Here is a 43,276-nt window from a genome sequence, read left to right on the forward strand (position 1 = left end):
CGCGCCCGCCGCGCCCGCCCCGAGGAGGAGGCCGGGCCCGTGGACGCTCCGGAGGAGCCGCCGCGTCGCGCCCGCCGTGCCCGCCCCGAGGAGGAGCCCGACCAGCGGGCCGAGGAGCCCCCGGGCCGCCGCGGTGGGCGCCGCAAGCGCGCCAGGCGCAGCCCAGACGAGGAGGGCGGTTTCCTCTCCGACGTCCCCGAGGACAGCGGGATCTTCGACTCGGCCTCCTTTCCCGGGGTCAACCGGTCGGCCGACACCGGCGCGTTCTCCGTGGTCGACCCGGACCGCGCCCCCCGCGGCGGCGGCCGCAGGCGGGACCGCTCGCCGAAGGACGAGCGGGAGGCCCCGCCCGAACCCGAGGCACCCTCGGGCCGCGGCGGTCGGCGCAGGCGCGGACCCGTCGCTGAGGAGCCCCCGGAGCGGGGCGGTCTCAGCTCCGACACCGGTTCGCTGCCCCTGCCCGGGTACTCCGCCGCTCCCGCCCCGGAACCGGAACCGGATCCCGAGGAGGGCTACGACGACTACGAGGACGCCTACGCGTCCGCCCCCGCCGAGGAGGAGCCCCCGCGCCGTCGCGGCGGCGGTCGGAGGCGGCGCTCCGTCCCCGACGAGGCTCCCTCCGGCCGCCGGGGCGGTCGGCGTCGGCGCGGTCGGCGCGAGCCCGAGCCGGAGGAGTTCGAGGAGGGCTACGACGACTACGAGGAGCCCGCCCTCGACGACATCGCCGACGCCTACTACGGCAGCCGCAGCAAGCGCAAGCAGTTGAAGCAGGCACAGCGGGCCAAGCGCTCCGGTGGCGGCCGGGGCGGACAGCGCAAGGGGGGCGGCATGCGGATCCTGCTGGTCCTCGCCCTGATCGTCGTGATCGGTGGCGGCGGCTACCTCGCGGTGGGCTACCTCTTCCCGGAGGACTTCGAGGGCGGGGGCACCGGAGAGGTCGTCTTCACGGTGGAGGAGGGCCAGAGCGGCTCCTCGGTCGCCGAGGCCCTGGTGGACGCCGGGGTGGTGGCCAGTGAGCGGGCGTTCCTCAACGCGCTCGACGCTGCGGACGGTGGGGTCGTCCCCGGCACCTACTCCCTGGCTCAGAGCATGAGCGGGGAGAGCGCCGTGGCGATCCTGCTCGATCCCACCAGCCAGTTGGGCGGCCGGATCACGATCCCGGAGGGCCTGCGTGCCGAGGACATGTTCGTGCGGCTCGCTGAGCAGACCGCTCTGAGCGAGGAGGACTTCGAGGCCGCCTACGCCGACACCGACGCGCTGGGGCTGCCCGAGTACGCCACCGCCGGACCCGAGGGCTACCTGTTCCCCGAGACCTACCAGTTCGCCGCCGGTACGAGTGCCCACCAGATCCTGCGCACCATGGTCAACCAGTTCAACCAGGTGGCGGCGGACGTGGACATCGAGGGGCGGGCCGGAGGGCTCGGCTACACCGCCAACGAGATCGTGACGATCGCCTCCATCGTCCAGGCCGAGAGCGGCCGCGAGGAGGACATGCCCAACATCTCCGCGGTCGTGCACAACCGTCTGGAGGCGGACTGGCCGCTCCAGATGGACAGCACGTGCTTCTACCAGCTCGGCACCCACGGCCTCGCGCTGACCCCCGAGCAGAAGACCGAGTGTGAGAACAACCCGGGCGACTACGGCACCTACGGCCAGACCGGGCTCCCCGCCGGGCCGTTCGTGGCGCCGGGGAAGTCCGCCATCGAGGCTGCACTGGCCCCGGCCGACGTGACCTACATGTTCTTCGCGCTCATCAACCCCGAGACCGGGGAGACCGGGTTCTCCACCACGATCGACGAGCACGACGCGATGGTCGCCGAGAACAGGGACAACTGGTAGGGAAAGGGGGCGCCGGTGCGCGCCGCGGTCCTGGGCTCTCCGGTGGCCCACTCCCTCTCACCGGTCCTGCACAACACCGCCTACGCGGCGATGGGGCTGGACGACTGGTCCTACGGGATGCACGAGTGCGGCGAGCACCGTCTCGCCGCCTTCGTGGCCGGGCTGGGGCCCGAGTGGGCGGGGCTCTCCCTGACCATGCCGCTGAAGAGGAGGACACTGGAGCTGGCCGACACCTCCACCGAACTGGCCCGGGCCGTGGGCGGGGCCAACACCCTGGTCCGCCGGGGCGGCGGTTGGCACGCCGACAACACCGACGTGGAAGGGATCACCGAGGCCCTCACCGAGGCCGGGATCGGCACGCCGCGCGAGGCGGTTCTCCTCGGCGCCGGTGCCACGGCGGCCTCCGCGCTGGCCGCGCTGGTCCGGATGGGCACCACAGCGCCGGTCACCGTGCTGGCCCGCGACACCGCGCGCGCCGGTGCGGTCACCGAGGCGGCGGACCGGCTCGGCCACCGGCTGCGGATCGGGCCGCTCTCGGCCCTCGGCGAGCACCTGGACACGGACCTCATCGTGTCCTCGCTGCCCTCCGGGGCGGCCGACGCGCACACCGGGCCGCTGGCCGCCTCCCGTGCGGACCTCTTCGACGTCGTCTACGCGCCCTGGCCCACCGTGGCGGCCGGCGCGGTGGCCGACCGGGGCGGGCGTGTGGTCGGCGGCTTCCCGATGCTGCTGCACCAGGCGATCGCCCAGGTCCGGATGATGACCGGGTCCGAGGACGTTCCCGCCGGGGTGGTACGTGCGGTACGCGCCGCAGGGGAGGCCGAACTGGCCCGCCGGGCGCCGACCCCCGCGCGGTGACCGATCGGCCCGCGTGTGCTGGTAGAGTGAGAGGCGTATCGACTTGATCCGGTCTTCACACCGGGTCCGCAAGCGGAGATGATCCTCCCACCCGCCGGGCGCGGCTCGCGCGGGTCCAGGTCCACGGCGAACGAGCGCCGCGTCCTGTCCGTCGAGTGCCCTCGCGCACTCCGGCGCGCAGCGCCCCTCGTCCGCACGGCCCGGTCGGATCGCCCCGCTTGCACACGCTGGCGGGGTTTTCGCTTTTCGGCGGACCCCGACGCGGTCCGGGGTCCGACGGACTCGGCTCCCGGACCGAGAGGCCGTCCTCCGCCTGGCGGGCGGCCGGTCCCAGGTAATCCGAGAAAGCTAGGGAGGGGTCTCATCAGCGCCGAGCCCCGCATCAATGACCGCATCCGGGTGCCCGAGGTCCGTCTTGTCGGACCCAACGGTGAGCAGGTCGGAATCGTCTCCGTGCAGGACGCGCTGCGTCTGGCGCAGGAGTCCGACCTCGACCTCGTCGAGGTCGCGCCGACCGCTCGCCCTCCGGTCGCCAAGCTGATGGACTACGGCAAGTTCAAGTACGAGTCCGCGGTGAAGGCGCGCGAGTCGCGCAAGAACCAGTCGAACACGATCATCAAGGAGATCAAGCTCCGCCCGAAGATCGACCCGCACGACTACGAGACCAAGAAGGGTCACGTCGTCCGGTTCCTCAAGGGCGGGGACAAGGTCAAGGTGACGATCATGTTCCGCGGGCGCGAGCAGTCCAGGCCCGAACTCGGCCGCAGGCTGCTGGCGCGTCTGGCCGAGGACGTCCAGGATCTTGGCATGGTCGAGTCCCAGCCCAAGCAGGACGGCCGCAACATGGTCATGGTGATCGGCCCGCACAAGCGACGGTCTGAGCACAAGGCCGAGGCCCGTGCTGCGGCAGGGGACAGGCCCCGCCGCCGACAGCGCGAACAGGCGTAGCGGCGTCAGGGGAGGTCCCCCACCGCCCGGTCGCCGTGGGAACGGGAACCGGGTGGTGGGAAGGGCTGTGCGCGAAGGCCCGGCGAGCACCGCGCGAGCGGTGTGCTGGGGCCGCCAGAGCAACGATCGCACCACCCGAGGGTGGTGCGCAGACGGAGTAGGAGACGACGGCGACATGCCGAAGAACAAGTCCCACAGTGGAGCCAAGGACCGCTTCAAGGTCACCGGTTCCGGCAAGATCATGCGCCGCCGTGCCAACAAGAACCACATCCTTGAGCACAAGACCTCCAAGCGCAAGCGCAAGCTGAGCAACGAGGCGGTGCTCTCCCCCGCGGACACCAAGAGCATCAAGAAACTCCTCGGCAAGTAGCCGCCCCCTTTCTCCCGCCGCCCGTGTCGCACGCCGTGCGTGCCGCGGTGACGGCTGCCGGAGAACCACCCAAGCCATCGCGGCCGCCGGGCTCGCCTGAGCCGGGCCGGTCGGCGCGCCGGAACACACGAACGAGGGAGTCACAGTGGCACGCGTGAAGCGGGCTCTCAACGCCAAGAAGAAGCGCAAGGTCGTTCTCGACCGCGCCAGCGGTTACCGCGGTCAGCGTTCGCGCCTGTACCGCAAGGCCAAGGAGCAGATGCTCCACTCGATGACCTACTCCTACCGGGACCGCAAGGACCGCAAGGGGCAGTTCCGTCGTCTGTGGATCCAGCGCATCAACGCCGCCTCCCGCGCCAACGGCCTGACCTACAACCGTCTCATGCAGGGCCTGAAGCTGGCCGGTATCGAGGTCGACCGCCGTATGCTCGCAGAGTTGGCGGTCAACGACGAGGCCGCGTTCGCCGCGCTGGTGGAGAAGGCCAAGCAGGCTCTCCCCGCCGCCAACGCGGCCTGACGCCGGGACTGCGCGATGGCGGGCCACGAGTTCACGAGTATCCGCTCACCCAGGATCAAGGGGGTTCGGCGGCTCGCCAAACGCACCTTCCGCCAGCGGGAGCGGCGCTTCCTCGCGGAGGGGCCGCAGGCGGTGAGGGAGGCCCTCGCCGCCACCGACGGTGCCGGGCGGCCCCGTGAGGGGGCCGCCACGGGCGTGGTCGAGGTCTACGCCACGGCGGAGGCCATGCGGCGCCACATCGACCTGGGGGACGCCGCACGCGCGCTGGGCGTCCCCACCCACACGGTCAGCCTCGACGTCATGTCGGAGCTGGCGCAGACCGTGACCCCCCAGGGGATCATCGCGGTCTGCGCCTTCGTTGACGTCCCCCTCGAACAGGTCGGCGACGTTCGTCTGGTGGCTGTGCTCTCGCACGTGCGTGACCCGGGCAACGCCGGCACGGTCCTGCGTACCGCAGACGCGGCCGGTGCCGACGCCGTCGTCTTCACCGACGCCTCCGTCGACCCCTACAACGGCAAGTGTGTGCGCGCCTCCGCCGGAAGCCTCTTCCATCTGCCGGTGGTGGTCGGCGTCCCGGTGGGCCGGGCCGTGGACTTCCTGCGCGAACGCGGGGCCGCCGTGTGGGCCGCCGACGGCGGAGGCCCCCGCGACCTGCACACCGCCGCCGACGGCGGAGACCTCGACGGGCCGGTCGGCTGGGTCTTCGGCAACGAGGCCTGGGGCCTGCCGGAGGAGACGGTCCGCCTCACCGACGGAGCGGTCAGCGTCCCCATCTACGGCGGGGCCGAAAGCCTGAATCTGGCCACGGCGGCCGCGGTGTGCCTGTACACGACCGCCCGCCAGCAGCGCCGTTCACGGGTCTGAGACCCTCCACCGCGTCCCGGTCCGGATCGGTGGCCGCTGGAGAACGCGCGATTGCACGTGCACGAGCGGCAGGACCGATAGGGTCGTGCCCGACTGCGGATTCCTCATGTGGATTCCGCGTATCCTGCCGTGCGCCCACCCGTATCACGGGTCGGGCCCTGTGCCGATCCGTCGCCTCCGGGCATGCTTGACGGTGGGGGCGAGCCGCGCCTGCCGTCCGACGGGCCCCGTGCCAGGGCTGTGGGACCTTCGGTAGGCGCCCGCACACCCGTGCGCGCCTCGGGCGGTCCTGCGGGTTCACCAGGCGTACCAGCAGGGTAGACCACCTGCGGTGGTGCGCCGATGAGGGGCGGACACGACTGGTCAGCGGTCCTCGGCCCGCAGGTCGGCGGTCGTGGATCTTCAAGGGGAGCGGGGAAGAGGCGTGGGCAGCGGCCGGCAGGCGGAGCAACCGGCGGAGGGCACGGGCGGGCACGCCTCGGGGGGACCGGGGCAGGGCACCGATCCTGGTACCGGCATTCCCTCTGAAACGGAGAATACGCACGATTCGGGCGCTCATTTCGTGAGGGTGGAGGGCCATGGCTCCACTGCGCTCTGGGACGCCGAGGGCGTCTACGGCGGGTCCGGCAGGGGGCCCCTGCACGCAGACGACCTCCCGGACGGGGTGGTCGTCGCCGACGCGCGAGGCCGCATCGTCCTGTTCAACGCCCAAGCGGCCTACCTGACGGGTGTCCCCGCCCAGGCGGCCCTGGGGTGCGACTACCGCTCCACCCTGCCCCTCACCGGCCCCGACGGCCACGACTGGTGGCAGGCGAGCGCGCCCTACGGCGGCGACCGCAACCGCGTTCGCCAGCCCGAGCGGGCGCTCCTGCTGCCCGGCGAACGTGAGATCCTCGTGGCCGCGCGCTACGTGCGGGCCAGGCCGGGCGGCGACCTGGTCCGGCTCGTCATCACCCTCAGGGACGCCGCGACCCGCGTCGACCGCAGGAGCACCGACCTCATCTCCGAGGTGGCCCACGAACTGCGCTCGCCCCTGACCAGCGTCAAGGGCTTCACCTCGACACTGCTCGCCAAGTGGGACCGGCTCAGCGACACCCAGAAGCTGTTCATGCTGGAGACGGTCAACAACGACGCCGACCGCGTCACCCGCCTCATCAACGAACTGCTCGACGTCTCCCGCATAGAATCCGGACGGCTGGAGATCCGCCGCCAGGTCGTCGACCTCCCCGAGGCCGCGCGCAGGGTCGTCGCGGGTCGGGTGGCGGCCGGTGACGCCGAGGACCGCTTCCGCCTGGAGGTCCACGGCGAACTACCCCAGATGTGGCTCGACTCCGACAAACTCGAACAGATCCTGGCCAACCTCGTGGAAAACGGGGTACAGCACGGCGCTGGTACTGTCAGTATCGTGATCGAGCCGTGTGAGGGAGGAACAGCGGTGTCGGTGCGCGACGAGGGCCAGGGCATAGCGCCCGAGACCATTCCGCGCGTCTTCCGCCAGTTCTGGCGCAGCAAGCGCCGGAGCGGGACCGGCCTCGGGCTGTTCATCGTCAAGGGCCTCGTCGAGGCCCACGGCGGCACGATCACCGTCGGGCGCGCCCCCACCGGCGGCGCCGAGTTCCGATTTACCATGCCCGCCGGGGCTCCCGAGTTCGTCTGAACCCTCAGACCTTCGGCCCCGGCGGGCTCGCAGCGTGTCCGGGGCCCCGCACGCGGGCCTCGCCGCCCCGGCCCGCCCGAAACCCGCCTGTGTTCCTGTCGGCTTCGTCCGCCCCCGGGGCGGACCGTGACTTCCGCCGCGCCCCGTCGCGGCGGCGAGGCAACCAACCATGTCTGCACCGAACAATTCCTTCGACCCGGTCGAGGTGGCCCCCCTGCACCCCGACGAGGTCGCCCGTATGCGCGAGGAGGCGCTGGCCGCCATCGCCGCCGCCGGCGACCTCGACGAACTCAAGGAGGTCCGCCTCGCGCACGCCTCGGACCGGTCCCCGCTGGCACTGGCCAACCGGGAGATCGGCGCCCTGCCCCCGGCCGCCAAGGCCGACGCCGGCAAGCGCGTGGGTGGTGCCCGCCGCGACGTCGGCCAGGCGCTCAAGGCCCGCCAAGCGGTCCTGGAGGCCGAACGCGACGAGCGCGTCCTCGTCGAGGAGCGGGTCGACGTCACCCTGCCCTGGGACCGCGCGCCGCTCGGGGCCCGCCACCCCCTGACCGCCATCGCCGAACGCATGGCCGACATCTTCGTCGGCATGGGCTTCGACATCGCCGAGGGCCCCGAGATCGAGGCGGAGTGGTTCAACTTCGACGCCCTCAACTTCCTGCCCGACCACCCGGCCCGCACCATGCAGGACACCTTCTTCGTCGAGAACCCCGACGGTGGTGAGTCCGGCCTGGTCATGCGTACCCACACCTCACCCGTGCAGGTGCGCGCCCTGCTCGAACGCGAACTGCCGGTCTACGTGGTCGCGCCCGGCACGACGTTCCGCACCGACGAACTCGACGCCACCCACAGCCCCGTCTTCCACCAGTTGGAGGGCCTGGCCGTGGACAAGGGCATCACCCTGGCCCACCTGCGCGGCGCCATCGACGCCTTCGTGGGCGCCATGTTCGGCGAGGGCCTGCGCACCCGGTTCCGCGCCTCCTACTTCCCCTTCACCGAGCCCTCCGCCGAGGTGGACATGGAGTGCTTCGCGTGCCGGGGCGCGTCCGTGGGCGACCCGGACGCGCCGTGCCGTACCTGCTCCAGCGAGGGCTGGATCGAGATCGGCGGCTGCGGTGTGGTCAACCCGCGCGTGCTCACCGCCGCCGGGGTGGACCCCGAGGTCTACAGCGGTTGGGCCTTCGGCCTGGGAATCGAACGGACACTGATGTTCGCGCACGGGGTGCGCGACATGCACGACATGGTCGAGGGCGACATCCGCTTCACCTCGGCGTTCGGGAGTGAGAGCTGATGCGCGTCCCCATGACCTGGCTGCGGGAGTATGTCGACCTGCCGTCCGACGTCACCGCCCGCGACCTCGCCGCCCGGCTCACCCTGGCCGGACTGGAGGTCGAGACCGTCGACGAACTCGGCTCCGACATCACCGGCCCCATCGTCTACGGCCGCATCCTGGCGATCGAGGAGCTCACCGGCTTCAAGAAGCCCATCCGCTTCTGCCGGGTGGACGTCGGAGCGGCCAACGGCACCGGCGAGCCCCAGGAGATCGTCTGCGGCGCCCGCAACTTCTCCGAGGGCGACCTCGTCGTGGTGTGCCTGCCCGGCGCGCAGCTGCCCGGCGGGTTCCGGATCGGCGCCCGCAAGACCTACGGCAAGACGTCGGCGGGCATGATCTGCTCCGCCACGGAACTGGGATTGTGGGAGGACCACGAGGGCATCGTCGTCCTGCCCGAGGGCTTCGGCGGGGTCGGCGCGGACGCGATCGGTCCGCTCGGCCTGCGCGAGGACGTCCTCGACATCGCCGTCACCCCCGACCGCGGCTACGCCCTCTCCCTGCGCGGGGTAGCGCGCGACGCCGCCGCGCTGTACGGAGCGGACCTGCGCGACCCCGCCGCCGTCGACGTCCCCGAGCCCGCGGGGGAGGGCTGCCCCGCCACCGTCGACGCACGGCTGTGCGGACGCTACGTCCTGCGCGGCGTCAGCGGGTTCGATCCCGAGGCCCCCACCCCGCTGTGGATGAAGCGCCGCCTGCACCAGAGCGGCGTGCGCCCCATCTCCCTGGCTGTCGACGTCACCAACTACGTGATGCTCGAACTCGGGCAGCCGCTGCACGCCTGGGACCGGTCCACCATCACCGGGACCCTCCAGGTCCGCGCCGCCGCCCGGGGGGAGAAGCTGGAGACCCTGGACCACGTCAAGCGCACCCTGGACCCCGACGACATCGTCATCGCCGACGACTCGGGCCCGGTCAACATCGCCGGCGTCATGGGCGGCCTGACCACGGAGATCTCGCTGGCCAGCACCGAGGTCCTGGTGGAGGCCGCCCACTTCGGGGCCATGCACATCGCCCGGACCTCACGCCGCCACCAGCTCTCCTCGGAGTCCTCCCGCCGCTTCGAGCGCGGTGTCGACTCCGCGGTGCAGCTCGCCGCGGCCACCCGTGCGGTCGGCCTGCTCGCCGAACTGGGCGGCGCCTCGGTCGAGGCCGCCTATACCCACGTCGACCGCTCGGCGGCGCGCGAGCCGATCCGGATCCCGGCCGACCACGCGAGCGCCGTCGCCGGAACGGACTATCCCGCGGGGACCGCCGAACGGTGGCTGCGTACCATGGGCTGCGAGGTGGCGGCCGACGGCGACGCCTTGGCCGTCGTCCCGCCCACCTGGCGCCCCGACCTGACCGACCCCAACGACCTGGCGGAGGAAGTCATCCGCCTGGAGGGGTACGAGAACATACCCTCGATCCCGCCGGTGGTCCCCTCCGGCCGCGGCCTCACCGCCGACCAGCGCCTGCGCCGCGCCGTGGGACGGACCCTGGCGGCCACCGGCTACAACGAGGTGCTGTGCTACCCCTTCGTCGGCGAGCGCGACCTCGACGGCCTCCAGTTGGCGGCCGACGACGCCCGCCGCGTCAGCATGCGGTTGGCCAACCCCCTCAGCGAGGAGGAGCCGCTGCTGCGCACCACGCTCCTGCCGGGACTGTTCAAGACCCTGGCGCGCAACGTGGGCCGCGGCTTCCCCGACGTCGCGCTCTTCGAGACGGGCCTGGTCTACCGGCCCAAGCCCGGAGCGACCCGTGCGCCCCTGCTGCCCGTGGACCGCGGACCCAGCGCCGAGGAGCTCGCCCTGATCGACGCGGCGCTGCCCGACCAGCCGCGCCGGGTGGGCGCGGTCCTGGCCGGGGCCGTCGAGCGCCGGGGCTGGTGGGGTCCGGGACGGGAGGCCCTGTGGGCCGACGCGATCCAGGCCGCCCGCGACATCGCCCGGGTAGCCGGGGTCGAGCTGGAGGTGGCGGCCGACGAGCACGCGCCGTGGCACCCCGGACGCTGCGCCGCGCTGTACGTGCGCTCCGGCGGCGAGCGCCTGCTCGTCGGGCACGCCGGTGAACTGCACCCGCGCACGGTGAAGGCGTTCGCGCTGCCCGAGCGCACCGCCGCCGTCGAGGTCGAACTCGACCTGATCGAGCGCGCTCGCGGTGCGGTCACCGCACCGCGCGTGTCCACCTATCCGGTGGCCACCCAGGACGTAGCCCTGATCGTCGGCGAGTCCGTACCGGTCGGCGCGGTGAGCGCGGCCCTGGCCCAGGGCGCGGGAGAGCTCCTGGAGAGCATCCGGCTGTTCGACGTCTACACGGGGGAACAGGCGGGCCCGGGGCGCAAGTCCGTCGCCTTCACCCTGCGTTTCCGTGCCCACGACCGGACACTGACCGCTGAGGAAACCGGTGCCGCGCGTGAAGCGGCCGTGGCGAGCGCGGTCGAGCACACGGGCGCCGTCCAGCGCGCCTGACGGTCCGCGGTCGCGGGCGGCCCCCTCCCCGAGCACGGGGAGGGGGCCGCCCGCGTGTCGGTGGGATGGCGTGCGCTGTCTCCAGGGGCCGGTGTGTTGCGAAACCGCTGATCGGAAGAACTTATTTTCCACTGATTTTCGACCCGTTCTGCCTGTACGGAAGGGGTTTCGGCCGCCACGGCCCGAGTCGGTCCGCATGAAGTTTAGGTTTCCGGGCATGAAGGCTCGTTCTGTCTCTTGCCCCGCGACGGGTGGAGAACTTAGCCTGCAAGCACCTGACACAACCTGGGCGCCCGGGTGGGGGTCGGATTCAACCTGAGTTTTCCGCTGCGCTCATGCGCATGACACGGCTCGGAGGTCGCCATATGACCCAAACGGTTGTCTCGTCCGTACCGGTCCAGAAGGAACACGGGCAGCCCAGCCGCCTCTGGCACACCTTCTGCGATATGAACACCGTTGCCAGTGGCCCGGAGTTCGTCGTCGAACGTGCCGAGGGCGTATGGCTCTGGGACGCCGCCGGTGACCGGTATCTGGACGGTACGTCCAGCCTCTGGTACAGCAACGTCGGGCACGGCCGGCCCGAGATCGCCGACGCGGTCCACCGGCAGCTCATGACCCTGGACGCCTACACGGTCTACGGTGACTTCACCAACCGCCCGGCCCAGGAGCTCAGCGAGCGCCTGGCGGCGCACGCGCCCGTCCACGACCCGAGGGTGATCCTCACCTGTGGGGGCGGTGAGTCGATCGACACGGCGGCCAAGCTGGCCCGGCGCTACTGGGGGGTGCTCGGCCAGCCCGAGCGCACCCACCTGATCAGCCGCACCGGCGGTTACCACGGACTGCACGGCTTCGGTACGAGCATCATCGGCATGGACCGGTTCCGCGCCGGGTTCGGTCCGCTCATCGAGCAGACCTCGGTCGTGCCCTACGACTCGGCGGCCGCTCTGGAGGCCGAGATCCTTCGGGTGGGCCCGGAGCGTGTGGCGGCCTTCTTCGCCGAGCCGGTCATCGGCGCGGGCGGCGTGTTCCTTCCGCCCGAGGGCTACTTCACCGAGGTCGCGCAGGTCTGTCGCAAGTACGGTGTGCTGTTCATCGTGGACAGCGTCATCTGCGGTTTCGCCCGTATGGGCAACTGGTTCGGCATCGAGCGCTTCGGTGTCAACCCGGACATGATCGTCTTCGCCAAGGGCGTCTCCAGCGGGTACATGCCGCTGGGCGGCGTGGTGGTCAGCGGGACGGTGGCCGCCCCCTTCTGGAACGAGGCGGGCAACCCGTTCATCCACGGCACCACCTACGCCGGTCACCCCGCGTGTGCCGCCGGAGCCATGGCCAACCTGGACATCCTGGAGCGCGAGGACCTGTTCACGGTGTCCCTGGAGGTGGAACGGCACCTGGACAGCGCCCTGCGCCCCCTGGCCGGCCATCCGCTGGTCGCCGAGGTGCGTTCGGGCGTGGGGGTCATGGGCGCCGTCGAACTCACCGAGGAGGCGCTGACAGAGCGGGGGATCACCACCGCAGAGGTGTTCGCCGAGGCCAGGGCCCGCGGGGTCATCCTGCGTCCGGTGCCCCGCGCGCTGCTCGTCTCACCGCCGATCACCATCACGTGGGAGCAGATCGACCACTTGGTCTCCACGCTGTCCGCGGCGCTGGACGCGGTAGCCGCACGCCACTAGTCGGCCGTGTCCCTGTGCTCTGCGCAGAGGGCAGGGACACGGTCGAAGCTACATCCGCGCGGGGAGCCTGCCGACCGTCGAGTAATCTTTTCTGGGAAGATACTTCTCGTGTGTGAGGCGCCTGGGCGTCACACCCATCCAGGACGGGGACGGGACATGGCCGCGCAGGCGACGGACGCACTCTCACAGGCCGAACCGACCGACGACGACCTCATCACCGCGTGGGGGCTGGTCCACGAGGCGGTCAACCTCCTGGAACCCAGGCTGCTGCGCGGTATCACCCCTGACGGCCGGGACATGGCCGGACCCTGGTTCGAGGTCCTCATCCGCTTGCAGCGCACCCCCGGCCACCGCCTCCCCATGAGCCGCCTCGCCCGCGAGGTCAGCCTCAGCACGGGCGGCTTCACCAAGCTCGCCGACCGCCTCGAACGCGAGGGCTACCTGGAACGGGCCGCCTGCGACACCGACCGCCGCGTGGTGTACGCGACCCTCACCGGGCAGGGGCTGGCCTTCATCGACGCCGTGCGGGACAAGCACGTGCGGCGGCTACGCGAACACCTCCTCGCCGCCCTCGGCGCGGACGGCGTCCGGAATCTGGCCGCCCTCATGCGCACGCTCCGCGACAGCGCCGCCCAGTGACGCCCCTCCCGCGCGGCACCGACCCCGAACACGGTGAAGACGACCCACCGGTCCCCGTTCCCGTGTAGGTTGGCGTGAGTTCCCATGGTCCCACGCGGGGTGGACCATGGGCGAAGAGGTTCCGGGGGGAATGAATGAGACCGCTTTCCACAGCCGCGCGCATGAGGACGATCCCTCGTTCGCAGCGGTTCGCCAACGGCGCCGTCTCCTTCTGGTTCCGCGAGACCGGGCTGCCCAAGTACCGGGACCCCCTCCCCGGCGATGCCGACTACGACGTCTGCGTGGTCGGCGCCGGCTTCACCGGGCTGTGGACCGCCTACTACCTCAAGAAGGAGCAGCCCGATCTCAGGATCGCCGTCCTCGAACGCGAGTTTGCGGGCTACGGCGCCTCGGGACGCAACGGGGGACGGCTCTCCGCCGAGTTCACCGGCTCACGCGAACACTACGCGCGCGCACACGGCAAGGCGGCCACCGTCGCCCTGCAGCGCGCGATGATGGACACCGTCGACGAGGTCCTCGCCGTCGCCGAGGCGGAGGGGATCGACGCCGACACCGTCAAGGGCGGCATGCGCCTGGTGGCCACCAACGCTGCCCAGCGCGAGCGCCTGACGGAGGAGATCGCCTACCTCCAGGAGTGGGGGTACTGGCCGGACGACATCCACATGCTGGAGCCCGACGACGGGCCCCGGCTCCTCGTCGACGGCGCCGTCGCCTCCGCCTACTGCCCGCACGCTGCCCGTGTCCAGCCCGCCAAACTGGTCACCGGCCTGGCCCGCGCGGTGGAGGAACTGGGTGTCGACCTCTTCGAAGGCACCGCGGTGACCGGGATCCGCGCCCGCGAAGGCGTGTCCCGGCCCGCCGCCGTCACCGACCACGGCACCGTCTACGCCGACCACGTCGTCCGCGCCACCGAGGGCTTCACCCCGGGCCTGCGAGGGCCGGGACGGCAGTGGCCGACAGCGCCCGTGTCGATGGTCGCCACCGAACCCGTCCCCGCCCGCGTGTGGGAGCGGATCGGCTGGGAGGGGCGCGAGGTCCTGGGCGACACTGCGCACGCCTCCGTCTACGCCCAGCGCACCTCCGACGATCGGATCGTCATCGGGGGACGGGACGCCCCCCACCGGGTCGGTCCGGGCCGCGACGGCGACGGTACGACCCGCCCCCAGGCCATCGCCGAACTCTGGCACGCGCTCACCCGCATGTTCCCCGATGCGGCGGACGTGCCCGTCGAGCACGCCTGGTCCGGGATGATCGGCCTGCCGGATGACCAGTGCCCGACCGTGTGCCTGGACCGCGAGAGCGGACTGGCCTGGGCCGGCGGGTACTCCGACAGCGGGATGGGCGCCGGCAACCTGGCCGGGCGCACCCTGCGCGACTTGCTCCTGGGCCGGGAGACCGACCTGACCCGGCTGCCCTGGGTGGGGCACCGGGGCGACGGTGAGGGTACGGGTCGGCGCCGCGTGCGCACCCGGGTCGTCCACGGCCTGTACCGCACCGCCGACCGGCGCGAGTCCGCCGAGGAGCGCACCCGCACCTCCCGCCTGGCGGGGCTCGCCGAGCGCCTCTCCGGCCGCTAGTCCGAGGCGGAGAAGAGCGATCCCCCGCTGCGCCGCCGCCTCCCGTGAGACAATCCGGCCGTGGGAGCGGGCCAGTGCCGCGTACAGAACATCCCGGGAGTTGTGTGTGGACGGGTTGGCGCAGGAACTCAGACGGTTGCGGGCCCGGCGGGGCCTGGACACGGACCGCCTCGCAGACCAGTTGGGCCCGGTCCTGCGTCGGCTCGTCGGCTTGACCGGCGGTGAGACCGACACCGAGGCCCGCGGCCTGGTCACCGCGGCGCTCAGGCGGTTGCCCCGGGAGCTGCCCGACGACTTGCGCCTGGCCTTCCTCGCCGGGATGGGCGTGCACCCAGACGCCCGCGGCCCCGTCCTGGAACAGAGGCTGGAGTGGGTCGCCCACGAGCTCCATGTCTCCCCTCGCACCGCCCGCAGACGCTTGGACCAGGCGATCGACCGGGTCGCCGACCTCCCGGAGCCCGGGGTGGGCTCCGAGCGGCTCGCTCCTCCCGACTGGAAGCTGGCCGCCCTGCGCACCCGCCTCTCGCTCGGCGCCGGAACCGCCAGTGCCGTCGAGGAACGTGAGATCGTCGCCGCCGTAGACGGCCTCGATGAGATCACCGTCTCGGCGCGGGTTCCCAGGCACGGCACCGGCCCCGGGAGCCCGCACGGCGTGGACCTCGTCCCGCTGCACGGAGCGGAGTCCGTGTCCGTCCAGCGCGTGACCGACACCTACTTCCGCCACCGTGTCCGCTTCGGCTCTCCACTGGACGCGGGACAGCGCCATGTCTTCGCCCTCCGGGTCGGTGTTCCCGCCGGACAGCCGCTGCGTCCGCGCTACGTGTTCCGTCCCCTGCGCCACTGCGGCCGCTTCAGACTGGACCTCTCCTTCGCACGCGACCGGCCCGACCGGGTCTGGACGGTTCCGGGGGTGCCCAACGGCGCCGTGGAGGACCTGACCGGCGACCCCCTCGCCCCCGCGGGGCCCGGAGCCTACCGGATCGAGTTCACCGCCCTGCGCCCCGGGTTCGCCTACGGGCTCGGGTGGGACTGACCGCTCAGGCGTCCCACCACAGTTCCGCCTGGGCGTCGAGCCAGTCCTCGTCCTCCAACAGGTCCAGGTGGGCGGGTGTCAGGGCCTGGAGCGTCACCAGGTGGTGTGCCAGCGACTCCCTGGTCACCCGTGTGCCCGTCGGCAGGACCGCCCGCACCTTGGACTTGAGGTGCCGCAGGTGCTCCTCGACCCGCCGGGTCACCCGGACCAGCACGTCGGTGCGCCCCCGTTCGATGAGAGCCAGTTGGTCCCAGGTGTGGGTGGCGGCCAGGGCCATCCGGGCGACCGCCTCCGACGTGGGCAGGGCCTCGGTCCGCGACGGGTTGAGCAGCCAGTTCCTGCACAGCATGAGGGCGGTGACGAACTCCTTGGTGCGGGGGTCCACCTCCAGTTCGGAGCCGGTCTCAGTGTCCTGCCCGACCTCGGGCAGACCGGCCGGACCGGTGCGTCCGGCCTCCGCGGCGACCAGTACGCGGACCATGTGCCCGCGCCCGTGCATGAAGGGTGAGCCCACCAGCGCCTCTCCACTGGTCACCACCAGGACCCCGCCGCCGCCCTCGTCCAGTGGAGGCAGCGTGGTCACCTGCCCGCGTACCACAGCGACCAGACTGTGGCTGCGGCTGAGATTACTGATGTGCGCGCCGTCCCCGGCGGCCTCGATCTGGCCGCACAGACGGGACAGACCGGGCCCGCCGTCCACCACGAGGTCGGCGTGGCGGCTGCGGCCGAAGACCAGGCAGGCCCCCGGACGCAGCGCACGCTCGCCCCCGTCCGGTGCGGTGACGCACACGGAGCCCGGTGGTGTGTCGTTCAAGGCTCTTTCCCTCCGGTAGGGGCGCCGCGGCCTCGGAGCGGGGCCGCGGTGGCGGGTTACTTCCAGTGGCCCTCGTGAACCGGGCAGATCCAGCCGGTGCTACGGCAGGTGTTGCAGGTCAGCCTGCCGAAGAGGCCGGACCTGGTCTGGCCGTCGCAGTCCCGGCACTCCGACATCCTCTTGTGGCACTTACGGCATTCCATCGAATCTCCTTCTTCTCTGGTGGATCCCCGCACCCGTGCGGGCCGGGGAAGGCTTCCTGACGAGCGGACCGGGCGTGGCGGCCCGGACGAGTACGGTCACCAGCGCGGCGCAGGCGCCGCCCATGAGCAGCCCGCCCCACTGCACCCACAGGCCCCAGCTCTGTCCGAGGGAGGCGAGCGCGCCGCGGAACGCCTCCGGTGCCCACAGTGCGGGCACGGGCACGAACGGCAGCGCCGCCACGGCGACCAGGCAGGACAGCGCTACCATCCACAGGCGCAGGCGCCCGGGGCGGACCAGGGCCAGCACCACCGACAGCGCCAGCACCGGCAGGTACAGATCGCCCGCGCGTTCGGCGGCCTCCCCGGCCAGGCGCCCCCCGGTCTCGGCCGCCTCCTCCTGCCGGTAGGGCACCGAGAAGGGGCGCACCGCCATCCCCACCGACAGCGCCAGCAGGGGCAGCACCGGCATCAGCGCCGAGGCGATCAGGGTCTGGCGCCAGGTGCGGCCGGGCAGGTGCGGCCGACGCCGTCCCGAGCCATCGGTTCCGCCGCCCGTGTTTGCGTCCCGGCGGCCGTGCCGTCGCGATGCCGGCGGAGGACGCAGCCCCGGAGCACACACCTCCAGGGCGATACGGGCGGCGGGGTCCGTGGCGGCCCGGAGCCACAGGCGCGTGATCCCGGGCCGCCACCGCGAGTGTGGACCGTCCTCCGGCGGCGGGTCCTCACCGAGGACCACCAGCACCGCCAGTTCCCACACCCGCAGCTCATGGTCGCGGCCGGTGCCCCCGTGGACCGACCGGACCAGCTCCAACGCCTTCTCGGCCAGCCCCGGCACCCGGTCGGCCAGCAGCTGTGTCCGCGCGTCGCCGGTCGGGGCGGCCAGGGAGACCACGCCGCGCTCGAAGGCCTCGGCCAGCACCGGGCGGTCGGCTCCGCGCCGTCCGGCCCGCGCCAGCTCGGCCAGGCCGTCGGCGTCCACCGCCACGCCCTGGTACAGCGGACTCTGTTGCGGACACAGGTGCACGGACAGCGCGGTGAGCGCCCACTGCGGATCGGCTTCCCCCCGGCAGACCTCCCCCAGCACCGCCCTGACCGGGACGTTTTCCCGCAGCGGCCGCCAGCGCCGGAGCGCCCGGCCCCCGCCACCCCGCAGCCAGGGCCCGGCCCGGTGGTGGTGCGCGGCCAGTGTGTGGACGAGCCGCACCGGATCGGTGTACGCCCGCCCGGCGAAGACCACCCCGTCTTCACGGTCCCGGGGCCCTACCGGACGCCTGGCCGGTCCCGCCCCGGGGACGGGCGCGTCGGGGCCGGGCCGGACCTGTGCGGGGGAGGACGGCGCCCCCTCTTCGGGCCAGGTCCGCTCCAGGATCCGGTGGGTGCGCTCCCGCTCGCTCTCACCGGTGGTCGCGGTGTCCTCGTCCAGCACCCCGGCCAGAGCCTCGAACAGCTCCCCAGCGGTGGGTCGCGTCTCGAACGCGGGGGCGAGTGCGGCACGCACCAGCGGTAGCAGGGGAGGCACCAGGTCGCCCAGGTACGCCTGCCCCCGCTCCGCCCGGTAGAGGCGCTCCTCCCTCTCTCCGGTTCCGAACGCGGGGAGGCCGGTCGCGGCGAAGGCGGTCACCGCGCCCCAGGCGAACACGTCGACCGGGGGCCCCTGGTGGCCCCGAAGCCGCTCGGGGGCCACATACCCCGCGGTGCCGTACGCGCCCCTGGTCCGGGGGGCCACGTCCAGCGCGCGGGCGATCCCGAAGTCCAGCACGCTCGGCCCCCGGTGGCTCAGGACCACGTTGCCCGGCTTGAGGTCGCGGTGGACCACCCCGGCCCGGTGGATCGCCGTCAGTGCCTCGGCCATGCCCAGGGCGAAGGACAGCAGCCGAGCCCCCGACAGCGCCCCCGAAGCGCGCACGTGCGCCGACAGCGTGGGACCCGGTACGTACTCCATCGCCATCCACGGCCGCGCGTCGCCTAGGCCGACGGCCCGCACGGCCGGGGTGCAGGCGGCCCTGACCCGCTGTGCCAGGGCCACCTCCCGGGCGAACCGGGCCCGGAAGTCCGGATCCTGAGCGTAGGAGGTACTGACCACCTTGACCGCCAGCAGCGCGCCCCGGTCCGTGCGGGACAGGAACACCACCCCCATGCCGCCGCTGCCGATTCGCCCCAGCAGGACGTGGCCGCCCACCGACTCCGGGTCACCGTCCAACAGGGGAAACAGCGGCGGCAGCCGTGCCACCGTGCCCGCACTCACGGGTGACCGCCCTCCGGGGGCCGCTCCGCCTCCGGAGCGGTCTCCTCGGCGACGACCTGCGCGGGGCGCACCAGCCGCGAGGGGTGGCGGAAACCGCGCCGGGCCAGGCCCAGGATCCGAATCCCGCCGCCTCGAGCGCTTTCGCCGCGCATCTCCACGACCTCGTGCACGGCGGGGTCGAAGGGGCCGCGAACGTCGACCTGCGTCACCTCGTGCAGTGCCAGAAGGTCGAGAAGCTCGGAACGCACCGACCGCATGAACTCCAGGTACGGGGGCTCTCCGGCGTCCTGCCGGTACCAGTGGGCCCGTTCGGCCGTGTGGGCGTCGATCCGGTCCACGACGCGGACGGTACCCGTCACGAACGGGGCGATCCGGTCCAGGGCCGCTCCGTCCTCGGCCGCGCGCAGCCGATCCTTCAGGTCCCCGATGAGCTCCTTCTTCTGCCGGTCCTCCTTCAAGCGGCGTTCGAAGAGGTCGCGAAGATAGTCCAACCGGTCGGTGATCTCGGCCTCCGGTGGCCGGAGGCCCTGCTTCGGTGCCTCGGTGTGGTCGCTCATCGGACGATCCGCCCTTCCATGTCGGCCTTGAGGGCGTCCACCTGATCCGAGGAGAGGTTGTTGGCCCGTTCGATCTCGATGTCGCCCAGAGAGCGGCCGTTGCGCTCGTCGGTGACCTCCACGTGCACGATCGCGTCGATGTCGTAGGAGAGGGTGACTCGCAGCGGTGACTCCTTGGGGAAGGGAGCGGGCGGCATCCTCAGCTTCACGCCACGCTCGTCCTTGGTGATGACCTCCACCAGGTCGGGGTCGGTGTCGTCGCCGACCGTCACCTTGAGCATCACGATCTCCTGGTCCTCGACCACGGAGTAGAAGGTCTGCTCGTGCTGCGCGGGCACCGTGCTGTGGGCCGGGATGATCACGTTGTTGACCTCCAGCTCGTTCACCCCGTCGAGGGAGATCACACCCAGGCCGTGCGCCGTGACGTCGCTGACGGTGCGGTGGCCGACCGCCGAGTCCCGGTCGGAGCGCTCGGCGTCGATCAGCTCGGCCTGGACCGCCGCGCCCAGCGCCACCGCCTCGTCGGGGTGCAGGCGCTGGTTGGGGGCCAGGCCGGTGATCTCGGTGACCAGGTCCTTGACCGCCGGTATGCGGGTGGAGCCGCCCACGAGCAGGACCTCGTCCAGGTTCGCGGCGGTGATCCCGGCCTTGTCCCCGGCGGTGCGCAGCGCGTCCTGGGTCAGGGTGCGGGTGCGTTCGAGCAGGTCCTCGATGAGGCCGTTGAACTCGGCGCGGGTGATCTTCATTTCCCCGGCCTCGGTGAAGACCGAGGCGCTCTCGGTGGTGCTCAACCGGTGCTTGGCGTTCTCGCACTGCTCGCGCAGCCGCCCCCGTGCGCCCGGGTCGGTGCTGTCGTCGATGTCGGTGCCGCCCTGCGCCACGATCCGGCCGTTGGCCCAGGTCTCCAGGCGGTCGTCGAAGTCGGCACCGCCGAGCTGGGCGTCGCCGGTGGTGGCGATGACGTCGAAGTCGCCGCCCTGGATGCGCAGGACTGTGACGTCGAACGTGCCGCCGCCCAGGTCGTAGACGAGGACGTTGCCGGCGTCGCCGTCGCGCAGGCCGTAGGCGAGAGCTGCCGCGGTGGGCTCGCTGATGATGCGCTCCACGGTCACCCCGGCGATCCGGCCCGCGTCCCGGGTGGCCTGTCGGCGGGCCTCGTCGAAGTAGGCGGGCACGGTGATCACTGCGGACTCCACCGGTGTGCCCAGGGCCAGGGCCGCGTCCTCGCAGATCTTGCGCACGATGAACGCGGAGAGCTGTTCGGCGGTGTAGCTCTGGCCGTCGCTGGTCTGGTGCTTCCAGCCGGCCTCGCCCATGTGGGGCTTGATCCGCTCGACGACGTCGGTGTCGGAGACCAGACGCTGGTGCCGGGCGGGGGTGCCGACGACGGCCTCACCGCCGGAGAGGTAGACGGCGGAGGGGGTGGTGTTGGCCCCGTCGCTGTTGCGCAGGACTTCGGGTCGTCCGGTCTCGTCCATGACGGCCACCACCGTGTTGGTGGTGCCCAGGTCGATGCCGACGGTGCGTCCGTTTTTGCTCACGGTGCGGTTCGTCCTTCCTGCTCTGGGTGGCTGGGTGCGGTGCGTAGAGGGCGGGGCGTGTCAGAAGCCGCGGTCGAGGATCCGTTCGGCCGCCTTGAAGTAGGAGAGCTGTTCGTCCTTGATCCGGGCGTTGGCCTCCCAGCCCTTGGGACGGCACTGGGCCACGACCATGACGAAGAAGAAGATGGACAGGATGCAGAGCAGGACACCGAAGCCCACGCCGTTGACCAGAAGTACGAGGCCGAGGAGCAGGTTGCCTGGTGCGGCGCACCACACGAATGCGGAGAGCCCTCCGCTCTCGAACAGGCGGAAGGTGAACCGCTCCCGCTCGGCCTCATCGATGGCCGACTCCAGCTCGGCCAGGATCTTGCGGATCTCCATGCCCTTCGGGCGGAGCCGACGGGCCTCCCCGGCGAGCTCACCCATGCGGGTGACCTCGTCCTCCGCGGTGATGAGGTAGCGGTTCCGGGACCGCACTTGGGGCACGTTCTTCGCCTGGGCCGCCAGGGTCAGTGCGAGCTGGTCCCTGACCTCGGTGTCGTCGGGGAAGCGCCGGTGCAGCGCCCTGAGGGTGTCGGCGGCCTCGTCCAGCAGGTGGAGGCGGCTTTGCAGTTCGGCCAGGGCCAGACCGCAGCCGGTGCCGTCGTCGAGGTCGGCGCCGCGCTCCATCATCGCCAGACCCCGTCCGGGCTGGCCCTGCCCGACGAGGAAGCCGCCGACGGTCCTCAGCACGGTCGGGTTCTCCGGGTCCAGGCGCGCGGCGGTGGTCCCGGCGATCTCCGCCCCGTCCGCGTCGCCCAGGATGCGGGAGGCGGAGAAGATGATGAACCACGCGTGGGCCAGGTCGGGGTCCTGCTCCACCGCGCGGTTGGCGAAGAACCGGGCCGCCTTGTAGTCGTCGTTGAGGTAGGCGTCCGCAGCCCGCTCCAGGCTCTGTCGGCCGGGGGCGCCGTCCGCGCTCCCGGCCGTGTCGGGTGCGTCCGGTCCAGCGGCGGGCCTGTGCCTGCGGCGCTTGTCGTAGGCGGCGCGCAGTGCGGGGTCGAGGAGGATCCTCCTCCCCTCGGTGGCCAGCTCCAGGTTGTCCTCGGCCCGGCGCTTGAGCTCCTTCTTCCGCGAACCGACGTGCTTCTGCCACTTGAGGATGAAGGCGTCGATGGCCGTGCGCAGGGCGGGGGTGTCGGCGTCGGGGGCGACCTCGAACAGGGCGTAGAAGTCGACGGAGGCGGTGCCGTCCTCGGGGGGTGCCGTCATGGTGATCTTCCTGGTTCTCCGTGTTCGCGGGTCAGACGGACTGCGCGCTGCGGCGGGCGTGGCGCTTGAGTACGCGCTGTACTTTCCGTCGGCGGCGGACGATGTAGGAGGCGGGTACCTTGAACCACTGGGCGCCCCTGGCCGAGGAGAGGGTGTACGTGCCGAGGACGACCGTGGCCACCACCGGGGCGTCGGTGCAGTCCCCGGCGGGGAAGGCGGGGACATCGACGAGGATCGTGTCGCCCTCATCGCTGCGGAGTTCGCAGTGCAGGTTCACGAGTTCGCCCGCGTCGTCCCGCTCGGCCTCGATCTGCGGGCTCCAGCCGATGAGGCCGCCGCGCGCGGCCTTGTCCATGGCCTCGGGCAGCCACTCGGCCGGGTTCGCCGTGGGGCTGGCCAGCCTCGTGGTGTGGACGCTCTTCTCGTAGTGGGTCATGAGGGCGGCCGCGGCCACCAGAAGGACGATGAGTCCGATGAGGATGCCGAAGAATGACATCTTGTGTCCTTTTTTGTGTTCGGGTGTCTGTCGCCATTGCGTTGGAGTGTGGTGTTGCGCCGCTACCCGTGTGTTCGTGTTCTTTGCGATGCCTATGACTCTGATGGAGTCCTTATCGTCAGATCAATCCCGTTTTCTCGGGATAGTCCGTTCCGCGTGGGCAAGGCGGGTGGCGCGTGCGCTGCGCCGGGGCGGCTGTCCTCCGGGGGTATCGGAGCCGGCGCGGCACAGTGGCCCGTGCGAGGTCGGGCATTCGATCCGGAAGCGTAGCAAGAAGGTCGGCGCGAATAGTGACAGATTCTGGCCAACCATGAGAAGTTGCTTGGGCGATCTTCTCTGCGGTGTTGACTGGCCCCTCGGTGGTCTTTTGTGTGCGCTCAGGGAATGAGTCTCGAATAGAGGTTCATATCAACCCAAAAAGGTGCACTGGCGATGCGGCCGTGCCCCGAGGGGCACGGCCCCGGCGGTGTTACTCGTCCGGTTCCATGTCCTGTGCTCCGTTTCCGTGTCAGGCGATCGGGAAGCGAAGCGCGCTTCTGGAACAGAGTCTGGCCAGGTGGGAGGGGGTGGGTCACTCCCGAGAACTCGGGACGGCCCCGGCCCGGTACCGCGTGCTGCCGGTACGGCACCCCGCGTATCGGCTTGCATAAATTTGCACAAGACTGCATGATGGTTCAGTCAGGTTCGATTGGGGGAGCACCATGGGATTCAGCGCGGCCATCGCCGGGGCGAGCGGTTACGCGGGAGGCGAACTGCTGCGCCTGCTGCTCGGCCACCCGGAGGCCGAGATCGGCGCCGTCACCGCCGGGAGCAACGCCGGAACCCCGCTCATCCAGCACCAGCCGCATCTGCGCCCGCTCGCCGACCGCGTCCTGGCCCCCACCACGGTGGAGGAGCTGAGCGGCCACGACGTCGTCTACCTCGCCCTGCCGCACGGCCAGTCCGCCGACCTCGCCCAGCAGCTCGGCGACGACGTCCTCGTCGTCGACTGCGGCGCCGACTTCCGTCTCAACGACCCCGCCGCCTGGGAGCGGTTCTACGGCACCCCGCACGCCGGAACCTGGCCCTACGGGCTCCCCGAACTGCCCGGACAACGCGCCAAGCTCGCTGGTGCCCGCCGCGTCGCCGTGCCCGGCTGCCACGTCACCATCGCCACCCTCGCCCTCTTCCCGAGCCTGGCCGAGCAGCTCGTCGAGCCCGAAGCCACCGTCGTCTCCGTCACCGGCACCTCGGGCGCGGGCAAGGCACCCAAGCCCCACCTCGTCGGCAGCGAGATCATGGGCGCGCTCAGCCCCTACGGCGTCGGCGGAACCCACCGCCACAACCCCGAGATCGTCCAGAACCTCACCGCCGTCACCGGCGAACGGGTCCGGCTCTCCTTCACCCCCGTTCTGGCACCCCTGCCCCGGGGCATCCTCGCCACCTGCACCGCGCCCCTGCGCTCCGGTGTCACCCCGGCCCAGATCCGCGCCGCCTACGAGACGGCCTACGCCGGCGAGCCCTTCACCGACCTCCTTCCCGAGGGCACCTGGCCCAGCACCGCCATGACGCTCGGCGCCAACACCACGCTGGTCCAGGTCACCGTCGACCCCGACGCAGGACGCATGGTCGCCGTCGCGGCCCTGGACAACCTCACCAAGGGGACCGCCGGCGGCGCCCTCCAGAGCACCAACATCGCCCTCGGCCTGCCCGAGGCCACCGGCCTGCCGCTCGCCGCGGTCGCCCCGTAGCCAGAAAGGGCACAACGTGAGTGTCACCGCACCCCGCGGGTTCCGCGCGGCGGGCGTCGCCGCCGGGCTCGGCGAGGACGGAGCCCGCGACGTGGCCGTGGTCGTCAACGACGGACCCTCCCGGGCCGCCGGGGGCGTGTTCGCCAGCGAGGCCGACCGGTCCGCCCCGGTCCTGTGGACCGCGCAGGCCGTCTCCGGCGGGCGCCTGCGCGCCGCCGTCCTCACCACCGGCGGCTCCTACTCCGGTACCGGGCCCCACGGCTTCCAGGACGTCCACGCCGTCGCCGAACACACCGCGCGAATCCTGGAGGACTCCGCGGCCGAGATCGCGGTCTGCTCCAGCGGCCCCGCCGGCCTCCGGCCTCCCGTCGACCCACTCAACGACGGTGTGGCCTCGGCGCTCGCCGAGGCGGGCCGCAGCGGCGGACTGGCCGCCGCCGACGCCATCCGCACCGACGACACCGTCGCCAAGATCGTCTTCAGGCGCGGCGACGGTTACACCGTCGGAGCCATGGCCAAGGGCCCCGACGCCTCCGTGGGGTCCGTCCAGTGCGTCCTCACCACCGACGCAGACCTGACCGCCGAGCAGTGCCAGGCCCTGGTGGCCCCGGCCGCCGCCGCCTTCGGCCCCCTGGACTCCACCAACGACACGGTGCTGCTGATGGCCAGCGGCGCCACCGGTGTCCGCCCCGCCCCCGAGGCCCTTACCGCGCTGCTCGCCGAGGTGTGCGCGGCCCTGGCCGCCCAGATCCGCACCGACGCCCCGACCACCGACCACGGAGGACGGCCTTGATCTCCAGAGCACCCGCACCCGACCCCTCGTCCGGAGCGCCCGCGGGTGAGCGGGCACGCGCCATCGACAAGGCCGCCCACCTCATCGAGGCCCTGCCCTGGCTCTCGCGCTTCCACGGCCGCACCGTCGTGATCAAGTACGGCGGCAACGCCATGGTCAGCGAGGAGCTACGCGAGCGCTTCGTCGAGTCCGTGGTCTTCCTCCGCTACGCGGGCCTGTGCCCCGTCGTCGTGCACGGCGGCGGACCCCAGATCAGCGCCCAGCTCGACAAGGCCGGAGTGGAGTCCACCTTCACCGCCGGCCTGCGCGTGACCACCGACGAGGCCATGGACATCGTCCGCATGGTCCTCACCGGCCAGGTCAACCGCGAGATCGTCGGTCTGGTCAACCGGCACGGCCCCTTCGCTGTCGGGCTCTCCGGCGAGGACGCCGACCTCATCACCGCCGACCGCAAGACCGTCACCACTGTCGAGGGCGAGACCGTCGACATCGGCCGGGTCGGCGACGTGAGCGGCGTGAACCCCGGCGCCCTCAGCGCGCTCATCGACGACGGCCGGATCCCCGTGGTCTCCAGCGTGGCGCGCGCCGACGACGGCGGCGTCTACAACGTCAACGCCGACACCGCGGCCTCCGCACTGGCCGTCGCCCTGGGCGCCAGCAAGCTCATCATGCTCACCGACGTCGAGGGCCTGTTCGCCGACTACCCCCGCAACACCGAGCTCATCAGCCGCCTCACCACCGACGAACTGCGCTCCCTGCTCCCGAGCCTGTCCTCGGGCATGCTGCCCAAGATGGAGGCGTGCCTGCACGCCGTCGAGGGCGGGGTCCCCCAGGCGCACATCATCGACGGACGGATCCCGCATTCGCTGCTCCTAGAGGTCTTCACCGACCAGGGCGTGGGCACCATGGTCGCCGACGAGGAGCTCGAAGCCGCCCACCTCGCTGGGAACCGCGGACCCCGCCCCCGGCGCACCACACCCACCGACACCACCCACCACCGGGGAGAGACCACATGACCAGCGGTGCCGACCTGCGCGAGCGCTTCGCCGCCGCGATCATGCCCAACTACGGCGTCCCGCCTGTCGCTCTCACCCTCGGCCGCGGCTGCGAGGTCTACGACGCCGACGGCCGCCAGTACCTCGACCTCATCGCGGGGATCGCCGTCTCCACCCTCGGCCACGGCCACCCCGCCCTGGTCAAGGCGGTCGCCCACCAGGCCGCCACCCTCGCACACACCAGCAACCTGTTCGTCAACGAACGCGCCGTCCAGCTCGCCGAACGCCTCATCGTCCTGCTCGGCGGCGACGCCAAGGTCTTCTTCGCCAACTCCGGGACCGAGGCCAACGAGGCCGCCCTCAAACTGGTCAAACGCGCCGCCGGTCCGGGTCGACGGACCTTCGTCGCCGCCACTTCCGGGTTCCACGGCCGCACCCTTGGCGCCCTCGCCCTCACGGGCAAGGACGCCATTCGCGAACCCTTCGGCCCCTTCGGTCTGGACGTACGCTTCGTCCCCCACGGCGACGTCGACGCCCTCACCGAGGCCGTCGACGAGACCTGCGCCGCCGTGTTCACCGAACCCACCCAGGGTGAGGCCGGCGTCATCCCCGCACCCGAGGGCTACCTCGCGGCCGTGCGCTCCCTGTGCGACGAGACCGGGGCCGCCTTCGTCCTCGACGAGATCCAGAGCGGCATCGGCCGCACCGGCCGTTGGTTCGCCCACCAGGCCGAGGACGTGCGCCCCGACGTCCTCACCCTCGCTAAGGGACTGGGCGGCGGGCTGCCCATCGGCGCCTGCGTCGGCTTCGGCCGCTACGCCGACGCCTTCGGCAAGGGCGACCACGGCTCCACCTTCGGCGGCAACCCCGTGGCGTGTGCTGCGGCCCTGGCCGTCCTCGACACCATCGAGAGCGAGGGCCTGCTCGCCCACACCGCCGTCATGGGCGACCTGCTCGCCGAACAGCTCGACGGCGTCGACCATCCCCTCCTGGCCGGTCAGCGCGGCAGCGGCCTGTGGCGGGCCCTGGTCCTCACCGGCCCCCACGCCGCCCACGTGCAGGAGCAGGCCGCCGCCCGCGGCTTCCTCGTCAACGCCGTGGCCCCCGGCACCATCCGCCTCGCCCCGCCCCTGGTCATCACCCCCGAACAGATCGGTGTGTTCATCGAGGCCCTGCCGACCGTCCTGGACGCCGCCGAGGCCACCGCCACGAAGGAGAATCAGTCATGACCCGGCACTTCCTCCGCGACGACGATCTCGCCCCGGGCGAGCAGGCGCGGGTGCTCGACCTCGCCGACCGGATGAAGAAGGACCCCTACGGCCACCGGCCGCTCGAAGGGCCGCGCACCGTGGCGCTCCTCTTCGACAAGCCCTCCACCCGGACCCGGCTGTCCTTCGCGGTCGGCGTCGCCGACCTGGGAGGCATGCCGCTGGTCCTGGAGTCCGGCGGCACCCAGATGGGCCGCGGTGAACCCTTGGCGGACACCGCCCGCGTCCTGGAGCGCCAGGTCGCCGCCGTCGTCTGGCGGACCTTCGCCCAGACCGACCTGGAGAACCTGGCCCGCGGCATCTCGGTACCGGTGGTCAACTCCCTGACCGACGAGTTCCACCCCTGCCAGATCCTCGCCGACCTCCAGACCGTCCGTGAGCACAAGGGCCCCCTGGCCGGTCTCACCCTCGCCTACCTTGGCGACGGGGCCAACAACATGGCCCACTCCTACCTCCTGGGCGGTGCCACGGCCGGACTCCACGTGCGGATCGGGGCACCCGAGGGCTTCCACCCCGACCCCGCCGTGCTCTCCCGTGCGGCCGACATCGCCGGGCGCACGGGCGGCTCGGTGTCGGTCACCACCGACCCCCGCGAGGCTGCCGACGGGGCCGACGTCCTGGCCACCGACACGTGGGTGTCCATGGGGCGGGAGAGCGGCGCCGCCGACCGCGAGGCCCCCCTCCGCCCCTACATCGTCGACACCGGCCTCCTCGCCGCGGCGCATCCCGAGTCGATCGTCCTCCACTGCCTGCCCGCCTACCGGGGCAAGGAGATCTCCGCTGAGGTGATCGACGGCCCCCGCAGCGTCGTGTGGGACGAGGCGGAGAACCGCCGCCACGCACAGAAGGCGCTCCTGGCGTTCCTCCTGGAGGCCGATCGCCGATGACCAAGGACGTCGGCGCCACCGCGCCGATGACCAAGGCGGCCAGACACGCCCGCATCGCCGAGGTCCTCACCCGCGAGGACGTGCGCTCCCAGGGAGAACTGGCCAAGCGCCTGGCCGAGGCGGGGGTCCAGGTCACCCAGGCCACCCTGTCGCGCGACCTCGACGAACTCGGTGCCGTCAAGCTCCGCACGGCCGACGGCCACCTGGCCTACGTGCTGCCGGGGGAGGGCGGGGAGCGCCTCCAGCGCACCCGCCCCGACACCCTGGACCTCGCCGAGGCCTCGGGGGCTCGGCTCACTCGGCTGGCCGAGGACCTGCTGGTCTCGGCCGAGGCCTCCGCCAACATGGTCATCATCCGCACCCCGCCCGGTGCGGCACAGTACCTGGCCTCGGCCATCGACCACACCGACTTCCACGCGATCCTGGGCACCATCGCCGGGGACGACACCATCCTGGTGATCTCCCGCGACCCCCAGGGCGGTGAGGAACTGGCGTCGGCGCTCCTGCGTATGTCCGACCGCCGCCCCTGACGCCACGGAGCCGCCGCACGGCCCCGTGCGGTGACCGTCCCCGTGCGTTCCCTGTCCACGTTCCACCGAAGGAGACCACCATGGCCGACCGGCCCGGCAGCGAGCAGCCAGGCGACGGAGGTGCCGGGGCCCTGCGCCTGTGGGGCGGCCGTTTCGAGGGCGGCCCCGACCAGGCGCTGGCCAGGCTCTCGCTGAGCACCCACTTCGACTGGCGGCTGGCCCGACACGACATCGCGGGGTCGCGGGCCCACGCCCGTGCCCTGCAGCGGGCCGGACTGCTCACCGCAGGCGAACTCGACCGCATGGTCGAGGGCCTGGACCGGCTGGAGGCCGATGTCGCCTCCGGCGCGTTCACCCCCGTCTTCGAGGACGAGGACGTGCACACCGCGCTGGAGCGCGGCCTGCTGGAACGGGTCGGCCCCGACCTGGGCGGGCGGCTGCGGGCCGGGCGCTCGCGCAACGACCAGATCGCCACCCTGGTGCGCATGTACCTGCGCGAGGAGGCCCGCTCCATCGCCGAGGAGGTTCTGGCACTGGTGGGGGCCCTGGCCGACCAGGCCGCCGCCCACCCGGACGCCGCGATGCCCGGCCGTACCCACCTCCAGCATGCCCAGCCGGTCCTGCTCGGCCACCAGTTGATGGCGCACGCCTGGCCGCTGCTGCGCGACGTCGAGCGCCTGCGCGACTGGGACCGCCGTGCCGCCGTGTCCGCCTACGGCTCGGGTGCGCTCGCGGGCTCCTCCCTCGGCCTGGACCCGGAGGCCGTCGGCACCGAGCTGGGCTTCCCCGATTCGGTGGAGAACTCCATCGACGGCACCGCCGCGCGCGACGTCGTGGCCGAGTTCGCTTTCGTCACCGCCATGATCGGTGTGAACCTGTCGCGCCTGTCGGAGGAGGTCATCCTCTGGGCGACCAAGGAGTTCTCCTTCGTCACCCTCGACGACGCCTTCTCCACCGGTTCGTCGATCATGCCGCAGAAGAAGAACCCGGACGTGGCGGAGCTGGCACGCGGCAAGGCGGGACGGCTGGTGGGGGACCTCACCGGCCTGCTCACCACCCTCAAGGGGCTTCCGCTGGCCTACAACCGGGACCTCCAGGAGGACAAGGAGCCGGTCTTCGACGCCGTCGACAGCCTCCACCTGTTGCTGCCCGCCATGACCGGCATGGTCGCCACGCTGGTCTTCCACACCGACCGGATGGCCGGGCTCGCCCCGCAGGGCTTCTCCCTGGCCACAGACATCGCCGAGTGGCTCGTCCGCGAGCGGGTGCCCTTCCGGGAGGCGCACGAGATCGCGGGGGCGTGCGTGCGGGTGTGCGAGGAGCGCGGGATCGATCTGCCCGACCTGTCCGACGACGACTTCGCGGCCGTTTCCGAGCACCTGACGCCGAAGGTCCGCGAGGTGCTCACCGTTCCGGGATCGCTCGCCTCACGCTCGGGCAAGGGCGGCACAGCTCCGGTCCGGGTCGCCGAGCAACTGGAGCGGCTGCGCGCGGGCGCCGCCGAGCACCGCGGCGGCTGGCTCGCCTGACGGTTCCTCCCCCGGTGGGCGGGGCCGGGTCCCGGACCCGGCCCCGCCCACCGTCTTCGCGTCCCGAGCCCCACTCGCCCGGCCTCGATACGGCGGGCAGGAGCACCCTCCGAGTTTCCCCGTTCCACGGGTACCGGCTTCCCGAGTGCGGTAGCGTCCTGAACCTACGGACACCAAACGTGGCCTTCTCTTTACTCCCCGCACACCAGGGTCGCGTGTGCCTGAGGTGCCCGTGACCAGTCCATGGAGGGAGTGCGATGGGACAGCCGGGGAGGACCGGTCGCGGGATCAGGGCTCAGCTCAACAGAATGGTGCTGGTACCCGGCCTGACGTTCCTGGCCCTGTTCGCCGTGATGGGTGCGGCCGTGCTCGGCCAGGTGGTCTCCCTGCGGACCGCGGTCGGTGACGGGCGCGACGGCCTCGAACTCGTCGAGGCCCTGGCGCGGCTCCAGACGGAGCGCCGCCTCGTCGCCGGGTACCTCGCCGCTCCGAGTGGGGGAAATCGCGGGCTCCTCGCCGATGCCGTGGAGGAGACGGACCTGGCCCTGGACCGGGTTCGCTCTCTGGACGGTGACCCGGAGGGGCTGGCCGGGGACTTCCTCGACACCTTGGAAGGGGTCGAGCGGGCGCGGGAGGACGGCCTCGGCGGTGGCGCGGCGCCCGCCATCGTCGAGGCCTACACCGAGGCGCTCCACAGCGGTATCCGCCTCTATGGGAGTGTCACGCGCCGTCTCGACTCCGGGCCCGCGGCCACCGACGCTGCCGCGGCCACCGGTCTGCTGTGGGCCCTGGAGAGTTTCAGTCACGCGGACGCCCTGGTCAGCGGATCGATGGGAACAACGCTCCCTCCGAGCGAGCGAGCCCGGATCGCCGCCCTGCTGGCGGACACCCGCCACAGGGTGGAGACCGACGTGCCGCCGTCGTCCGAGGCGGCGTCGGGCCCCGCGGGCGCGGCTCCGGTCGCCGAGAGCCCCGCCTGGCAGGAGGCGATGGACCTGGCCGACCGCCTCGCCAGCCAGGAGGCCGGCCCCGCCGTCACCGGCGGATGGCGGTCGGCGGCCGACCGGGTCTCCGCCGACCTGGAGGAGGCCGTCGCCGAGCGCACCGCCTCCGCGGTCTCCGCCGGGGAGTCCTTCGGCGCGTGGCGCCTCCCCCTGGTGGTCGGCTCCGGCCTGGTCGCGCTGCTCGCCGGTGCCCTCGCCTACGGGGTGGCCACGCGAGCGGCGACCCGTCTCACCGACAGGCTCGCCAAACTGCGTTCGGACATCCTGGGCGCGGCCCGCAACGACCTGCCCCGTATCGTGCGGCGTCTGGAGGCGGGTGACGGCGTCGACCTCGACACCGACGTCAGGCGGCTCGACCACGGCGACGACGAGATCGGCCGGGTCGCTGACGCCTTCGACCTCGCCCAGCGCGCCGCGGTGGGTGCCGCCGTCAGGCAGGCGGACCTCCGGGCGGGTGCCAACCGGGTCTTCCTCGGTATCGCCCACCGCAGCCAGGCGCTCGTCCAGCGCCAGATCCAGTTGCTGGACCGGGTGGAGCGGGAGGAGGAGGACCCCGACCTGCTGGAGAGCCTCTTCCAGCTCGACCACCTGGCCACGCGGGGACGCCGCCACGCGGAGAACCTCATCATCCTCGGCGGGGCCCAGCCCGGCCGCCGCTGGCGCCACCCGGTCTCCCTCATGGACCTCCTGCGCGGCGCGGTCTCCGAGACCGAGGAGTACGCCAGGGTCCGCCTGACGTCGGTACCGGAGCTGTCGCTGTCCGGCGCGGTGGTGGCCGACGTCATCCATATGCTCGCCGAGCTGGTGGAGAACGCCACAGCGCACTCTCCCCCGCACACCGAGGTCACCGTCGCCACCGAGACCGTCCCCAAGGGGGTCGTCGTCGAGGTCGAGGACCAGGGGCCCGGGATGACCGACGAAGTCCTGGCCAGGGCGAATGCGACGCTGAGCGCGGCACCGGAGTTCGACGTGATGGGACCGGCTACCGACGCGCGGCTGGGTCTGTTCGTCGTCGCCCGCCTGGCACACAAGCACGGCATCGGCGTCGAACTGCGCCCCGCGCCCCACGGCGGCATCCGTGCGGTGGTGCTCATCCCCTCCGGCCTGCTCGCCGCCCCGCCGGCGGCGGCCCCCGACCGGATCGGGGGCCCGGCCCGTGCGAGCGCGTACGCCGGGTACGGCCCGGACATCCCCGGGGCCTCCGGTGGCCGCCGCCCCGTGCTCAGGCCGGTTCCCCGGCACCAGGGCGCGGAGGAGGCCGCCCCACCCGGCTCCGCCGGGCCGCCGGTGTTGCGCCAGGTACCCGACCTGGCCGAGGAGGCCGCCCCGCCGGTCCGCGGCGCCGGGCACCGGCGGCCCCCGCTGCCCAAACGCAGGCGCCAGGCCAGTCTCGTTCCCCGGCTCAAGGAGGAGCGGGAGGGCCCCGAGCAGTCGACGGACCGCAGCCCGGAGGAGGCGCGCCGGATGATGGACGCCTTCAGCGCGGGCACGCGGCGAGGTCGGTCCGAGGACACCGGCACGCGTGGGTACGCCGACCGGACCGACGCCAACGCAGACGATCACATGGGAGAGAACGACTGAGATGGTGGGCAAAGGCAACGCCGTGGACAACCTGGACTGGCTGCTGGACGACCTGGTGGACCGTGTCGTCGGGACCGACCATGCGATCGTGCTCTCGGCCGACGGCCTGCTGATCGGGCGGTCGCGGCTGCTGACCGGTGAGGACGCGGAGCACCTGTCGGCGCTGGCATCGGCCCTCCAGAGCCTGGCACGGGGCACGGGACGGTACTTCGGAGGGGGCGCCGTCCGCCAGACCGTGGTCGAGATGGAGCACTCCTACCTCTTCGTGACCGCGGCGGGGGAGGGGGCGTGCCTGGCGGTGCTGGCCGACGAGACCGCGGACGTCGGGCTGGTCGCCTACGAGATGAACCTGAGAGTCAAGAGAGTGGGCGGGTTCCTCACGGCCGCTCCGCGCGGCTCGGGGCGGCTCACCACCACGGGGGGTGCGGGTTCGTGAACATGCCGGGCCGACGCCGTACGGTCGCCCCTCCGGGACATCCCACGTCCGAGGGGCCGACACCGGGGGTACGCGAGACCGAGACAGCGGGGGGCTTCCTGGTTCGCCCCTACACACTGACCGGGGGACGCACGCGGCCCCGCGACAGCGGCCCGGGACTGGACATGATCACCATCGTGGTGGCCGAGCACGGCAGAGCGGTGCGGTCACTGGAGCCGGAGCGGGGGGAGATCCTCAGGCTGTGCCACCGCCCGATCTCGGTGGCGGAGATCTCGGCGCGGCTCGACATCCCGCTGACCGTGGTCAGGGTCCTCTTGGGTGACATGCTCGCCGAGGGTGACGTGCGCACCCGGGCCTCCGGTGCCGTGGCCCGGCTCCCCGAGAAACAGGTGCTCCAGGCGGTACTCGATGGCATCCGCAGACTCTGAGGCCGTGGCGGCCGAGCGGGAGGCGATCCCGCGGTCGGTCAAGATCCTCGTTGCCGGCGGGTTCGGCGCGGGCAAGACGACGCTGGTCGGATCGGTCAGTGAGATCGAGCCCCTGTGCACCGAGGAGACCATGACCGAGACCGGCCATGGCGTGGACGACACCTGCGGGGTAGAGGGCAAGGACACCACCACGGTCGCTCTGGACTTCGGCCGGATCAGCGTGGCCTCCGACGTGGTCCTGTACCTGTTCGGGACCCCGGGGCAGGAGAGGTTCTGGTTCATGTGGGACGAGTGGGCCGATGGCGCCCTGGGCGCGGTCGTGCTCGCTGACACCCGACGCCTGGACACCTGTTTCCACGCTGTGGACTTCTTCGAGAGGCGCGGGGTTCCGTTCGTGGTGGCGGTGAACCGCTTCGACGGTGCGGACGACTACCGTGAGGAGGAGGTCCGTGAGGCGCTGGACGTCCCCGCTCGGGTGCCGGTCCTCACGGCCGACGCGCGGGTGCGCGAGTCATGCAAGAAGGTCTTGATCGACCTGGTCTCGTACGTGATCCGGCTGCGCGATCCCTCCCCGCACGGGTGAGGGGCGGACCGCGGCGACCCGCGGCCGGGCCCGGACCGCGGTGTACCTTCGGGAGACGCGCCCGCGTTGCGGTGTTGAACGCTACAATGTCGCGGCAGTGAACTTCCTTGTCACCTGCCCCGATCGCCCCATCCGCCTCCGATCTGAATCCTGGTATGCGAAACTCAGACCGACTTCCTCCACGCGAACTCCCCAAGCGTCGTTCCGGTCGCCACCGCAACCCGTTGTCCTTCGATAACTGGTTCGGCACGCCCGCCCTGGTCATGGCGGTCCCCGGGACGGCCGAACAGGCCAGGGACGCCAGGGGCGAGTCGATCGGCGGCCGGATGGCCGACCTGGTGCGCGCCTACCGGCCCGAGGTCACGATCCGCTACGGGCACACCGAGGGCGATGAGCAGACGCTCGCCGAGGCCCTCAGCGGCCTGGACGAACACAACGGCGTTCCTCTCAGCGGTGTCGTGGTCCCCTTGGTCACGGCGCCGCACACGGTCGTCTCCACGGCGGTCTCCTCGGCTGTCGAGGCCAGCGGCGCCAACGTGCGCATCGCGGAAGGGCTCGGGCCGCACCCGATGCTGGCGGAGGTCCTGCACCTGCGCCTGGCGGAGGCCGGGCTCGTCCGGGCCGACCGCATGCGCCTGATCAGCGTCGTGGCGCCCAGCGAGACCATGGCGGACGGTGTTGTCGTGGGTGCCGTCGGCGGTGAGGGCGCGGCCAGTGCCGCCGGTGTGAGTGCGGTCCTGCTCGCGGCCCGGCTCGGCCTGACCGCGCTTCCGGCCAACCTGGAAAACGAGGCGTCGGTGGAGCAGGTCATCGCGCAGTTGCACGACGGCGGCAGCCGCCGCCCGGTCATCGCCCCCAGCGCCCTGGGCCCGGAACTACCCCGGGAGCGCATGGAGCGGATGGCCGAGCGGTTCGGCGCCCGCCTGGGCGAGCCACTGGGCGCCGATGGCCTCCTGGGCAAGATCGCTGCCCTGCGCTACGCGGAGATCCTCAACTCGCTCGGGGTCGAACAGCCGCCCACGGTCGAGGAGCTGCCCGCCCCCGTGGGCTCCCGGCACCGCCCGGAGTCCTGAGGCGGGCCACCGGCGGTCCGTGAGAGGCCATCCGTGACGGGTGGTCTCCCGGTCGTGCCCCCAGAGCGCGCTCGCGGTGCTGCCGCCCCTCTTCCAGTACGGGTGCGACGATCCTGCCCTGCACCAAAGGATAACTAATCGTGATTGTTTGACAGCACAGGGCAAGGAAACTCCGGTAGCCTCGCATGCGACCGCACGTGATCGGGCGGTTACACAGGCTGGAGGGGGTCCATGCGTAGAACCAGAGACCGCGTGTCCACGATTCGCGCGCAGCTCACCCGCATCGTGCTGATCCCGAGCCTGTGCTTCCTCGCACTCTGGCTCGTGGTGGCCGCCGTCGGAACGACCCAGGCGGTGCGGCTGATGGGACAGGTCACCCAGGCGCGTGAGGGGGCACAGGCCTATTCGAGCGCGTTCGACGCACTGCACAACGAGCGCCGGCTGTCACTCGTGCACCTCGGCCTCCAGGAGAGCGGATCCGGGACCTCCGCAGCCCGCTCGGCCCTGGACCAGCAGCGGGAGCGTACGGACACCGCGCTGGCCGCGGCCGTCGACGCCGCGCGTTCGGCCGACGGCGACGACGAGGTCGAACGCAGGTCCCAGGCCCTCATGGACGGTCCGGACACGGTGTCCGGGCTGCGCGCGGGCGTGGACCAGGGGACCACGGGCCGGGAGGAGGCGCTGCTGGGCTACGGGGCCGTCCTCGACGCCGTCCGTTCGGCCACCGTGGCGCTCGTCCACACCACCGACGGCGGCGAGAACCTGACCGACGCGGTCCTGACCCGGGAACTGCTGGACGCCGCGTCGGACTACGCCACCGCCGACGCACTCCTGGCCGGAGTCATCGCTGCGGGCGAGATGACCTACGCGGAGACCGCCCACTTCACCTACGTCACCGCCTCCTACCGGCACACACTGGACGCGGCTGCGCCCGACATGCACCCCGGGATCAGAGAGCGCTACCGGGACCTGCGTGCCGCGGACGCCTGGCTCAGCGCCGAGGAGACCAGCCGCCGGGTGGTCACCCGCTCCCCGAACGCGGATACCGCGCCCGAGGGCGCAGTGACGGTTCCCGGGGCAGCCGGGGAGGACCCGGCCGTGGTGTGGAGCACCGGTGTCGGTGCCACCGGTGCGGACTGGGACTCCTCCTCCGCGGTCTCCCTCGCAGCGCTGGGCGGACTCGCGCGGGCCCAGACCGACCGGACCGTCGACCTCGCCTGGAGCGCGGCACTGCTGCGCGTCTCCCTCGGGGTGGCCGCAGCCGTGGTCACCCTCGGTGCGGGGGCCGCCGCCATCGCCGTCGTCGGCCGCTCCTCCCGCCGCCTCACCGACCGCCTCACGCGCCTGCGCGAACAGATCCTCGACCGCGACGCCGACCTCCCCGGGATCCTCGACCGGGCACAGCGCGGCCGGAGAGTCGAGGTCCACGAGGAGCTGCCCCCCATGGACGAGCGCGGAGACGACGAGATCGGCCAGGTCGCGGAGGCGCTGGACAGCGCACAGCTCGCCGCGGTGGGCGCGGCCGTCCGCCAGGCCGAGATCCGCCGCGGCGCCAACCGCGCCTTCCTCGGGATCGCGTTTCGCAACCAGGCGCTGGTCCAGCGCCAGCTGCGGCTGCTGGACGAGATCGAGTACAGGGAGCAGGACCCGGACGCGCTGCGCCGCCTGTTCCATCTCGACCACCTCGTCACCCGGGCCCGGCGCTACGCCGACAACCTCATCATCCTCGGCGGCGGCCAGTCGGCCCGCCTGTGGCGCCAGCCGAGCCCGCTCGTGGACGTCCTGCGCGCCGCCATCGCGGAGACGGAGGACTACGAACGGGTCCGACTGACCTCCGCGCCCCGCGTCCTCATGCGCGGCCAGGTGGTCTCCGACATCGTCCACCTGGTGGCGGAGCTGGTGGAGAACGCCACACAGTTCTCGCCGGCGGGCACACCGGTGGACGTCGGCTGCACACCGGTGCCGGAGGGGCTGGTCGTGGAGGTCGAGGACCGCGGCCTGGGCATGTCCGAACACGGGTACGCCTCCGCGGAGCGGACCCTCAACCAGCCGCCCGAGTTCGACGTCATGGCACTTCCGGACGATCCGCGCCTGGGCCTGTTCGTGGTGGCCCGCCTGGCCGAGCGCCACGGGGTCCGTGTCTGGCTGCGGCCCTCCCCCTACGGCGGCACCCGGGCCACCACCCTGTTGCCGAACACCCTGCTGGAACCGGCGGAGAACCCGGCTCCCGTGCCCGGCCGGCCCGAACCCCGGCACCCGGGTGTCCCGGTCACGGTTCCCGGGACACCCGGCACCGGTGCCGACGAAACGGGCCGGGAGACCGGACCGGAGGGGGACCGGACCCCCCCGCACGTGGCGCCGGTGAGCGGGGCACACCGGGTTTCGCGGCCCCAGGCCCCACCGGACCCGCTCGGCGGGTCGCCGAGCCTCAACTGAGGCGGTCCGGCGCTATGCTCGGGCCCCGGCATGCCGGGGCCGCGTTGTCCACAGCCTGGGGCGCGCTCTGGCGCGGGGCGGCGGGTCGGCCCACCATGGAGGGTGACGGGGGTCGGGGGACGGTCCCGCGCCCCTGCCGGAGGTGACCATGCCCGTTGCCCGACGAATCGCTGCGGCGCTCGGTGCCGTGGCCGCGCTCATACTCATGGCCTCGGCGGCCCCGGCCGCCGGTGACCCGGGAGGGGGAGAGGTGGACGGTTTCGCCGTGACATACCTGCCCGCACAGGTCGACGAACGGACCTCGGCGGAGGACTTCGACTACACGTGGGGGGACGTAGCCTTCTCCACCCGTGTCTGGGAGCGGCCACTGGAGGGGGGCGGGGCCCGGGTCGTGCTCCAGGTCCTGGTGATGCGGGGGGACCGGCTCACAGGCCTGGACTCCCTCCGCGACTTCCTCGCCGAGTACCACGAGCGACCGACCGAGTCCTGGGGCCTCACGGAGTTCGACAACCGGGGGACCCGCGCCCTGCGGGGGGAGGCCGAGGCGTTCTGGAGCTCTGGCCCCGGTGTGGCCGTGGAGGTGCGGGACGCCTTCGGGCTCCTTGGACAGGAGGAACTCCTGAAGACCGCGCGCGGGGTCACCTCGACCGACTCCGCCTGACGCCCGAGGCCCGGGCCGCCGCGCACCGGCGGCCCGGACCGGGCCCCGGTCAGCAGCCGGAGAGCACCTCGCGCAGAGCTGTCTCCTCGGCGGAGTTCACGGCCAGGTCCCAGGTGTGTTTGACCTCGATCCACGCCGCCGCGTACTCGCAGTGGAAGGACTCCAGCGGGGGAAGCCACTCGCCGGGGTCCTCGTCGCTCTTCGAACGGTTGCTGGAGGCGCTGACCGCCCACAGTTGGGGAGACGTGTCGAGGTCGTTGGCGAAGCGCTCGCGCTCCTCCGTGGTCCAGGTGTCGGCACCGGAACGCCAGGCCTCGGCCAGCGGGACCATGTGGTCGATGTCCAGGTCCCCCGCCTCGGTGAAGGTCTCTCCGTCGTACTCGCTGTACCAGGTGCCCGACACCGGCTGGCAGTCCTCGTCCACCTCCACGTTCTCGCCGTCGCGCAGCAGGACGACCTGGCGGGCGGTGCAGTCGTCCTGCGCCTCCTCCGACCACAGACCCGATTCCCAGTGCGGGAACAGTGACCGGTCGTAGCCGGGGGGGTCGGCCTCCTCCACGCGCAGTCCGTCCAGAAGGGCCAGGGCGCTGTCGGGGTCCGAAGCGCCCGTGCCGCCTCCCTGGGAGTCGGTGGGGGCCTGTGACACGTCGAGGTCGATCACGTCGGACAGGTCGGAGGGGGACAGGTCGCTGCACCCGCTGGTCAGGAGGAGGACTCCGGCCAGTCCGGCCAGGACCCGGCCTGCGGTGGGTCGATCGGGCATGAGGGATTCCAATCCGGTCCGCCCCGTGGACGGGGCACCCCCGTGCAGGGGCTCGGTCGCTGTTGCCGTGTCCATGGTCCGGCATCGTCGTCCCTGGTCGCACACCGAGTCCTCGAAGCGGGGGTGTTCCCCGCCCGGCCTCCCCTCCGTGTTCCTCCAAGAACGGTCCGAAGCGGTCCGGCCCCGCCGCGAAGGGGCGGGCACGGGTGCTCCACGGGCCGTCCGTGCCTACCGGAGCCCGCCCCCGGCCGGGTCCTGGAAGGCCCGGACGAGTCCGTCGAGGAGGATGCGGTAGGTCTCCTCCGTGTCGTCCGGGAGGCCGAAGCCTCCGCGTTCCTCCAGGTCGACGAATCCGTGCAGGGTGCTGCGCAGCACCCGGACGGCGTGGACCGTCCGGTCGTCCCCGATGCCGAAACCGCGCAGGACCGCGGTGAGCACCTCGACGGGGGCGTAGAAGATCTTCTGTGCCTCGGGGTCGTCGGGGCCGGGCGCCCTCTGCAGGGCCGCGTACCTTCCGGGGTGGTCGTGCGCGTAGCTGCGGTAGGCGTCGGCGACGGCGCGAAGAGCGTCGGGCCCGGCCAGGCCGGTGGCGGCGGCGCGGATCCGGTCCCCGAATTCGGCGGCGGCGAGCAGAGCCACCTCCCGGTGCAGCCCGGCCAGGCCGTCTACGTGCTTGTACAGGCTGGGGACGGTGACACCGAAGCGCTGGGCGACCGCTGAGAGCGACAGGGAGTCGAGCCCCCGCTCGTCGGCGATCCGCGCGGCCTCCTCCGCCACTATGCGCGGGGTGAGTCCGACCCTAGGCACCGGCCTTCGCCCTCTCGGCCAGCCGCAGGACGGCGGAGACGACGGCGTCCGGCTGTTGGGACTGCGGGTAGTGGCCGCAGTCGGGAACCGTCTCGACGGTGCCGCCGACCACCGAGGCGACCCACTCGGCCTCGGCGGCCGGGTCCGGCCAGTCGGGGTCCTGCTCGCCCACGACCACCGTGGCCTCGGCGCGGAGCCCGGGGGCCGCCAGGACCTGTTCGCTGGGGGCCAGGACCGTGGCGGCGATCGAGCGGAAGCGGTCGGCGGGCCGCAGCATGTCCCGGACGCGCCGCTTCTGCTCCGCGTGCCCCTCGGGGGTGCGGCCTACGTGCAGCTTGTCGTAGTAGGAGGCTAGGACGCCGGGGCCCCAGGGGCGCAGCAGCAAAAGCCGAAAGCCTAGACGGAGCAGCGGGCTGATGCTGTTGCGCAGGAAGGGGCAGAGGAGGGCGATCCCCGAGACGAGGTCGGGGCGCTCCATGGCGGCGATGGTCACCGCGGCTCCGCCGAGGGAGTTGCCGACCATCAGGACGTTCTCGCCGCCCAGTTCCTCGGCCAGGGCGATGGCGTCGGTGGCGGCGGCGCGGTTGGTGTGTTCGGTGAAGGCCGTGTCGCTGTCGCCGTGGCCGCGCAGATCCATGACGGCCACCCGGTGGCCGGCCTCGGCCAGAGCCTCGCCGACGAAGCGGAACGAGGCGCGGTGGTCGAACATGCCGGGGACGCAGACGATGAGCGGGCGGCTCCGGTCGGCGGGGCCGTAGAGGTCGTAGGCGATGCGTCCCTCGGGGCGTTGCAGGTGGTGCATGGGTACTCCTCCGCGTGAGCTTATCTCTTTAACCATAAAGCTAATGTCATTAACTTTTGTGGTCAAGGCCCGGGATGCCGGGACTGTTCGGAGCGCTCCGGGGCGTTATGCGTGGCGGTGGCCGCAGGATCCCCGGCAGAACCGGCGGCGCTCCGGAGCCGATAGCGTGGTGCCGGGACACCGGGAGGCCGCCGGAAGGCCCCTGGCCCCCATCCGAGGCGGATCGGGCCCAGAGCCCGCCTGAGCGACAGAGAGCTGTACACGTGACCGACATCATCGACGAACTCCAGTGGCGCGGTCTGCTCGCGCAGACGACCGACCTTGACGCACTCCGCAAGGCGCTCGCCGATGGTCCGGTCACCCTGTATTGCGGCTTCGACCCGACCGCGGGGAGCCTGCACGTCGGCCACCTCACCCAGATCCTGACCCTGGCCCGCTTCCAGCGGGCCGGGCACCGGCCCGTCGCCCTCGTCGGTGGCGGAACCGGCCTCATCGGCGACCCCAAGCCCACGGCTGAGCGGCAGATGAACTCGGTGGAGACGGTCCGGGGCTGGGTGGGCGTCCTGGCCGGGCAGTTGTCGTCCTTCCTGCGCTTCACACCCGAGGGGGGGCGGCCGGAGCCGACCGACGCGATCCTCGCCGACAACGGAGACTGGCTCGGCGGGATCAACGCGATCGAACTGCTGCGCGACGTCGGCAAGCACTTCAGCGTCAACCAGATGCTCGCCAGGGAGACGGTTCGGAGCCGACTCGACGGTGAGGGGATGAGCTACACCGAGTTCAGCTACGTCCTCCTCCAGTCCTACGACTTCGTCCAGCTCTACCGGCGCTACGGCTGCACGCTGCAGACCGGGGGCTCGGACCAGTGGGGGAACATCACGGCCGGACTGGACCTGATCCGGCGGATGGACGGCAACCGGCCGCACGGCCAGGCCCACGCACTGACCACGAACCTGCTGACGAAGGCGGACGGCACCAAGTTCGGCAAGACCGAGTCGGGCACCGTGTGGCTGGACCCGGAACTGACCACGCCCTACGCCTTCTACCAGTTCTGGTTCAACGCCGACGACCGCGACGTCGTCCGCTACCTCAAAACGTTCAGCTTCATGGGCCGGGCCGAGATCGAAGAACTGGAGCGCCAGACCGAGGAGCGCCCGCAGGCGCGCGCCGCGCAGCGCGCCCTGGCGCAGGAGCTCACCACGCTCGTCCACGGAGCGGAGGAGTGCCGCAAGGCGGTCGACGCGAGTCTGGCGCTCTTCGGACGCGCCGACCTGACTGAACTGGACGCAGTGACCCTGGACGCCGCCCTGGCGGAGGTGCCCAAGGTGGAGGTCAGCGGTGCGTTGGAGGACCTTCCGGGTGTCGCCGACCTGTTCGCGCTCAGCGGTCTGGCCAACAGCAAGTCCGCCGCGCGCCGTGCGATCAAGGAGGGCGGGGCCTATGTCAACAACACCAAGGTCACCGACCAGGAGGCCCGGATCGGGGCCGGTGACGTGCTCCGGGGCCGCTTCGTGGTCCTGCGCAAGGGCAAGCGCAACGTTGGCGGTGTGGTGCTGACCGGCTGACGGCCGGTGCCCGTTCTCGGGCGGCGGTGCACCGCCGCCCGGACCCGCGTTTGACGTCCTCCCCTCCCCTCCCTATACTCGAGAGAGTCGCTGCGGGACGGCGAGCTTCCCTCTGGGTCGACTTGGAACCGGACCGCGATCACAGCCTTCGTTCCCCCTGAGTGGTACAGGCACTGTTCTGCATCCAGTAGGGTTGGAATCGTTTCCCCGAGATGGAATGTGACTTTCCATTGGCGGGTGATATCTGAAGCAGTGAATGACCACACGGGATTCACCCCGTTCGGGTGTTTCGCACGAACCGCCGGATTTGGCGGGGACACGGAACGGCTGATAAAGTGGAAACACAACAAAGCGTAAAGCCGCTGACGCGGTGGAAACGCGGGCGCCTTCCACGGAAGAGCGACCGGGAGCGGGATACCGGGACCGGGGCTTGTACGGGAAGAGCGGCTGTTTCTTGAGAACTCAACAGCGCGTGTTTGATTTTCTTTAAGCCATGTTTGTTTTGGCCCCGACACTTCGTATCAGCGGAGTGTGAGGGTTCCTTTG

37 protein-coding genes are annotated in these 43,276 nt (G+C 72.0%); 28 read left to right on the plus strand and 9 right to left on the minus strand.

Annotated features, from left to right (window positions below; translation table 11 throughout):
- The 13 genes from mltG to B042_RS0115585 form a co-directional block, all read left to right on the plus strand.
- Window positions 1-1,839: endolytic transglycosylase MltG (gene mltG / locus B042_RS26615; protein WP_028649086.1), on the plus strand; the 1,839-nt coding region annotated here is incomplete at its 5' end.
- Window positions 1,840-1,854: 15 nt separating this feature from the next.
- A complete protein-coding gene (locus tag B042_RS0115530) occupies window positions 1,855-2,697 on the plus strand; it encodes a shikimate dehydrogenase (RefSeq protein ID WP_028649087.1) in 843 nt (280 codons plus the stop codon).
- 381 nt (window positions 2,698-3,078) lie between these two features.
- The gene (gene infC, locus B042_RS0115535; protein WP_255342351.1) at window positions 3,079-3,645 is read left to right on the plus strand and encodes a translation initiation factor IF-3; all 567 of its coding nucleotides are present in this window, start codon (window positions 3,079-3,081) and stop codon (window positions 3,643-3,645) included.
- A gap of 175 nt (window positions 3,646-3,820) precedes the next feature.
- Window positions 3,821-4,015, plus strand: coding sequence for a 50S ribosomal protein L35 (gene rpmI, locus B042_RS0115540; protein ID WP_028649089.1), 195 nt, complete (start codon window positions 3,821-3,823; stop codon window positions 4,013-4,015).
- 145 nt (window positions 4,016-4,160) lie between these two features.
- Complete coding sequence (gene rplT, locus B042_RS0115545; RefSeq protein WP_028649090.1) at window positions 4,161-4,532, plus strand: 50S ribosomal protein L20; 372 nt, start codon at window positions 4,161-4,163, stop codon at window positions 4,530-4,532.
- A 15-nt stretch (window positions 4,533-4,547) separates the two neighbouring features.
- Window positions 4,548-5,396, plus strand: a complete 849-nt coding sequence (locus B042_RS0115550) for an RNA methyltransferase (RefSeq protein WP_028649091.1) — start codon at window positions 4,548-4,550, stop codon at window positions 5,394-5,396.
- A gap of 424 nt (window positions 5,397-5,820) precedes the next feature.
- The gene (locus tag B042_RS0115555) at window positions 5,821-7,053 is read left to right on the plus strand and encodes a PAS domain-containing sensor histidine kinase (RefSeq protein ID WP_028649092.1); all 1,233 of its coding nucleotides are present in this window, start codon (window positions 5,821-5,823) and stop codon (window positions 7,051-7,053) included.
- 169 nt (window positions 7,054-7,222) lie between these two features.
- Complete coding sequence (gene pheS / locus B042_RS0115560; RefSeq protein WP_028649093.1) at window positions 7,223-8,341, plus strand: phenylalanine--tRNA ligase subunit alpha; 1,119 nt, start codon at window positions 7,223-7,225, stop codon at window positions 8,339-8,341.
- Complete coding sequence (pheT, locus tag B042_RS0115565) at window positions 8,341-10,830, plus strand: phenylalanine--tRNA ligase subunit beta (protein WP_028649094.1); 2,490 nt, start codon at window positions 8,341-8,343, stop codon at window positions 10,828-10,830. Before pheS ends, pheT begins: the two co-directional genes overlap by 1 nt.
- 446 nt (window positions 10,831-11,276) lie before the next feature.
- On the plus strand, window positions 11,277-12,503 hold the full coding sequence (locus B042_RS0115570; RefSeq protein ID WP_028649095.1) for an aspartate aminotransferase family protein: 1,227 nt from the start codon (window positions 11,277-11,279) through the stop codon (window positions 12,501-12,503).
- Between the two features lie 156 nt (window positions 12,504-12,659).
- Complete coding sequence (locus B042_RS0115575; protein WP_028649096.1) at window positions 12,660-13,142, plus strand: MarR family winged helix-turn-helix transcriptional regulator; 483 nt, start codon at window positions 12,660-12,662, stop codon at window positions 13,140-13,142.
- Window positions 13,143-13,303: 161 nt separating this feature from the next.
- Window positions 13,304-14,719: an FAD-binding oxidoreductase gene (locus B042_RS0115580; protein WP_028649097.1), complete on the plus strand. Its 1,416-nt coding sequence runs from the start codon at window positions 13,304-13,306 to the stop codon at window positions 14,717-14,719.
- A gap of 106 nt (window positions 14,720-14,825) precedes the next feature.
- A complete protein-coding gene (locus B042_RS0115585; RefSeq protein WP_155989124.1) occupies window positions 14,826-15,752 on the plus strand; it encodes a hypothetical protein in 927 nt (308 codons plus the stop codon).
- Window positions 15,753-15,756: 4 nt separating this feature from the next.
- Here the strand turns inward: B042_RS0115585 and B042_RS0115590 are convergent, their stop codons facing one another.
- The 6 genes from B042_RS0115590 to B042_RS0115620 form a co-directional block, all read right to left on the minus strand.
- On the minus strand, window positions 15,757-16,566 hold the full coding sequence (locus B042_RS0115590) for a hypothetical protein (RefSeq protein ID WP_028649099.1): 810 nt from the start codon (window positions 16,564-16,566) through the stop codon (window positions 15,757-15,759).
- Window positions 16,567-16,755: 189 nt separating this feature from the next.
- Window positions 16,756-19,014: a serine/threonine-protein kinase gene (locus B042_RS24435; RefSeq protein ID WP_051415735.1), complete on the minus strand. Its 2,259-nt coding sequence runs from the start codon at window positions 19,012-19,014 to the stop codon at window positions 16,756-16,758.
- The gene (gene grpE / locus B042_RS0115605) at window positions 19,011-19,571 is read right to left on the minus strand and encodes a nucleotide exchange factor GrpE (protein ID WP_028649100.1); all 561 of its coding nucleotides are present in this window, start codon (window positions 19,569-19,571) and stop codon (window positions 19,011-19,013) included. The genes B042_RS24435 and grpE overlap by 4 nt, the downstream gene beginning before the upstream one ends.
- Window positions 19,568-21,112, minus strand: coding sequence for an Hsp70 family protein (locus B042_RS0115610; protein WP_028649101.1), 1,545 nt, complete (start codon window positions 21,110-21,112; stop codon window positions 19,568-19,570). Before B042_RS0115610 ends, grpE begins: the two co-directional genes overlap by 4 nt.
- Window positions 21,113-21,172: 60 nt before the next feature.
- Window positions 21,173-22,363, minus strand: coding sequence for a hypothetical protein (locus B042_RS0115615; RefSeq protein ID WP_028649102.1), 1,191 nt, complete (start codon window positions 22,361-22,363; stop codon window positions 21,173-21,175).
- 31 nt (window positions 22,364-22,394) lie between these two features.
- Window positions 22,395-22,859 (minus strand): hypothetical protein, encoded by a 465-nt coding sequence (locus B042_RS0115620; RefSeq protein ID WP_028649103.1) that lies wholly within the window; start codon window positions 22,857-22,859, stop codon window positions 22,395-22,397.
- A 701-nt stretch (window positions 22,860-23,560) separates the two neighbouring features.
- On the opposite strand from B042_RS0115620, the gene argC reads away from it, so the two are divergent.
- The 14 genes from argC (at window position 23,561) to B042_RS23425 (ending at window position 38,793) form a co-directional block, all read left to right on the plus strand.
- Entirely contained in the window at window positions 23,561-24,589 is a 1,029-nt protein-coding gene (argC, locus tag B042_RS0115625; protein WP_028649104.1) for an N-acetyl-gamma-glutamyl-phosphate reductase, read from the plus strand.
- A 16-nt stretch (window positions 24,590-24,605) separates the two neighbouring features.
- Complete coding sequence (locus tag B042_RS0115630; RefSeq protein WP_028649105.1) at window positions 24,606-25,382, plus strand: bifunctional ornithine acetyltransferase/N-acetylglutamate synthase; 777 nt, start codon at window positions 24,606-24,608, stop codon at window positions 25,380-25,382.
- On the plus strand, window positions 25,379-26,398 hold the full coding sequence (gene argB, locus B042_RS0115635) for an acetylglutamate kinase (RefSeq protein WP_028649106.1): 1,020 nt from the start codon (window positions 25,379-25,381) through the stop codon (window positions 26,396-26,398). Before B042_RS0115630 ends, argB begins: the two co-directional genes overlap by 4 nt.
- Window positions 26,395-27,606, plus strand: a complete 1,212-nt coding sequence (locus tag B042_RS0115640; RefSeq protein ID WP_028649107.1) for an acetylornithine transaminase — start codon at window positions 26,395-26,397, stop codon at window positions 27,604-27,606. The genes argB and B042_RS0115640 overlap by 4 nt, the downstream gene beginning before the upstream one ends.
- Window positions 27,603-28,532 (plus strand): ornithine carbamoyltransferase, encoded by a 930-nt coding sequence (gene argF, locus B042_RS0115645; protein ID WP_028649108.1) that lies wholly within the window; start codon window positions 27,603-27,605, stop codon window positions 28,530-28,532. Before B042_RS0115640 ends, argF begins: the two co-directional genes overlap by 4 nt.
- Window positions 28,529-29,062: an arginine repressor gene (locus tag B042_RS0115650; protein WP_028649109.1), complete on the plus strand. Its 534-nt coding sequence runs from the start codon at window positions 28,529-28,531 to the stop codon at window positions 29,060-29,062. Before argF ends, B042_RS0115650 begins: the two co-directional genes overlap by 4 nt.
- Before the next feature lie 80 nt (window positions 29,063-29,142).
- Window positions 29,143-30,591, plus strand: a complete 1,449-nt coding sequence (gene argH / locus B042_RS0115655) for an argininosuccinate lyase (protein ID WP_028649110.1) — start codon at window positions 29,143-29,145, stop codon at window positions 30,589-30,591.
- Window positions 30,592-30,848: 257 nt separating this feature from the next.
- Window positions 30,849-33,176: a nitrate- and nitrite sensing domain-containing protein gene (locus tag B042_RS0115660; RefSeq protein WP_028649111.1), complete on the plus strand. Its 2,328-nt coding sequence runs from the start codon at window positions 30,849-30,851 to the stop codon at window positions 33,174-33,176.
- 1 nt (window position 33,177) lies between these two features.
- Window positions 33,178-33,612: a roadblock/LC7 domain-containing protein gene (locus tag B042_RS0115665; RefSeq protein WP_028649112.1), complete on the plus strand. Its 435-nt coding sequence runs from the start codon at window positions 33,178-33,180 to the stop codon at window positions 33,610-33,612.
- A 2-nt stretch (window positions 33,613-33,614) separates the two neighbouring features.
- A complete protein-coding gene (locus tag B042_RS0115670) occupies window positions 33,615-34,040 on the plus strand; it encodes a DUF742 domain-containing protein (protein ID WP_081748817.1) in 426 nt (141 codons plus the stop codon).
- Entirely contained in the window at window positions 34,021-34,623 is a 603-nt protein-coding gene (locus B042_RS0115675) for an ATP/GTP-binding protein (RefSeq protein ID WP_028649114.1), read from the plus strand. The genes B042_RS0115670 and B042_RS0115675 overlap by 20 nt, the downstream gene beginning before the upstream one ends.
- A 155-nt stretch (window positions 34,624-34,778) precedes the next feature.
- Window positions 34,779-35,696, plus strand: coding sequence for a sirohydrochlorin chelatase (locus tag B042_RS0115680; protein WP_028649115.1), 918 nt, complete (start codon window positions 34,779-34,781; stop codon window positions 35,694-35,696).
- A gap of 231 nt (window positions 35,697-35,927) precedes the next feature.
- Window positions 35,928-38,132 (plus strand): nitrate- and nitrite sensing domain-containing protein, encoded by a 2,205-nt coding sequence (locus B042_RS23420; RefSeq protein ID WP_081748818.1) that lies wholly within the window; start codon window positions 35,928-35,930, stop codon window positions 38,130-38,132.
- Window positions 38,133-38,280: 148 nt separating this feature from the next.
- Window positions 38,281-38,793 carry a hypothetical protein gene (locus tag B042_RS23425; RefSeq protein ID WP_028649116.1) on the plus strand — a complete coding sequence of 171 codons (513 nt, stop codon included), beginning with the start codon at window positions 38,281-38,283 and terminating at the stop codon, window positions 38,791-38,793.
- A gap of 49 nt (window positions 38,794-38,842) precedes the next feature.
- Here B042_RS23425 and B042_RS0115695 read toward each other — a convergent pair whose 3' ends face one another.
- The 3 genes from B042_RS0115695 to B042_RS0115705 form a co-directional block, all read right to left on the minus strand.
- Window positions 38,843-39,556: an HNH endonuclease family protein gene (locus tag B042_RS0115695; RefSeq protein WP_028649117.1), complete on the minus strand. Its 714-nt coding sequence runs from the start codon at window positions 39,554-39,556 to the stop codon at window positions 38,843-38,845.
- Window positions 39,557-39,784: 228 nt separating this feature from the next.
- Entirely contained in the window at window positions 39,785-40,363 is a 579-nt protein-coding gene (locus B042_RS0115700; RefSeq protein ID WP_028649118.1) for a TetR/AcrR family transcriptional regulator, read from the minus strand.
- Entirely contained in the window at window positions 40,356-41,165 is an 810-nt protein-coding gene (locus tag B042_RS0115705) for an alpha/beta fold hydrolase (protein ID WP_028649119.1), read from the minus strand. The genes B042_RS0115700 and B042_RS0115705 overlap by 8 nt, the downstream gene beginning before the upstream one ends.
- Before the next feature lie 263 nt (window positions 41,166-41,428).
- On the opposite strand from B042_RS0115705, the gene tyrS reads away from it, so the two are divergent.
- Window positions 41,429-42,730, plus strand: a complete 1,302-nt coding sequence (gene tyrS / locus B042_RS0115710) for a tyrosine--tRNA ligase (RefSeq protein ID WP_028649120.1) — start codon at window positions 41,429-41,431, stop codon at window positions 42,728-42,730.
- The last annotated feature ends 546 nt before the right edge of the window (window positions 42,731-43,276 follow it).

The sequence above is a fragment of the Nocardiopsis sp. CNT312 genome, from assembly GCF_000515115.1.
Lineage (GTDB): Bacteria > Actinomycetota > Actinomycetes > Streptosporangiales > Streptosporangiaceae > Nocardiopsis.

What these genes read in the sequence shown, in the direction of transcription:
- rpmI (WP_028649089.1), top strand. Translation starts at nt 3,821, where the DNA reads ATGCCGAAGAACAAGTCCCACAGTGGAGCCAAGGACCGCTTCAAGGTC.
- B042_RS0115705 (WP_028649119.1), bottom strand. Translation starts at nt 41,165, where the DNA reads ATGCACCACCTGCAACGCCCCGAGGGACGCATCGCCTACGACCTCTAC.
- B042_RS23425 (WP_028649116.1), top strand. Translation starts at nt 38,281, where the DNA reads ATGCCCGTTGCCCGACGAATCGCTGCGGCGCTCGGTGCCGTGGCCGCG.
- B042_RS0115660 (WP_028649111.1), top strand. Translation starts at nt 30,849, where the DNA reads ATGGGACAGCCGGGGAGGACCGGTCGCGGGATCAGGGCTCAGCTCAAC.
- B042_RS0115615 (WP_028649102.1), bottom strand. Translation starts at nt 22,363, where the DNA reads ATGACGGCACCCCCCGAGGACGGCACCGCCTCCGTCGACTTCTACGCC.
- B042_RS0115570 (WP_028649095.1), top strand. Translation starts at nt 11,277, where the DNA reads ATGAACACCGTTGCCAGTGGCCCGGAGTTCGTCGTCGAACGTGCCGAG.
- argC (WP_028649104.1), top strand. Translation starts at nt 23,561, where the DNA reads ATGGGATTCAGCGCGGCCATCGCCGGGGCGAGCGGTTACGCGGGAGGC.
- pheT (WP_028649094.1), top strand. Translation starts at nt 8,341, where the DNA reads ATGCGCGTCCCCATGACCTGGCTGCGGGAGTATGTCGACCTGCCGTCC.
- B042_RS0115580 (WP_028649097.1), top strand. Translation starts at nt 13,304, where the DNA reads ATGAGGACGATCCCTCGTTCGCAGCGGTTCGCCAACGGCGCCGTCTCC.
- B042_RS0115575 (WP_028649096.1), top strand. Translation starts at nt 12,660, where the DNA reads ATGGCCGCGCAGGCGACGGACGCACTCTCACAGGCCGAACCGACCGAC.
- B042_RS0115640 (WP_028649107.1), top strand. Translation starts at nt 26,395, where the DNA reads ATGACCAGCGGTGCCGACCTGCGCGAGCGCTTCGCCGCCGCGATCATG.
- B042_RS0115680 (WP_028649115.1), top strand. Translation starts at nt 34,779, where the DNA reads ATGCGAAACTCAGACCGACTTCCTCCACGCGAACTCCCCAAGCGTCGT.
- B042_RS0115550 (WP_028649091.1), top strand. Translation starts at nt 4,548, where the DNA reads ATGGCGGGCCACGAGTTCACGAGTATCCGCTCACCCAGGATCAAGGGG.
- B042_RS0115665 (WP_028649112.1), top strand. Translation starts at nt 33,178, where the DNA reads ATGGTGGGCAAAGGCAACGCCGTGGACAACCTGGACTGGCTGCTGGAC.
- B042_RS0115620 (WP_028649103.1), bottom strand. Translation starts at nt 22,859, where the DNA reads ATGTCATTCTTCGGCATCCTCATCGGACTCATCGTCCTTCTGGTGGCC.
- B042_RS23420 (WP_081748818.1), top strand. Translation starts at nt 35,928, where the DNA reads ATGCGTAGAACCAGAGACCGCGTGTCCACGATTCGCGCGCAGCTCACC.
- B042_RS0115695 (WP_028649117.1), bottom strand. Translation starts at nt 39,556, where the DNA reads ATGCCCGATCGACCCACCGCAGGCCGGGTCCTGGCCGGACTGGCCGGA.
- B042_RS0115650 (WP_028649109.1), top strand. Translation starts at nt 28,529, where the DNA reads ATGACCAAGGACGTCGGCGCCACCGCGCCGATGACCAAGGCGGCCAGA.
- argH (WP_028649110.1), top strand. Translation starts at nt 29,143, where the DNA reads ATGGCCGACCGGCCCGGCAGCGAGCAGCCAGGCGACGGAGGTGCCGGG.
- grpE (WP_028649100.1), bottom strand. Translation starts at nt 19,571, where the DNA reads ATGAGCGACCACACCGAGGCACCGAAGCAGGGCCTCCGGCCACCGGAG.
- B042_RS0115675 (WP_028649114.1), top strand. Translation starts at nt 34,021, where the DNA reads ATGGCATCCGCAGACTCTGAGGCCGTGGCGGCCGAGCGGGAGGCGATC.
- B042_RS0115670 (WP_081748817.1), top strand. Translation starts at nt 33,615, where the DNA reads ATGCCGGGCCGACGCCGTACGGTCGCCCCTCCGGGACATCCCACGTCC.
- argF (WP_028649108.1), top strand. Translation starts at nt 27,603, where the DNA reads ATGACCCGGCACTTCCTCCGCGACGACGATCTCGCCCCGGGCGAGCAG.
- pheS (WP_028649093.1), top strand. Translation starts at nt 7,223, where the DNA reads ATGTCTGCACCGAACAATTCCTTCGACCCGGTCGAGGTGGCCCCCCTG.